A 54,454-nucleotide genomic window follows, 5' to 3' on the forward strand; every position below is an offset into this window, starting at 1 on the left:
TCAAGCAGGTGGTGGCCAAGTGCGTCGAGGCCGAGGGCATCGTCGAGAAGGGCGGCTTCATCCTGCGCACCGCCGCCGAGGGCGCCGGGGAGGACGAAATCCTCGCCGACATCCGCTACCTGCGCCGGCTGTGGGACCAGATCGACGCGCAGATGCAGACGGTCGGCGCGCCGACGGTGATCTACGAGGACCTGTCCCTGGCCCAGCGCACCCTGCGCGACCTGGTCAACCCGCGCATCGAGAAGATCCGCGTGGATTCCCGGGAGAACTTCCAGAAGATCACGCAGTTCGTCGACGAACTCATGCCGGAAATCGCCGACCGCCTGGAGCACTACCCCGGCGAGCGGCCGATCTTCGACCTCTACGGCGTCGAGGACGAGATCCAGAAGGCCCTGGAGCGCAAGGTGCTGCTCAAGTCCGGCGGCTACCTGATCATCGACCCGACCGAGGCGATGACCACCATCGACGTCAACACCGGCGCCTTCGTCGGCCACCGCAACCTCGAAGAGACCATCTTCAAGACCAACCTCGAGGCGGCCACCGCCATCGCCCGCCAGTTGCGCCTGCGCAACCTCGGCGGGATCATCATCATCGACTTCATCGACATGGAGGACGAGGAGCACCGCCGCCAGGTCCTGCGCACGCTGGAGAAGCAGCTCGAGCGCGACCATGCCAAGACCAACATCATCGGCATCACCGAGCTGGGCCTGGTGCAGATGACCCGCAAGCGCACCCGCGAGAGCCTGGTGCAGGTGCTCTGCGAGCCCTGCCCGTGCTGCCAGGGGCGCGGCATGCTGAAGACCCCGGAAACCATCTGCTACGAAATCTTCCGCGAGATCCTCCGTGAGGCCCGCGCCTACCAGGCCGATTCCTACGTGGTGCTGGCCAACCAGAAGGTGGTCGACCGCCTGCTCGACGAAGAGTCGGGCAACGTCGCCGATCTGGAGATGTTCATCGGGCGCACCATCAAGTTCCAGGTCGAGCCGATGTATTCCCAGGAGCAGTACGACGTGGTCCTGCTCTGAGGCGCGCGGCTGAGATGGACCGCTTCGGCCGCCTGCTCGCCCGCCTGCTGCGCCTGCTCCTGGGGCTCTGCGCCCTGGGCCTGGTGCTGCTGGCGCTGTACGTCAGCCTGGGGCGCCAGTTGGCGCCGCTGGTGGCGGAATATCGCGACGACCTGGCCGAGCAGGCCAGCGCGCGGCTGCACATGCCGGTGCGCATTGGCGCCCTGGAAGGCAGCTGGCGCGGCTTCGGCCCGATCATCACGGTGCGCGACATCCAGCTCGGCGAGGGCAGCGACGCCCTGCGCCTGGAGCAGGTGCGCCTGACCCCCGACCTCCCCGCCAGCCTGCTGGCGCGCCAGCCGCGCATCGACAGCCTGGAGCTGCAGGGGCTGCACCTGAGCCTGCGCGAGGGCGAGGACGGCCACTGGCAGGTCGAGGGCCTGCCGGCCAGCCCGCAGGGTAGCGACCCGCGCCAGCTCGTCGACCTGCTGCTGACGCCGCGCCGCCTGTCGCTGCTGGACAGCCAACTGAGCCTGCTGCCGCGCGAGGGGCAGACGCTCAACCTGACCTATCTCGGCCTGACCCTGCACAGCGGCGTGTTCGGCCAGCGCCTGGACGGCCGCTTCAACCTGCCCGACGGCCAGCCGGTGGCGCTGCGGGTGGACACGCGCATCGACCGCGAGGACTGGAAGCGCAGCTCGGCCGACGCCTACCTCAGCCTGCCGCAGAGCGACTGGGCGAAGTGGCTGCCGGCGAGCCTGACGCGGCAATGGCGCATCCAGCGCCTGGAGGCCGGCGGCGAGTTCTGGGCGCGCATCGACAAGGGCCAGCCTAGCGCGGCGGTGGCCAGGCTCAATGCGCCGCAGGTGCAGGCCTCCTTCGATGGCCGCGAGGCAGTGAAGGTCGGCGACCTCGGCGTGGGGCTGTACTTCCAGCGCCAGGGCGACGAGATGAGCCTGCGTATCAATGATCTGGCGGCCAGCCTCGGCGAAAAGCGCTGGGGCGAGGCGGAGCTGGAACTGAACCGGCAGACCCGCGGCGAAGAACACTGGCGCCTGCGCGCCGACCGCCTGGACCTGGGCCCGCTGCTGCCGGTGGTGGAAAGCCTGGCGCCCTTGCCGGACAAGGCGGTGGAGTGGCTGCAGGGCCTGGCGCCGCAGGGCGTGCTGCACCACCTCAACCTCGACTGGTGGCCGCAGCGCCAGGGCGCCGAGCGCCTGGCCTACGGCGTGAACCTGGAGAAGGTCGGCGTCAGCGCCTTCCACGAGGTGCCAGCGGTGGCCAACGTCGACGGCACCTTCAGCGGCAACCTCGGCGGCGGCCAGCTGGACGCCTCGGCCAAGGACTTCATGCTCCACCTGGCCGCCCTGTTCCCCGAGCCGTGGCGCTTCCGCAGCGCCAACGCGCGGCTGTTCTGGAAGTGGGACGACGAGGCCTTCACCCTTGGCAGCCACCTGATGAAGGTCGAGGGCGACGTCGGCCGCCTGGGCGGCGACATGCTGATCCGCCTGATGCACGACCACGACAAGGAAAGCTACATGGACCTGCGCGTGGGCCTGGAGGACGGCGACGGCAGCTACACCCCGCAGTTCCTGCCCACGGTGCTGCCGGAGATGAACAAGGACCTGGCCCGCTGGCTGGCCAGCGCCATCAAGGGCGGGCGCGTCGAGCAGGGCTACTTCCAGTGGCAGGGTTCGCTGAAAAAGGGCTCGGCGCCGGAAGACCACGCCATGAGCCTGTACTTCAAGGTCCACGACGGCGAGCTGGACTACCAGCCGGGCTGGCCGGCGCTGAGCCAGGCCGAGGGCGAGGTGCTGGTGGAGGACAGCGGCGTGCGCATCCGCGCGCAGTCCGGGCGCATCCTGCAGAGCCAGGTCCGCGACGTGCAGGTGGACATTCCCCACGTGCCCAAGGGCGAAGTCGCCCACCTGCATGTCGATGGCGACGTCGACAGCAGCCTGGGCGACGGCCTGAAGATCCTCCAGGACTCGCCCCTGGGCGTGCAGCAGGTCTTCGCCGGCTGGGAAGGCGAGGGCCCGCTCAAGGGCCACCTGAACCTGGACATCCCGCTGGCCAAGGAACAGGCGAAGCAGGCGCGGGTGGTGGTGGACTTCGCCACCGAGGGCGCGCGCCTGAAGATCGCCAAGCCGACCCTGGAACTGGCCCAGCTCAAGGGCGACTTCCGCTACGACACCAACAGCGGCCTGAGCGCCAAGGGCCTCAGCGCCCAGGCCCTGGGCAGCCGCGTCAGCGGCAGCATCCGCGCCGAGGGCAGCCCGGGCAAGCCGCGTACCCGCGTGCTGGTGGGCGGCCAGGTGGCGCTCAAGAGCCTGCTCGACTGGGGCGGCGTGAAGCAGGCCGTGCCGGCCGCCGGGCGCCTGCCGTTCCAGCTCGACCTGCTGCTCGACGGCCATGACAGCCAGTTGCAGGTCAACTCCGACCTCAAGGGCCTGGCCATCGATCTGCCGGCCCCCTTTGGCAAGGCCGCCGACGAGACCCGCGCCAGCGACTGGCGCATGACCCTCGAAGGCCCCGAGCGGCGCTACTGGGCCAACTACGACAAGGTGGCCAGCCTGGCCTACGCCGCCCCCGCCGACAAACCCCTGGGCGGCCGCGGCACCCTGCGCCTGGGCGGCGACCCGGCGCTGCTGCCCAACTGGAGCGGGGTGCAGGTGCGCGGCAGCCTGGACACCCTGGACGTCGAGCAGTGGCAGGCGGTGCTGAAGAAGTACGGCATCGGCAGCGTGCCCAGCGATAACCAGGGCCTGTTGCGTGGCGCCGACCTGCAGATCGGTCACTTCCGCGGCTTCGGCGCCAGCCTGGACAACTTCAAGCTCGACCTGGCGCGGGTTTCCGGCGGCTGGCAACTGGGCGTCGACAGCGCCCCGCTGGCCGGCCAGGCGGTATTCCCGGACAGCGGCCAGCGGCCGATCCAGATCAACCTGGCGCGCCTGGACCTGCCGAAGAACCCCACCAACGACCTGGCCGCCGCGCCGACCATCGCCCCCGACCCGCTGGAAAAGGTCGACCCGCGCAGCATTCCGGCGATGGACGTGGCCATCCGCCAGATCTCCCAGGGCGGCAAGCCCATCGGCGCCTGGAGCTTCAACGTGCGCCCGACCACCAGCGGCATCGCCTTCAACAGCCTCAAGCTCGACCTGCGCGGCCTCAAGGTCGGCGGGACGCTGCGCTGGGAAGGCCCGGTGGGCTCCACGCGCAGCACCTTCCAGGGGCGCCTGGAAGGCAGGAACCTGGCCGACGTGCTCAAGGCCTGGGACTTCGCCCCCACCGCCACCAGCGACCGCTTCAGCCTGGACATCGACGGCAACTGGCCCGGCTCGCCGGCCTACATCAGCCTGCGCCGCTTCGGCGGGCGACTGGAGGCCGACATGCGCAAGGGCCAGTTCGTCGACGTCGAGGGCAGCGCCCAGGCCCTGCGGGTGTTCGGCCTGCTCAACTTCAACGCCATCAACCGCCGCCTGCGCCTGGACTTCTCCGACCTGTTCGGCAAGGGCCTGAGCTACGACCGCGTGCAGGGCGTGCTGGGCGCCACCAATGGCGTCTACCTCACCCGCGAGCCGATCAGGCTCACCGGGCCGTCCAGCAACATCGAGATGAACGGCACCCTGGACCTGGCCCACGACCAGATCGACGCCAAGCTGCTGGTGACCCTGCCGCTGACCAACAACCTGCCGCTGGCCGCGCTCATCGTCGGCGCGCCGGCGGTGGGCGGCGCGCTCTTCGTGGTGGACAAGCTGCTGGGCGACAGGGTGGCGCGCTTCGCCAGCGTGCAGTACCGCGTCAAGGGGCCCTGGCAGAACCCCGAGATCGCCTTCGACAAGCCGTTCGAGAAACCGCGGTGAGCAGAGCCGGCGGGCATCGGTTAGGATGAATCGCATCTGTCGTCGGAGAAACGCATGTCCCTCGCCGTGATCCAGATGGTCAGCCAGGACGACGTCCCGGCCAACCTCGCCGCCGCCCGTCGCCTGCTCGAACAGGCCGCCGAGGGCGGCGCGCGCCTCGCCGTGCTGCCGGAGAATTTCGCCGCCATGGGCCGCCGCGACCTGGCCGAGCTGGGCCGCGCCGAGGCCCTGGGCGAAGGCCCGATCCTGCCCTGGTTGAAAAGCGTCGCCCGCGACCTCAGGTTGTGGATAGTCGCCGGCACTCTGCCGCTGCCGCCGGACGGCCAGCCCGAAGCCAAGGCCAACGCCTGCTCGCTGCTGGTCGACGAGCGCGGCGAGCGGGTGGCGCGCTACGACAAGCTGCACCTGTTCGACGTGGACGTCGCCGATGCCCGCGGCCGCTACCGCGAGTCCGACGACTACGCCTTCGGCGGCCAGGTGGTGGTGGCCGACACGCCGGTCGGCCGGCTGGGCCTGACGGTGTGCTACGACCTGCGCTTCCCCGAGCTCTACACCCGGCTGCGCGAGGCCGGCGCCGAGCTGATCACGGCGCCCTCGGCCTTCACCGCGGTGACCGGCCAGGCGCATTGGGAAGTGCTGATCCGCGCCCGCGCCATCGAGACGCAGTGCTACGTGCTGGCGGCGGGGCAGGGCGGCACCCACCCGCGCGGCCGCGAGACCTGGGGCCAGTCGGCCATCGTCGACCCCTGGGGGCGCATCCTCGCCGAGCGCGACAAGGGCGAGGCGGTGCTGCTGGCCGAACGCGACAGTGAAGAACAAACGGCGCTCCGGCAACGCATGCCGGTGGTCCGCCATCGAAGATTCTACCCGCCGGCCGTACCCGGACCGGCGCCTACGGAGTAGCCATGAGCGAGTTGTTGTCATCCGTCAGCCAGCACCTGCTGGCCCCCGGCGGCCTGGACGTCGACGGCCTGCAGCCGATCCTGCACGAGCTGAGCGGCCCGGGCATTGACGCCGCCGACCTGTACTTCCAGAGCCAGGTCTCCGAGTCCTGGATGCTCGAGGACGGCATCGTCAAGGAAGGCAGCTTCCACATGGACCAGGGCGTGGGCGTGCGCGCCCAGTCCGGCGAGAAGACCGGCTTCGCCTACAGCAACGCCATCACCCCCGATGCGCTGTCCCAGGCGGCGCTCGCTGCGCGCTCGATCTCCCGCGCTGGGCAGAACGGTAGGGTGCAGGCGTTCAAGGCGGTCGCGCCGACGCGCCTGTACGCCGGCGAGAATCCGCTGGACGTGCTCAGCCGCGCCGAGAAGGTCGAGCTGCTGAAGAAGATCGACGCCGCCACCCGCGCCCTCGACCCGCGCATCCAGCAGGTCACCGTGAGCCTGGCCGGCGTCTGGGAGCAGGTCCTCATCGCCGCCGCCGACGGTTCCCTGGCCGCGGACATCCGCCCGCTGGTGCGCTTCAACGTCAGCGTCATCGTCGAGCAGAACGGCCGCCGCGAGCGCGGCGGCCATGGCGGCGGCGGGCGCACCGACTATCGCTATTTCCTCTCTGAAGACCGCGCCATGTCCTACGCCCGCGAGGCGCTGCGCCAGGCTTTGGTCAACCTCGAAGCGGTCCCCGCGCCGGCCGGCACCCTGCCGGTGGTGATGGGCGCCGGCTGGTCCGGCGTGCTGCTGCACGAGGCGGTGGGCCACGGCCTGGAAGGCGACTTCAACCGCAAGGGCAGCTCGGCCTACAGCGGGCGCATCGGCGAGAAGGTGGCCTCCAGCCTGTGCACCATCGTCGACGACGGCACCCTGGCCGGGCGCCGCGGCTCGCTGTCGGTGGACGACGAGGGCACTCCCACGCAATACAACGTGCTGATCGAGAACGGTATCCTCAAGGGCTACATGCAGGACAAGCTCAACGCCCGCCTGATGGGCGTGGCGCGCACCGGCAACGGCCGCCGCGAGTCCTACGCGCACCTGCCGATGCCGCGCATGACCAACACCTACATGCTGGCCGGGCAGAGCGACCCGGCGGAAATCATCGCCTCGGTGGAGAAGGGCATCTACTGCGCCAACCTCGGCGGCGGCCAGGTGGACATCACCAGCGGCAAGTTCGTCTTCGCCACCAGCGAGGCCTACCTGATCGAGAACGGCAAGATCACCCGCCCGGTGAAGGGCGCGACCCTGATCGGCAACGGGCCGGAAGTGATGAGCCGGGTGTCCATGGTCGGCAACGACATGGCCCTGGACAGCGGCGTGGGCACCTGTGGCAAGGATGGCCAGTCGGTACCGGTGGGCGTCGGCCAGCCGACGCTGAAGATCGACGGCATCACCGTGGGCGGGACCGGCGCCTGAGGCGCCGGGGAGCATTTGGAAAGTCTGCTCACGGCCTCGCGAGCTAGAGCAGAACAAGGCAAAAACAGGTGAGGAAGCGCAGTTTACTGATGCTAAATGAGCATTTCTCACCTGTTTTTAACGCAGTTATGCCGACGCGCAGCAGGTCGTGGGTAGGCTTTCAGCGGAGGCCGCGCTTGAGCTCGTCCAGTTCGCGGATGTATTTGAAGATCTTCCGCGCCGCGGCCGGGGGCTTGTCGTGAGCGGCCTCGTGCTGGGCGTGGCGGATCAGCTGCAGCAGGTGCTGGCGGTCGCTGTCCGGGTATTCGGCGAAGAAGGCGGAAAGGGCCTCGTCGCCGCCGGTGACGAGGCGGTCGCGCCAGCGCTCCAGGGCGTGGAAGCGCTCGTTGTACTGGCGCGTGGAGCTGTCGAGCTGGTCGAGCAGGGCGACGATGGCGTCGAGGTCCTGGTCGCGCATCAGCTTGCCGATGAACTGCCGGTGGCGTTTGCGGGCGGCATTGGCCTTGTGCTTGGGCGCCTCGTCGATGGCGCGGCGCAGCGGCTCGGTGAGCGGCAGGCGGTCGAGCATGTCCGGCTTGAGCGCGGTCAGGCGCTCGCCGAGGTCCTGCAGGGCGTGCAGCTCGCGTTTTACTTGCGACTTGCTCTTCTCTTCGAACAGCGAGTCGTCGTCTTGATATTCAGCCATGGCGGTGGTCCAGTGGAAAACGCCGCCATGATAACGAGTCGAGGGTCGCTTGTCCGGCCCGCCCGCGATGCCACGGGGCCCGTCGCCCCGTCCGCGGAACAGAACAGGAGAGTTTGGCAATGAGCGAACAGGCCAAGGCAGTCGGCCCCGAGGCACTTCCGGCGCTGCGCGAGCAGGTCGAGCGGATCGTCGCCGAGGCGAAGCGCCAGGGCGCCACGGGCTGCGAAGTGGCGGTGTCCCTGGAGCAGGGGCTGTCCACCAGCGTGCGCCAGCGCGAGGTCGAGACGGTCGAATTCAACCGCGACCAGGGCTTCGGCATCACCCTCTACGTCGGCCAGCGCAAAGGCTCGGCGAGCACCTCGGCGACCGGCGACGAGGCCATCCGCGAGACCGTGGCGGCGGCGCTGGCCATCGCCAGGCACACCTCGGAGGACGACTGCGCCGGCCTGGCCGATCCCGCGCTCATGGCCCGCGACCTCCCCGACCTGGACCTCTACCACGCCTGGTCGCTGACCCCGGACCAGGCGGTGGAGCGCGCCCTGGCTTGCGAGGCCGCGGCCTTCGATGCCGACCCGCGGGTGACCAAGGCCGATGGCACCACCCTGAACATCCACCATGGCTGCCGCGTCTACGGCAACAGCCATGGCTTCATCGGCGGCTACGCCAGCACCCGCCACAGCCTCAGCTGCGTGATGATCGCCGAGGGCGAGGGGCAGATGCAGCGCGACTACTGGTACGACGTGAAGCGCCGCGGCGAGTTGCTGGACAGCCCGGAAAGCATCGGCCGCCGCGCCGCCCTGCGCGCCGCCAGCCGCCTGGGCGCGCGCCCGGTGCCGACCGCCGAGGTGCCGGTGCTGTTCGCCCCGGAAGTCGCCGTCGGCCTGTTCGGCCACTTCCTCGGCGCCATTTCCGGCGGCAGCCTGTACCGCAAGTCGTCGTTCCTCGAAGGCTGCCTGGGCCAGCGTCTGTTCCCCGAGTGGCTGACCCTCGACGAACGCCCGCTGCTGCCCGGCGCCCTGGGCAGCGCCTCGTTCGACAACGACGGCCTGGCCACCTACGCCAAGCCCTTCGTGGAGAACGGCACCCTGGTTTCCTACGTGCTCGGCACCTACTCCGGGCGCAAGCTGGGCATGCCCAGCACGGCCAACGCCGGCGGCGTGCACAACCTCTTCGTCAGCCACGGCGACGAGGACCAGAAGGCCCTGCTGCGGCGCATGGGCCGCGGCCTGCTGGTCACCGAGCTGATGGGGCAGGGCGTCAACCTGGTCACCGGCGACTACTCCCGCGGCGCCGGCGGCTACTGGGTGGAGAACGGCGAGATCCAGTTCCCGGTGCAGGAAGTCACCATCGCCGCCAACCTCAAGGACCTGTTCGCCAGCATCCTGGCCATCGGCAACGACGTGGAGAATCGCGGGAACCTGCATACCGGGTCGGTGCTGGTGGAAAGGATGATGGTGGCCGGGAACTGATAGCAGGCTGTGGTTCTGGAGAACGCCGTTTCCTGCAGAGGGAAGCGGCGTTTTTCTTTCCGCAATGGCTCTTCGTAGGAGCGAGCTTGCTCGCGAATGGCGTTCTGCCGGCGAGGCTCGGCGTTTGCTCCAAGAGCGCCCTCTCCCCAGCCCTCTCCCTGAAGGGAGAGGGGGCAGTCCGTGCCGAGAGGAGGAATGGTTTCAGCCGGTCATCTCTGTGCTAGCCGGCTAACGCCGAAACATCAGCATCTGCCCAACGGTTCCCTCTCCCTTCAGGGAGAGGGTTAGGGAGAGGGGCGGCCTTGATCCAATGCACCTCAGCCACCAGCAACTTCCCTTCGCAAGCAAGCCCACTCCTTACCATACGATCAGGCACGGCTTCTCGTAGGAGCGAGCTTGCTCGCGAACACACTTCGCTGCGGGGCCCATTCGCGAGCAAGCTCGCTCCTACGAAGAGCACCCGGCGCATACCACCCCCGATTTGCCCTACTCCCTTGCTCTGACTTGTATTTTCTTTCTCTCGTAACGATAATCAATCTCATTATCGTTCGAGAGCCAGCCATGTTCGTCGAAACCCACACCTCCCTGCTCGACCGCTGGTACCGCCTGGGCACCCGCATCCGCTGCGCGCTGGAGCCCGACGAGCCGCGCCTGCTGGAGCTCTACCTGTTCGAGACGCGCTACCTGGTGGCCTGGGAGCCGCTGCCGGCCTGGCAGCTGTTCGAGAAGAGCTTCCAGCTGCTGCTCGACACCGCCGCCGACGTCGCCCTGCCGTGGCATTGGCGCGGACTCTGCCTCGACCACGCCTATCGCCCGCTCTGCGACCTGCGCCGCCTCGCCGGCGATGCCGAACGCAGGCAGCGCCTGCAACAGCTTTCGCGCCGGCTGGCCACGCAGCCGATGGCGCCTTCCCTGACGTACCACGACCTGTAAGCGAGAAAGCAGAATGACTGACAGCCGTATCGAACGCGACAGCATGGGTGAACTGGCGGTGCCGGCCGCGGCGCTGTACGGGGCCCAGACCCAGCGTGCGGTGAACAACTTCCCGGTCAGCGGCCAGCGCATGCCCGCCGCCTTCATCCGCGCGTTGCTGCTGGCCAAGGCCGCCGCGGCGCGGGCCAACGTCGCCCTGGAGCAACTGGACGCCGAGACCGGCGCGGCCATCGTCGCCGCCTGCGAGGAACTGCTGGCCGGCGACTTCCTCCAGCACTTCCCGGTGGACGTGTTCCAGACCGGCTCCGGCACCAGCTCCAACATGAACGCCAACGAGGTGGTGGCGACCCTCGCCGGCCGTCGCCTGGGCCGCGCGGTCAACCCCAACGACCAGGTCAACTGCGGGCAGAGCAGCAACGACATCATCCCCTCGACCATCCACATCAGCGCCGCCCTGGAAATCCACGAGCGCCTGCTGCCGGCGTTGCGCCACCTGCAGGCCACCCTCGAGCGCAAGGCCGGCGAGGTGCAGCAATACGTCAAGACCGGGCGCACCCACCTGATGGATGCCATGCCGGTGCGCCTGAGCCAGGTGCTCGGCGGCTGGGCCCAGCAGGTACGCCAGGCCAGCGCCAACCTCGAGGCCCTGCAGCCGGCGCTGCAGCAATTGGCCCAGGGCGGCACCGCCGTCGGCACCGGGGTGAATGCCCACCCGCAGTTCTCCGCGCGCTTCTGCCAGGAACTCAACGGCCTGACCGGCCTGGCCTTCCGCCCGGGCGACGACTTCTTCGCCCTGATCGGCGCCCAGGACACCGCCGTGGCCGTCTCCGGCCAGCTCAAGACCCTTGCCGTGGCGCTGATGAAGGTCGCCAACGACCTGCGCTGGATGAACTCCGGCCCGCTCGCCGGCCTCGCCGAGATCGAGCTGGAAGCCCTGCAGCCGGGCTCCTCGATCATGCCCGGCAAGGTCAACCCGGTGATCCCCGAGGCCACCGCGATGGTCGCCGCCCAGGTAATCGGCAACGACGCCACCATCGCCGTGGCCGGGCAGTCCGGCAACTTCGAGCTGAACGTGATGCTGCCGGTGATCGCCGACAACCTGCTGCAGAGCATCCAGCTGCTGGGCAACGTCAGCCGCCTGCTGGCCGACAAGGCCATCGCCAGCTTCAGGGTCAACGAGGCGCGCCTGCGCGAAGCGCTGTCGCGCAACCCGATCCTGGTCACTGCGCTGAATCCGATCATCGGCTACCAGAAGGCCGCCGAGATCGCCAAGCAGGCCTACCGCGAGGGCCGCCCGATCATCGAGGTCGCCCTGGAGAACACCGATCTCGGCCGCGAGCGCCTGGAGGCCCTGCTGGACCCCGAGAAACTCACCGCCGGCGGCCTCTGAGGCCGCTTCACCATGGAGGTATGTGACATGCGCCATTGGCAACAGACCATCGAACTGGGCAACCGCTGCTTCATCCGCAACGAGTTGATCGATGCCCGCGAGCACTACCTCCACGCCCTGGCCCACGCCCAGTTGCTGCTGGGCCGCTGGCACGACCCGGACGAGGCGGTGATGGCCTTCGTCATCTCCCACCACAACCTGGGCGACCTGCACGTGCAGCTGGGCCAGCCGGAAGAGGCCGCCGAATACCTGTGCAACTGCCACGAGCGGCTGCTGGAGCTGAGCATCGACCCGCGGCAGAGCCGCGACATGCGCGAGGCCGCGCTGCGCCACAGCCGGCGCAGCTACCTCGAACTGCTCAATTTCATCGGCGAGCACGGCAACTACCCGCGCACCCGCGAGCTGCTGCACCAGCAGGGCGAAGTGGAGCTGCGCCCCGGCCTCTTCGCCACCCCGCAATCCATGCGCTACCACTAGGAGCGACCATGCCCCACAGTCTTCCCGCCTTGCCCTACGCCTACGATGCCCTGGAGCCGCACATCGATGCGCGGACCATGGAGATCCACCACAGCAAGCACCACCAGACCTACGTCAACAACCTGAACGCCGCGCTGGAGGGCACGCCTTTCGCCGAACTGCCGGTGGAAGAACTGCTGCAGCAGCTCAACCGCCTGCCGGAGAAGTTGCTCGGCGCGGTGATCAACAACGGCGGCGGCCATGCCAACCACTCGCTGTTCTGGCAGGTGATGTCGCCGACCGGCGGCGGCGAGCCCGACGGCGCCCTGGCCCGCGCCATCGAGACCGAACTGGGCGGCTACGCGGCCTTCCGCGAGGCCTTCACCAAGGCCGCGCTGACCCGCTTCGGCAGCGGCTGGGCCTGGCTCTGCGTCGACAGCCAGGGCCGCCTGAAGGTGGAAAGCAGCGCCAACCAGGACAGCCCGCTGATGCAGGACCTGATCCCCATCCTCGGCCTGGATGTCTGGGAGCACGCCTACTACCTGCAGTACCAGAACCGCCGGCCGGAATACATCGCGGCCTTCTACGAGGTCGTCGACTGGCCGGAAGTGGCGCGCCGCTACCGCCTGGCCCTGGAGCAGCGGGGGCTCGCCTGATGCCCGCCGCGGAAGTGACGCCATGCGCCCGCTAGAGGCAAGCGCGCGGCAGGGCGGCGCGCGCAGCCTGCGCTGGCTGCTCGGCCTGGGGATAGTGCTGCTGGGCAGCGGCCTGCTGTTCAACCACCTGTTGCTGCTGGCGCGCCTGCAATTGCCGGCGCCGCTGTACCAGGCGCTGAGCGGCGGCCTGATCTGCGCCCTGGGCACGGCCCTGGGCGCGGTTCCTGTGCTGCTGATCCGCAGCATGCCGGCGCGGGTCGCCGATACCCTGCTGGGCTTCGGCGCCGGGGTGATGCTGGCGGCGACGGCCTTTTCCCTGCTGCTGCCGGCCCTGGAGGCGGTCGAGGCGGGCGGACGCTCGCCGCTGTACGCCGCGTTGCTGGTCAGCTTCGGCATGGCCCTGGGGGTACTGGGGCTGATGCTGGCCGGGCGGATGCTGGACGATGCCCAGCACGACCTGGACGACGCGCCGATCCCCGCCATTCCCGCCCGCATCCTGCTGTTCGTCGCGGCCATCGTCCTGCACAACATTCCCGAGGGCATGGCCGTGGGCGTTGCCGCCGGCGGCGAGGTCCAGGGCGCTGGCGGCCTGGCGCTGGGCATCGCCCTGCAGGACGTGCCCGAAGGCTTGGCCATCGCCCTGGTGCTGGCCGGCGCGGGGATGTCGCGGGTGCGGGCGATGCTGGCCGGCGCGGCTTCCGGGCTGGTCGAGCCGCTGTTCGCGGTGCTCTGCGCCTGGCTGGTGGGGGTGTCGCGGATGCTGCTGCCCTGGGGCCTGGCCCTGGCGGCGGGGGCGATGCTCTACGTGGTGGTGCGGGAGATCATTCCCGAATCGCAGCGGCGCGGCTATGCCGGGGAGGCGACCCTGGGCCTGATCGTCGGCTTCTGCCTGATGATGGTGCTGGATACGTCGCTGGGCTAGCGCCCGGCGCGGTGCGGACGGGCGGTCACTCGCCTTCGTCGAAGTAGTTGTTGATCAGGTCGACGAGAGCCTGCAGGGCCTCGTCGGCCTGCTCGCCCTCGGCGTTCAGGTGCAGGTTGGTGCCCTTGCCCGCGGCCAGCATCATCACCGCCATGATGCTCTTGCCGTCCACCGTGCTCTCCGGGCTGCGACCGACGCGGACCTGGCACGGGAAGCGGCCGGCCACGCCGACGAATTTGGCCGCCGCGCGGGCGTGCAGGCCGAGCTTGTTGATGATGGTGATCTCGAGGGCGGGCATCGCGAGGGGGCTGTCCTTTCGTTATCTGCTGCTAGCTCAGGTCGCGGTGGCGAATCTGCACGTTCTTCAGGGTGGCTTTCAGGGCATTGCCGATGCGCTCGGCGAGGTAGACCGAGCGATGATGGCCGCCCGTGCAGCCGATGGCAATGGTGACGTAGGCGCGGTTGCTGGCGGCGAAGCGCGGCAGCCATTTGTTCAGGTAGCCCAGGGTGTCCTGGTACATCTCTTCCACGTCGGGCTGCTCGGCGAGATATTCCTGCACGCCCTTGTCCAGGCCCGACTGCTCGCGCAGCTCGGGTTTCCAGTAGGGGTTGGGCAGGCAGCGCACGTCGAACACCAGGTCGGCGTCCACTGGCATGCCGCGCTTGAAGCCGAACGACTCGACGAGGAAGGCGGTGCCCGGCTCGGGTTTGTTCAGCAGGCGCAGCTTGATGACGTCGCGCAACTGGTAGAGGTTGAGGTTGGTGGTGTTCAGCTTGAGGTCGGCGAGGTCGGCGATCGGGCTGAGCAGTTGCTCCTCGTCGGCGATGGCCTCGGCGAGGGAGCGGGTGTCGGTGGTCAGCGGGTGGCGCCGGCGCGTCTCGGAGAAGCGCTTGAGCAGCGTCTCGTCGTCGGCGTCCAGGTACAGCACGTCGCACTGGATGTGCTTGTCGCGGGCTTCCTGGAGCAGCTCGGGGAAGCGCTTGAGCTGGCTGGGCAGGTTGCGCGCGTCGATCGACACGGCCACCTGCGGGTGCATCAGCTCGGTGTGCAGCAACGCGCGCTGGGCCAGGTCCGGCAGCAGGCTGGCCGGCAGGTTGTCGATGCAGTAGAAGCCGTTGTCCTCGAGGACGTTGAGGGCAGTGCTCTTGCCGGAGCCGGAACGGCCGCTGACGATGATCAGGCGCATGCTAGTGGCCGTTCTGCACTTCCACGACTATCTGGTACAGCGCCTCGCCATCGCTCGCGCGGCGCAGGCGTTCGCGCACCTCGGCGCGGTCGAGCATCGAGGCGATCTGGCGCAGCAGCTCCAGGTGCTCCTCGGTGGCGGCTTCGGGTACCAGCAGGACGAACACCAGGTCGACCGGGGCGCCGTCGAGGGCGTCGAAGTCCACCGGCGCATCGAGGTGAAGAATGGCGCTGATCGGCGCCTTGCAGCCGGTCAGGCGGCAGTGGGGAATGGCGATGCCATTGCCGAAGCCGGTGGAGCCTAGGCGTTCGCGGGCCACCAGGCTTTCGAAGATGTCTTGCGCGTCGAGGCCGGGAAGGTCTTTCACGACCAGGTTGGCGATCTGTTCGAGTACGCGCTTCTTGCTGCCGCCCGGCACGTTCACCAGGGAACGGCCGGGGGACAGGATCTGCTCAAGTCGGATCATAGGGGAGGGGGGTTAGCGGACTCCAACGCCCTGTTGGCGTTCGAGGTACTTTTCCTTGTGTTTGATCAGTTGTCGATCGAGTTTGTCGGTCAGCAGGTCGATGGCGGCGTACATGTCTTCGTGTTCTGCGCAGGCCACGACTTCGCCACCGGAAATGTGCAGCGTGGCTTCGATACGCTGTTTCAGCTTTTCGACCTCCATGATGACCTGAACATTGGTGATCTTGTCGAAGTGGCGCTCCAGTCGGCCGAGTTTCTCGACCACGTAGTCGCGCAGGGCGTCGGTCACATCCAGTTGATGGCCACTGATGTTGACTTGCATACCGCTTTCTCCTTATTGCCCGTGTATAAGTGGCAGGTTATGGGGCCTGCCGCCGGAACACCTTGGCTTGGGTCAATCAGACCAGTCGCTTGCGCTCGCTCGATGGAGCTATTCCGAGAGATTCCCGGTACTTGGCGACTGTCCGACGTGCCACTTGAATGCCCTGTGCCTCCAGTAAACCAGCGATCTTGCTGTCGCTCAACGGCTTTTTCGGACTTTCTGCCGCGACCAGTTTCTTGATGATCGCGCGGATCGCCGTGGACGAGCATTCGCCGCCCTCGGAAGTGCTCACATGGCTGGAGAAGAAGTACTTCAGCTCGAAGATGCCACGCGGCGTGTGCATGAATTTCTGCGTGGTGACCCGCGAGATGGTCGACTCGTGCATGCCCACCGCCTCGGCGATGTCGTGCAGGACCAGCGGCTTCATGGCTTCCTCGCCGTACTCGAGGAAACCGCGCTGGTGCTCGACGATCTGCGTCGCCACCTTCATCAGCGTCTCGTTGCGGCTCTGCAGGCTCTTGATGAACCAGCGGGCTTCCTGCAACTGGTTGCGCATGAAGGTGTTGTCGGCGCTGGAGTCGGCGCGGCGCACCAGGCCGGCATACTGCGAGTTGACACGCAGGCGCGGCACCGCTTCCTGGTTCAGCTCCACCAGCCAGCGCTCGTTGTGCTTGCGCACTATCACGTCCGGCACCACGTACTCGGCCTCGCCGGACTCGATCTGAGAACCCGGGCGCGGGTGCAGCGACTGGATCAGCTCGATGGTTTCGCGCAGCTCGTCTTCCTTGAGCTTCATGCGCCGCATCAGCTGGGTGTAGTCGCGGCTGCCGAGCAGGTCGAGGTGGTCGGCGACCAGGCGCAGGGCCTCGCTCAGCAGGTGGGTGTTGGCGGGCATCTGGCGCAGCTGCAGCAGCAGGCATTCGCGCAGGTTGCGCGCGCCGACGCCGGCCGGCTCCATCTGCTGGATGCGCCGCAGCACCACTTCCACCTCGTCCATCTCGATGCCCAGCTCGGGGTCGAGGGAGGTGAGGATGTCCTCCAGGGATTCTTCCAGGTAGCCGTCGTTGTTGATGCCGTCGATGATGCTCAGGGCCACCAGGCGGTCGCTGTCGGACATGGGGCAGAGGTTCAGCTGCCACAGCAGGTGGCTCTGCAGGCTCTCGCCGGCGGAGGTGCGGGCGGTGAAGTCCCACTCGTCGTCGTCGTTGCTGGGCAGGCTGCTGGCGCTGGTCTGGTAGACGTCTTCCCAGGCGGTATCCACCGGGAGTTCGTTGGGGATGCGCTCGGCCCACTGGTCTTCGTCCAGGCTGTCGGCGCTGGGCGTGGTGGTTTCCTGGAAGCTTTCGCTCTGCGAGTTGACGTTGGTATTGGTGGGGGTTTCCGCGCCCTCGGCGTAGGGGTCGCTACCGTCGAAGTCTTCGCCTTCTTCCTGGCGCTCGAGCATCGGGTTGGATTCCAGCGCCTCCTGAATCTCCTGTTGCAGATCCAGGGTGGAGAGTTGGAGCAGTCGGATGGCCTGTTGCAGCTGCGGAGTCATCGTCAGCTGCTGGCCCATCTTGAGGACGAGCGATGGTTTCATGGCTGGAACTTGGCACCTTGTCCGCGGGCGTGTAGCGCACCCAATCCACGACTACGGGCGCCTGGACCCAAATTCCCGGACGCCGCTAGGAAGCAAATTATATGCCTGAATTCTCAGACTTTGCCTAGGGCGTTTACGCATAAATCTGTTGTCGGTCGGTCGGGCCGACGTGAGGAGGGCGTCCGCCCCGGCGCGCGGCCGGGGCGAGGGGGCTCAGAGGCGGAACTCGTGGCCCAGGTAGACTTCCTTGACCAGTTCGTTGGCCAGGATAGCCGCGGAATCGCCTTCGGCGATCAACTGGCCGTCGTTGACGATGTAGGCCGTCTCGCAGATGTCCAGGGTCTCGCGCACGTTGTGGTCGGTGATGAGCACGCCGATGCCCTTGGCCTTGAGGTGGTGGATGATCTGCTTGATGTCGCCCACCGAGATCGGGTCGACGCCGGCGAAGGGTTCGTCGAGGAGGATGAACTTCGGCGAGCTGGCCAGGGCGCGGGCGATCTCCACGCGGCGGCGCTCGCCGCCGGACAGGCTCATGCCGAGGTTGTCGCGGATGTGGTGGATGTGGAACTCCTCCAGCAGGCCTTCCAGGGCCTCCTTGCGGCCGTTGCGATCGAGGTCGGCGCGGGTCTCGAGGATGGCGCCGATGTTGTCCGCCACCGACAGCTTGCGGAAGATCGAGGCTTCCTGCGGCAGGTAGCCGATGCCGGCGCGGGCGCGGCCGTGCATGGGCAGGTTGGTGACGTCCTGCTCGTCGATGCGGACCACGCCCTGGTCGGCGCGGACCAGGCCGACGATCATGTAGAAGCAGGTGGTCTTGCCGGCGCCGTTGGGGCCGAGCAGGCCGACGATCTGCCCGCTGTCGATGCTCATGCTGACATCGCGGACGACCTGGCGGCCCTTGTAGCTCTTGGCGAGGTGCTGTGCGGTGAGCGTGGCCATTACTGGGCTTGATCCTGCTTCTTCTTGGGCTGGATGACCATGTCGATGCGCGGGCGCGGGGTGGTCACCTGGGTGCCGGTGGCGCGGCCGGCGTTGACGATCTGCCGTTCGGTGTCGTAGACGACCTTCTCGCCTTCGAAGGTGTTGCCTTCCTGGATCACCTTGGCCTGGTCGATCAGGATCACCCGGTTCTGGGTGACGAAGTACTGGATGGTCAGGCCGTAGGCCTTGGTGATTTCCTTGTCCGGCGCCGGCTTCTGCTCGAAATAGGCGGGCTTGCCGACCGAGGTGACCACCTCGATCTCGCCGTCCTTGTTCTGCTTGAGGGTGACGGTGTTGCCGGTCAGCTTCATGCTGCCCTGGGTCACCACCACGTCGCCGCGGTACACGGCGACGCCCTGCTTGTCGTCCAGTTCGGCGCTGTCGGCCTGCACGCGGATCGGCTGCTCGCGATCCGTCGGCAGCGCCCAGCCAGCGCTGCTGCCCAGGGCGGCGACGAGGCCGAGGAAAAGGGGGAAGGTTTTAACGAACCTCATGCTGACCTCTTACGTTGGACAGCAGGGTCATCCGGCTGTCTTTCAGATACGCTTTCATGCCTACCGCCGTGGTCACCCCTTGGGGCTCGGTGATCTTAACGGGTTGACTGGTCTCGGCATAATCCTTGTCCGGGAACACCGTCATGCGCGTGGTGGTGAGCAGCAGGGTGCGGTTCTGCGCGTCGGTGCGCTGGACCCGGACGTTGTCGATCAGTTCGACCTGCTTGCCTTCCGGGCCCACCTCGGCGCGCACGCTCTGCACGTGCCACGGCTGCGGCTCGCCCTCGCGGAAGAAGAACAGGTCCGGCGTGGTGACGTTGGTGACGTCGGTGGCTTTCATGTGCTCCAGGCGATCGGCGGTCATCTCGTAGGCCAGGCTGCCGTCCTCGCGGTACTGCAGGCTGTGGGCATTTGCCGCGTAGAAGTCGATGGCGTCGTTGCTCGGCGCGACCTGGCGCTCGTTGAAGTCCAGGCGCACGTTCCAGTAGTAGCCCAGTGCGACCAGCAGGACCGCGATCAGGGCGAGGAGGAGCTTCTGGCGAAGGGTCTTCGGCATGTCTGGCTCTACAGGTAGGCGCTTTGCGCCGCCTCGAGGTTGCCCTGGGCGCGCAGGATGAGTTCGCAGAATTCACGGGCCGCGCCTTCGCCGCCGCGCGCCTGGGTCACGCCGTGGGCGTGCTGGCGAACGAAGGCGTCGGCGCTGGCCACCGCCATGCCCAGGCCGACCCGGCGGATGACCGGAAGGTCCGGCAGGTCGTCGCCCAGGTAGGCGACCTGTTCATAGCCTAGCCCGAGTTCGGCGAGCAGTTGGTCGAGGACCGCCAGCTTGTCCTCGCGGCCCTGGAACAGGTGCTCGATGCCCAGGTTCTGCGCGCGGCGCTCGACCACGGCGCTCTTGCGGCCGCTGATGATGGCGGTGCGCACGCCCGAGGCGATGAGCATCTTGATGCCGTGGCCGTCGAGGGTGTTGAAGGTCTTGAACTCGCCGCCGTCGGGCAGGAAGTAGAGCTTGCCGTCGGTCAGCACGCCATCCACGTCGAACACCGCCAGGCGCACGCCACTGGCGCGTTGCAGCAGGTCTGCGGTCATTCAGATGACTCCGGCGCGGGTCAGGTCGTGGACGTGCAGGACGCCGACCGGGTGGTCGTCGCCGTCGACCACCACCAGGACGTTGATCTTGTGGTCGTCCATGATCTTCAGGGCTTCGGCGGCGAGCATGTCCGGGCGCACGGTCTTGCCGTGCACGGTCATCACCTGGTCGATGGTGGCCGTGCGCACGTCCACGCCCTTGTCCAGGGTGCGGCGCAGGTCGCCGTCGGTGAACACGCCGGCCAGGCGGCCGTCTTCGCCGAGGACGATGGTCATGCCAAGGCCCTTGCGCGTCATTTCCAGCAGGGCGCCGCTGAGCGAAGTGCCGGGGGAGACCTGCGGCAGTTCTTCACCCACGTGCATGATGTTTTCCACTTTCAGCAACAATCTCCGGCCCAGGGCGCCGCCTGGATGGGAGAAGGCGAAGTCCTCGGCGGTGAAGCCGCGGGCTTCCAGCAGGGCCACGGCGAGGGCGTCGCCGAGCACCAGGGAGACGGTGGTAGAGGAGGTCGGCGCCAGGTTCAGCGAGCAGGCCTCGTGTTCGACGCTGGCGTCCAGGTTCACCGCGGCGGCCTTGGCCAGCGGCGACTCGGGGTTGCCGGTCATGCTCACCAGGGTGATGCCCAGGCGGGCGATCAGCGGCAGCAGGGTGATGATCTCGGCGGTGGAGCCGGAGTTGGACAGCGCCAGGACCACGTCGTCCCTGGTGATCATGCCCATGTCGCCGTGGCTGGCCTCGGCCGGGTGCACGAAGAACGCCGGGGTGCCGGTGCTGGCCAGGGTGGCGGCGATCTTGCGGGCGATGTGCCCGGACTTGCCCATGCCGACCACCACCACGCGGCCGGTGCAGCCGAGCAGCAGTTCGCAGGCCCTGGAGAAATCGGCCCCGATGCGTGGCAGCAGGGCATCCACCGCATCGCGCTCGAGGCCGATGGTGCGTTGTGCCGACTGGATGAAATCGTGATTCTGGCTCATGTTCCGATCGCGTGGGGCGAAGTGAAGGGCGAGATTATAACGGTAAAGCGGTCCGGGCTTCACCCTGCCGATACCGGATCTTGCACAGGGAAAGCTGAATCCGAGCTGAATCGCCGGCGGCGGGCCTTGGGCCGCCGTGCGCGCCAATGCTATAGTTCGCCGCCGTTCGGCCTGTCTTGCGTTACCGTGTTCCGACGGTTCGACGGGGCATTGCAGGGACAGGGCCGTCATGCAAGGAGTTCTATGAGCACCGATGAAAAATACGCTGTCGAGCTGAAGGGGGTCACCTTCAAGCGCGGTACCCGCGCCATCTTCGACAACGTGGATATCCGTATTCCGCGCGGCAAGGTCACCGGCATCATGGGGCCGTCGGGTTGCGGCAAGACCACCTTGCTGCGCCTGATCGCCGCACAGCTGCGCCCGGTCAAGGGCGACGTCCTGGTCAACGGGCAGAACCTGCCGAAGCTGGCCCGCGCCGACCTGTTCGACCTGCGCAAGCAGTTCGGCGTGCTGTTCCAGAGCGGCGCGCTGTTCACCGACCTGGACGTGTTCGAGAACGTCGCCTTCCCGCTGCGGGTGCACACCGACCTGCCCGAGGAGATGATCCGCGACATCGTCCTGATGAAGCTGCAGGCCGTGGGCCTGCGCGGGGCGCTGGAGCTGATGCCGGACGAGCTGTCCGGCGGCATGAAGCGCCGCGTGGCGCTGGCCCGGGCGATCGCCCTGGACCCGCAGATCCTCATGTACGACGAACCCTTCGTCGGCCAGGACCCGATCGCCATGGGCGTGCTGGTGCGGCTGATCCGCCTGCTCAACGATGCTCTGGGCATCACCAGCATCGTGGTCTCCCACGACCTGGCGGAAACCGCCAGCATCGCCGACTACATCTATATCGTCGGCGACGGCAAGGTGCTGGGGCAGGGCACGCCGGCGGAGCTCAAGGAGCTCGACGATCCGCGCGTGCGCCAGTTCATGAAGGGGATTCCGGATGGTCCGGTGCCCTTCCACTATCCCGCGCGCGACTATCGCGCCGACCTGCTGGGGGAACGCTGATGCGCAAGACTTCACTGCTCGAGCGGATTCGCCTGCTCGGGCGGTCGGGCCTCGACGTGCTCGAGGCGCTCGGCCGTTCCACGCTGTTCCTCGGCCACGCCATGCTCGGCCGCCGGGTGCCCGGCGGCATGGGCCAATTGCTGGTCAAGCAGCTGTACTCGGTGGGCGTGCTGTCGCTGGCGATCATCGTGGTTTCAGGCGTCTTCATCGGCATGGTGCTGGCCCTGCAGGGCTACAACATCCTCAAGGACTATGGTTCGGAGCAGGCGGTGGGGCAGATGGTGGCCCTGACCCTGCTGCGCGAACTGGGCCCGGTGGTGACCGGCCTGCTGTTCGCCGGCCGCGCGGGCTCCGCGCTGACCGCCGAGATCGGCAACATGAAATCCACCGAGCAGCTCTCCAGCCTGGAGATGATCGGCGTCGACCCGCTGCGCTACGTGATCGCGCCGCGCCTGTGGGCCGGCTTCATTTCGATGCCGCTGCTGGCGGCGATCTTCAGCGTGGTCGGCATCTGGGGCGGCGCCGCCGTCGCCGTCGACTGGCTGGGCGTATACGAGGGTTCCTTCTGGTCGAACATGCAGAACAGCGTGCAATTCGGCGAGGATGTGCTCAATGGCGTGATCAAGAGCGTGGTGTTCGCCTTCGTGGTGACCTGGATCGCCGTGTTCCAGGGCTATGACTGCGAGCCGACCTCCGAAGGGATCAGCCGCGCAACGACTCGAACCGTGGTCTATGCCTCCCTGGCGGTACTGGGGCTGGACTTCATACTGACCGCTTTGATGTTTGGAGACTTCTGATGCAAACCCGCACCCTGGAAATCGGTGTAGGCCTGTTTCTTCTCGGCGGCCTGCTGGCCCTGCTGCTGCTGGCGCTGCGTGTCAGCGGCCTGACCATCGGGCATTCCAATGACACCTACCAGCTGTATGCCTACTTCGACAACGTCGCCGGCGTGACCGTGCGCGGCAAGGTGACCATGGCCGGCGTGACCATCGGCAAGGTAGTCGCCGTGGACCTGGACCACGACAGCTACCGTGGCCGGGTGACCATGGAAATCAACAAGAGCGTCAACAACCTGCCGGACGACTCCACCGCGTCTATCCTCACCGCAGGCCTGCTGGGCGAGAAATACATCGGCATCAGCGTCGGCGGCGACGACAAGATGCTCACGGACGGCGGCGTCATCCACGACACCCAGTCCGCGCTGGTGCTGGAGGACCTGATCGGCAAGTTCCTGTTGAACTCGGTCAACAAAGAAGAGCCCAAGAAGCAATGACGATGATGAGGATGAACGCCATGCTGACTCTCCTGCGCCGCGGCCTGCTGGTCCTGCTCGCAGCACTGCCGCTGATCGCCAACGCCGCGCCCAATGCGCAGCAGGTGGTGCAGCAGACCGTCGACAACCTGCTGTCCGACCTCAAGGCCAACAAGCCGGCCTACCGCGCCGATCCCAAGCAGCTCTACGCCGCCCTGGACCGCATCCTCGGCCCGGTGGTGGACTCCGAGGGCATCGCCAGGGGCGTGATGACCGTCAAGTATTCGCGCCAGGCCTCCCCGGAGCAGATCAAGCGCTTCGAGACGGTGTTCAAGAATAGCCTGATGCAGTTCTACGGCAACGCCCTGCTCGAGTACGACAACCAGGACATCCGCGTGCTGCCGTCCACCGGCAAGCAGGACCCGGAGCGCTCCAGCGTGAACATGGAGATCCGTGACAGCAAGGGCACCGTCTATCCGGTGCAGTACACCATGGTCAACCAGTCGGGGACCTGGCGCCTGCGCAACGTGATCATCAACGGCATCAACATCGGCAAGCTGTTCCGCGACCAGTTCGCCGACTCCATGCAGAAGAACGGCAACGACCTGGAGAAGACCATCGCCGGTTGGGACCAGGTGGTCGCCCATGCCAAGGATGCCGCCAAGGGCAACCCGGACGAGGGTGGCGCGCAATGACCAGCGCCGCCAGCATCAGCGAGGGCGCGGCCGGCGAGCTGCGCCTGGCCGGGGTGCTCGACTACCGCAGCGGCACGCAGCTGCGCGAGCAGGGCAAGGCCCTGATCGCCGCGAGCGGCGCCCAGCAGCTGGTGGTGGATTGTTCGGCGGTGGAGAAGTCCAGCAGCGTCGGCCTGTCGCTGCTGCTGGCCTTCCTGCGCGATGCGCAGCAGGCGGGCAAGAGCCTGCAGGTCCGCGGCTTGCCGAAAGACATGCAAGACATCGCCAAGGTCAGCGACCTCGACGGCATCCTGCCGCTGCAGGGCTGATCGGGGCGCTCGAAAGGCCCTCCGTCCGCGACTTCCCCTGGCGGGGTTCGCAGGCGGGGGGCTTTTTTGTATCATTGCCGGCCCGCGCGCGTTGAGCGCCGATCGAGGTCGAGCATGCAGGCGATTGAAGTCAAGAACATCCTGGAAGCCAAGCTCCCGGGTACCCAGGTCGAAGTGGAAGGCGAAGGCTGCAACTTCCAGCTGAACCTGATCAGTGACGAACTGGCCGGTCTGAGCCCGGTGAAACGTCAGCAGCAGATCTACGCGCACCTTAACGAATGGATCGCCAGTGGCGCCATCCATGCCGTGACCATGAAATTCTTCAGCCGCGCCGCCTGGGCCGAGCGTTCCTGAGCCGCCGGGGATATACCTGCTATGGACAAACTGATCATTACCGGCGGTTCCCGTCTCGACGGCGAAATCCGCATCTCCGGCGCCAAGAACTCCGCGCTGCCGATCCTTGCCGCCACCCTGCTGGCGGATACTCCGGTCACCGTGTGCAACCTGCCGCACCTGCACGACATCACCACCATGATCGAGCTGTTCGGTCGCATGGGCGTGCAGCCGGTGATCAACGAGAAGCTCAACGTCGAAGTCGACGCCAACAGCATCAGGACTCTGGTCGCGCCCTATGAATTGGTGAAGACCATGCGCGCCTCGATCCTGGTGCTCGGCCCCATGGTCGCGCGCTTCGGCGAGGCCGAGGTGGCCCTGCCCGGCGGCTGCGCCATCGGCTCGCGTCCGGTCGACCTGCACATCCGCGGCCTCGAGGCCATGGGCGCGCAGATCACCGTCGAGGGCGGCTACATCAAGGCCAAGGCCCCGGCCGGCGGCCTGCGTGGCGCGCACTTCTTCTTCGATACCGTGTCCGTGACCGGCACCGAGAACATCATGATGGCCGCGGCCCTGGCCAACGGCCGCACCGTGCTGGAAAACGCCGCCCGCGAGCCGGAAGTGGTCGACCTGGCCAACTGCCTGATCGCCATGGGCGCGCAGATCCAGGGCGCCGGCACCGACACCATCGTCATCGACGGCGTGAAGCGCCTGGGCGGCGCCAAGTACAACGTGCTGCCCGACCGCATCGAGACCGGCACCTACCTGGTCGCCGCCGCCGCCACCGGTGGCCGCGTCAAGCTCAAGGACACCGACCCGACCATCCTCGAGGCGGTGCTGCTGAAGCTGGAAGAGGCCGGTGCGCACATCAACACCGGCAACGACTGGATCGAGCTGGACATGAAGGGCAACCGGCCGAAGGCGGTGAACATCCGCACCGCGCCGTACCCGGCTTTCCCCACCGACATGCAGGCCCAGTTCATCTCGCTGAACGCCGTGGCCGAAGGCACCGGCGCGGTGATCGAGACCGTGTTCGAGAACCGCTTCATGCACGTCTACGAGATGAACCGCATGGGCGCGCAGATCCTGGTCGAGGGCAATACCGCCATCGTCACCGGCGTGCCGCAGCTCAAGGGCGCCCCGGTCATGGCCACTGACCTGCGCGCTTCCGCCAGCCTGGTGATCGCTGGCCTGGTGGCCGAGGGCGACACCCTGATCGACCGCATCTACCACATCGACCGTGGCTACGAGTGCATCGAAGAGAAGCTGCAACTGCTCGGCGCCAAGATTCGCCGCGTACCGGGCTAGGGCTGACCAGACATGCTGACCATCGCCCTGTCCAAGGGCCGGATCCTCGATGACACCCTGCCGCTGCTCGCAGCGGCAGGCATTGTGCCGACCGAGAACCCGGACAAGAGCCGCAAGCTGATCATCCCCACCAGCCTCGACGACGTGCGCCTGCTGATCGTCCGCGCCACCGACGTGCCGACCTACGTCGAGCACGGCGCCGCCGACCTCGGCGTGGCCGGCAAGGACGTGCTGCTCGAATACGGCGGCCAGGGGCTGTACGAGCCGCTGGACCTGAAGATCGCCAACTGCAAGCTGATGACCGCCGGCGCGGTCGGCGCGGCCGAGCCCAAGGGGCGCCTGCGGGTGGCCACCAAGTTCGTCAACGTGGCCAAGCGCTACTACGCCGAGCAGGGCCGCCAGGTCGAGGTGATCAAGCTGTACGGCTCCATGGAGCTGGCGCCGCTGGTCGGCCTGGCCGACAAGATCATCGACGTGGTCGACACCGGCAACACCCTGCGCGCCAACGGCCTGGAACCCCAGGAGCTGATCGCCCACATCAGCTCGCGGCTGATCGTCAACAAGGCCTCGATGAAGATGCAGCACGCGCGCATCCAGGCCCTGATCGACACTCTGCGTGAAGCGGTGGAGTCTCGACACCGGGCGTAATTCCCTGCGCGGCCTTCCCGCCGCGCCCGCCTATCCGTGTCATAGCCAAATTTTCTCGGGTGCCCGCACGGTGGGCTTGCTAGTCTAGCGGCGCCCGAGATCACGCCAATTAAAGAGGCCAGCTATGACCGCACCCTTCGCCATCCGTCGACTCAACGCCGCCGATCCGGACTTCGCGCGTCATCTGGACCATCTGCTGTCCTGGGAAAGCGTGTCCGACGACGCCGTGAACCAGCGCGTGCTGGACATCATCGCCGACGTGCGCAGCCGTGGCGACGCCGCCCTGGTCGAGCTCACCCAGCGCTTCGACGGCCTCGCGGTCGCCAGCATGGCCGACCTGATCCTGCCGCGCGAGCGCCTGGAACTGGCCCTGACGCGCATCACCCCGGCCCAGCGCGAGGCGCTGGAAACCGCCGCCGAGCGCGTGCGCAGCTACCACGAGAAGCAGAAGCAGGACTCCTGGCGCTACACCGAGGCCGACGGCACCGTGCTCGGCCAGCAGGTCACCCCGCTGGACCGCGCCGGCCTGTACGTGCCCGGCGGCAAGGCTTCCTATCCGTCTTCGGTGCTGATGAACGCGATTCCCGCCAAGGTCGCCGGCGTCGCCGAAGTGGTCATGGTGGTGCCGACGCCGCGTGGCGAGATCAACGAGATCGTCCTCGCCGCCGCCTGCATCGCCGGCGTCGACCGCGTCTTCACCATCGGCGGCGCCCAGGCCGTGGCCGCGCTGGCCTACGGCACCGAGAGCGTGCCGCAGGTGGACAAGATCGTCGGCCCGGGCAACATCTACGTGGCCACCGCCAAGCGCCACGTGTTCGGCCAGGTGGGCATCGACATGATCGCCGGTCCCTCGGAAATCCTCGTGGTCTGCGACGGCGGCACCGACCCGGACTGGATCGCCATGGACCTGTTCTCCCAGGCCGAGCACGACGAGGACGCCCAGTCGATCCTGGTCAGCCCGGACGCCGCGTTCCTCGACAAGGTCGCCGCCAGCATCGAGAAGCTGCTGCCGACCATGGAGCGCGCCGAGATCATCCGCACCTCGCTGGGCAACCGCGGCGCGTTGATCCAGGTCGCCGACCAGGAACAGGCCTGCCAGGTGGCCAACCGCATCGCCCCGGAGCACCTGGAGTTGTCGGTGGCCGATCCGGAAAGCTGGCTGCCGAAGATTCGCCATGCCGGCGCCATCTTCATGGGCCGCTACACCGCCGAGGCCCTGGGCGACTACTGCGCAGGCCCGAACCACGTGCTGCCGACCTCCGGCACCGCGCGCTTCTCCTCGCCGCTGGGCGTGTACGACTTCCAGAAGCGCTCGTCGATCATCTTCTGCTCGGCCGACGGCGCCTCGGTGCTCGGCAAGACCGCCTCGGTCCTGGCCCGCGGCGAGTCGCTGACCGCCCACGCGCGCAGCGCCGAATACCGGATCAAGGGCTGAAAAGCCGATAAAAACCGATAAAAGCCGCTGGAGGCTTGAGGCTGGACGAAGTGGGTTTCGCCTTTTCGTTCAGCCTCCAGCCTCCAGCCTTCAGCGAATCTTTAAAGGAGCGAGGGCGATGAGCAAGTTCTGGAGCCCCTTCGTCAAGGACCTGGTGCCCTACGTGCCGGGTGAGCAACCCAAGCTGGCCAGGCTGGTCAAGCTGAACACCAACGAGAACCCCTACGGCCCGTCGCCCAAGGCGCTGGCCGCCATGCAGGCCGAACTGGGCGACGCCCTGCGCCTGTACCCGGACCCCAACGCCGAGCGCCTGAAGCAGACCATCGCCGACTACTACAGCGTGCGCCCGGGCCAGGTGTTCGTCGGCAACGGCTCCGACGAGGTGCTGGCCCACGCCTTCCACGCGCTGTTCCAGCACGACGGCCGGCCGCTGCTGTTCCCCGACGTGACCTACAGCTTCTACCCGGTGTACTGCGGCCTCTACGGCATTCCCTTCGAGGCGCTGGCGCTGGACGAGCAGTTCCAGATCCGCGTCGAGGACTACGCCCGCCCCAACGCCGGGATCATCTTCCCCAACCCCAATGCGCCGACCGGCTGCCTGCTGCCGCTGGACGCCATCGAGCGCCTGCTGCTGGCCAACCCGGACAGCGTGGTGCTGGTGGACGAGGCCTACGTCGACTTCGGCGGCGAGACGGCCATCGGCCTGGTGGAGCGCTACCCGAACCTGCTGGTGGCGCAGACGCTGTCCAAGTCGCGTTCCCTGGCCGGGCTGCGCGTCGGCCTGGCGGTCGGCCACGAGGACCTGATCGAGGCCCTGGAGCGGGTCAAGAACAGCTTCAACTCCTACCCGCTGGACCGCGTGGCCCAGGCCGGCGCCATCGCCGCCTTCGAGGACCGCGAGTACTTCCAGCGCACCTGCCAGGCGGTGATCGACAGCCGCGAGAAGCTGGTCGGCGAACTGAGTGGCATGGGCTTCGAGGTGCTGCCGTCGGCGGCCAACTTCATCTTCGCCCGCCACCCGCAGCACGATGCCGCCGAGCTGGCCGCCGGCCTGCGCGAGCAGGGTGTGATCGTCCGCCACTTCAAGCAGGCGCGCATCGCCCAGTTCCTGCGCATCAGCATCGGCACCGAGGAGCAGAACCAGGCGCTGCTGGACGCCCTGCGCACGCGGCTCTGAAACGCGACCGGCGGAAAAAGCAACGGCGCCCTCGGGCGCCGTTCTTCGTTACTGCTGCTGCGGCTGCTGCACCGGCGGGGCCGGCGGCGGGCGCAGGCCGACTTCCGCCTGCAGGGTGACGTGCTTGCCGTTGCGCAGCACCTGGATGCTGATCTTCTCGCCCGGCTTGGTGCGCGCCACCTGGTTCATCGCGGTGCGGCCGTCGACGGCCTTCTTGTCGTCGATGTCGAGGATGATGTCGCCCGGCTGCATGCCGGCCAGGGCGGCCGGGCCGTCGCGGTAGACGCCGGCGACCACCACGCCGCCCTGGTCCTGCAGGCCGAAGGACTCGGCCAGCTCCGGCGTCAGCGGCTGCACCTCGACGCCCAGCCAGCCGCGGATCACCGAGCCGTGCTCGACGATCGACTTCATCACCTCCAGCGCCAGCTTGATCGGGATGGCGAAGCCGATGCCCTGGGAGCCGCCGGACTTGGAGAAGATGGCGGTGTTGATGCCCACCAGGTTGCCGCTGGCGTCGACCAGGGCGCCGCCGGAGTTGCCCGGGTTGATCGCCGCGTCGGTCTGGATGAAGTCTTCGTAGGTGTTCAGCCCCAGCTGGTTGCGGCCGGTGGCGCTGATGATGCCCATGGTCACCGTCTGGCCCACGCCGAAGGGGTTGCCGATGGCCAGGCAGACGTCGCCGGTGCGGATGCCGTCGGAGCGGCCGAGGGTCATCACCGGCAGGTCCTTGAGGTCGATCTTGAGTACCGCGAGGTCGGTTTCCGGGTCGCTGCCGACCAGGCGCGCCGTGGTTTCGCGGCCGTCGCGCAGGGCCACGACTATCTGGTCGGCGCCGGCGGTGACGTGGTTGTTGGTCAGCAGGTAGCCCTCGGGGCTCATGATCACCGCCGAGCCCAGGCTCGACTCCATGCGCTTCTGCTGCGGCAGGTTGTCGCCGAAGAAGCGGCGGAACAGCGGGTCGTCGAGCATCGAGTTGCCCGGCCGGCTGACCATCTTGGTGGTGTACAGGTTGGCCACCGCCGGCGCGGCGCGGGTCACGGCGTCGGCATAGGTTCCGGGGCCCTGCTGCAGGCGGCTGAGCAGGGGCGCCTGCTGCAGGTGGACTTCCTGTTCGGGCAGGCCGACCCATTCGGGGTTACGCTGGATGATCAGCAGCGCCAGCAAGACGCCGACAAGCGCGGGCCAGCCGAGAAAACGCAGGGCCTTCAGCATCGGAGGACGATCCTTGGGGGTTGCTCGGCCTGGGGAAGGCCGCTAGGGTGGCCGCCATTATACGGGCGGCGTGGCAAGAAAATAGCCGTCTCCCCTAATGCCTGGAGGAAATTCGATGGCGATCGATCTGACCGAGCTGGTCGAAGAGGCCGACCGCTACCTGGACGCCGCGCGCATCCAGGACTACTGCCCCAATGGCCTGCAGGTGCAGGGCCGGCCGCAGGTGCGGCGCATCGTCAGCGGCGTGACCGCCAGCCAGGCGCTGCTGGACGCGGCGGTGGCCGAGCAGGCCGATGCGGTGCTGGTCCACCATGGCTACTTCTGGAAGGGCGAGAACCCTTGCGTGGTGGGCATGAAGCAGCGCCGCCTGAAGACCCTGCTGGCCCACGACATCAGCCTGATCGCCTACCACCTGCCGCTGGACCTGCACCCGCAGGTGGGCAACAACGTGCAGCTGGGCCAGCAGCTCGGCCTGGACATCGAGGGCCCGCTGGAGCCGGGCAACCCGCGTTCCATCGTGCTGCTGGGCGCGCCCGCGGCACCCGTGGCGCCGGCCGATTTCGCCGCCCACGTGGCCCGGGTGCTGGGCCGCGAGCCGCTGCTGGTGGAAGGCGAGCGGCCGATCCGGCGCATCGCCTGGTGCACCGGCGGCGCCCAGGGCTACATCGACCAGGCCATCGCGGCGGGCGTGGACGCCTACCTCACCGGCGAGGTCTCCGAGCAGACGGTGCACAGCGCCCGCGAGAACGGCATCACCTTCATCGCCGCCGGCCACCACGCCACCGAGCGCTACGGCGTGCAGGCGCTGGGCCGCTACCTGGCCGAGCGCTTCGGCATCGAGCACCGCTTCATCGACTGCCCGAACCCCGCCTGAGCGCCGCGGGCGCTCACGGCGTCGAGGCGTAGCGGCGCCGGGCCTGGTCCACGGCCGCGCCGAGCTGCCAGACCGCCATCGCGTAGTGGGTGCTGTGGTTGTAGCGGGTGATCACGTAGAAGTTCGGCAGGCCGTACCAGTACTGGTAGTTGCGGCCCATGTCCAGGCGCAGCAGGCTGGCGCTCTGGTGCTTGCCCAGCGGGGCCTGCGGGCGCAGCCCGGCGGCGCTCAGCGTCTGGAGCGGATACTGCGTCTTGAAGCCATCCTCGAGCCCGCGCGCCTGGCCGCTGGCTGGCACGGCGATGCTGTCGTGGGTGACCCAGCCGTGCTGCTGGAAATAGTTGGCGACGCTGCCGATGGCGTCCTGCGGGTCCCACAGGTCGACGTGGCCGTCGCCATCGAAGTCCACCGCGTAGCGGGCGAACGAGGTCGGCATGAACTGGCCGTAGCCCATGGCGCCGGCGTAGGAGCCGCGCAGGGCCAGCGGGTCGTCGCGCTCCTTGCGCGCCAGCAGGAGGAACTGCTCCAGCTCGCCGGTGAAGAAGTCGGCGCGCCGCGGGTAGTCGAAGGCCAGGGTGGCCAGGGCATCCATGATCCGCGTCTTGCCCATCACCCGGCCCCAGCGGGTTTCCACGCCGATGATGCCGACGATGATCTCCGGCGGCACGCCGTAGATCTTCGAGGCGCGTTCGAGGGCGTCTTCGTACTGGTTCCAGAAGGCCACGCCGTTCTGGATGTTGTCCGGGGTGATGAACTTCTTGCGGTAGCGCAGCCAGGCGCCGTTCGGCCCGCTAGGCGCCTGGTAGGTCGGCGCCTGGCGGTCCATCAGGCGGATCACCCAGTCCAGGCGCTGGGTGCGGCCCAGCACGTCCTGCAACTGCTGGCGATCGAAGCCGTGCAGGCTGACCATCCGGTCGACGAAGCGCTGGGCGTTGGGGTTGTTGGCGAAGTCGCCGGTCAGCGGGCGGATCGGCTGCACCGGGTTCGCCGGGGTGTACAGGCGCGTCGTGCCGGTGGCGGCGCTTTTCTGCGGGGCGGCTGCCGGCGTCGGCGAGGTGGGCTTGCTGCTGCAGGCGGCGATGAGGAGGAACAGGGGCAGGAGCGGAGCGATGCGGCGCATGGGAAATCTGCTGGGGCGTGGGGAATGAGGAATAGGGTAGCGCAGATGGGGGCGCTTACCGGGGCCTACTCTAGCGGAGGGCGGGATGCGCTTCCTCCTGAATCTGTTTCCAGGCCCGGGGCGGGTGGCGGCTTTGCGGGTGAAGGGCTGTTCGTCGGAGAGGCGGGCGTCTGTGGATATCTCGTTTCCAGCGGCGCGCCCCATCCGCCCGGCCAAGCCCGGGGCCTTAGTCTCCTGGGCGCTGGCGCGGTCTGACAAGTGGCTATATGGGTATATTCTTTCGGTATAAGTGGCCGCCCGGTTAGAGTCTGACGTTGTGGTAGAGTGCGCCCTCGTCTACGGCCCGAAGGCCGTCCATAAGCAATTCCGTGAGTAGCCATGGTCGACAAACTGACGCATCTGAAACAGCTGGAGGCGGAAAGCATCCACATCATCCGCGAGGTGGCCGCCGAGTTCGACAACCCGGTGATGCTGTACTCGATCGGCAAGGACAGCGCGGTGATGCTGCATCTCGCGCGCAAGGCCTTCTTCCCCGGCAAGCTGCCGTTCCCGGTGATGCACGTCGACACCCGCTGGAAATTCCAGGAGATGTACCGCTTCCGCGACAAGATGGTCGAGGAGATGGGCCTGGACCTGATCACCCACATCAACCCCGATGGCGTGGCCCAGGACATCAACCCCTTCACCCACGGCAGCGCCAAGCACACCGACATCATGAAGACCGAGGGCCTCAAGCAGGCGCTCGACAAGTACGGCTTCGACGCCGCCTTCGGTGGCGCCCGCCGCGACGAGGAGAAGTCCCGCGCCAAGGAGCGCGTCTACTCCTTCCGCGACAGCAAGCACCGCTGGGACCCGAAGAACCAGCGCCCGGAGCTGTGGAACGTCTACAACGGCAAGGTGAAGAAGGGCGAGTCGATCCGCGTCTTCCCGCTGTCCAACTGGACCGAGCTGGACATCTGGCAATACATCTACCTGGAACAGATTCCGATCGTCCCGCTGTACTTCGCCGCCGAACGCGAAGTCATCGAGATGAACGGCGCGCTGATCATGATCGACGACGAGCGCATCCTCGAGCACCTCAGCGACGAGCAGAAGGCCAGCATCCAGAAGAAGATGGTGCGCTTCCGCACCCTGGGCTGCTACCCGCTGACCGGCGCGGTGGAATCCACCGCCACCACGCTGCCGGAAATCATCCAGGAAATGCTGCTGACGCGCACTTCCGAACGCCAGGGCCGGGTCATCGACCACGACCAGGCAGGTTCGATGGAAGAGAAGAAGCGGCAGGGGTATTTCTAAGCTTGAAGCTGAAAGCGGGAAGCTTGAAGCAAGAGCGGCAGGGATGGCTGCATGGATTTCGAAAAACTGGATGTGTGGAAGCGGGCGGCCCGGCTCTCGGCAAATCTTTATCGAGAACTGGGTAGCCTGAGAGACCTGGGGTTCAGGGACCAGATCACTCGAGCTGGGCTTTCGATTCCGAGCAATATTGCCGAGGGCATGAGCCGGGACGGGGCTCGGGAGAAGGTCAGGTTCCTGCTGATCGCGAAAGGCTCCTGTGCGGAGCTACGAACCCAACTGTACATCGGACTGGATGTTGGTTTTGTGCCGAGGGATTTTGCACAGACCAGTATTCAGGAAACCCGGGAAATCGCCGCCATGCTGTCCAGTCTGATTCGCGTGATACGCCAAGACTGATACTGCGATGCGCTGTTGGCTTCAAGCTTCCAGCTTCAAGCTTCCAGCTCGGAGAATGCAATGAGTCACCAATCCGATCTGATCAGCGAGGACATCCTCGCCTACCTGGCCCAGCACGAGCGCAAGGAATTGCTGCGCTTCCTCACCTGCGGCAACGTCGACGACGGCAAGAGCACCCTGATCGGGCGCCTGCTGCACGACTCCAAGATGATCTACGAAGACCATCTGGAAGCTATCACCAAGGATTCCAAGAAGGTCGGCACCACCGGTGACGAAGTCGACCTGGCGCTGCTGGTCGACGGCCTGCAGGCCGAGCGCGAGCAGGGCATCACCATCGACGTGGCGTACCGCTACTTCAGCACCGCCAGGCGCAAGTTCATCATCGCCGACACCCCCGGCCACGAGCAGTACACCCGCAACATGGCCACCGGCGCGTCCACCTGCGACCTGGCCATCATCCTGATCGACGCCCGCTACGGCGTGCAGACGCAGACCCGCCGGCACAGCTTCATCGCATCCTTGCTGGGCATCAAGCACATAGTCGTGGCCATCAACAAGATGGACCTGAAGGACTTCGACCAGGGCGTCTTCGAGCAGATCAAGGCCGACTACCTGCAGTTCGCCGAGAAGATCAACCTGAAGACCAGCTCGCTGCACTTCGTGCCCATGTCGGCGCTCAAGGGCGACAACGTGGTCAACAAGTCCGAGCGTTCGCCCTGGTACACCGGCCAGTCGCTGATGGAAATCCTCGAGACCGTCGAGATCGCCGGCGACCGCAACCTGGACGACATGCGCTTCCCGGTGCAGTACGTCAACCGCCCGAACCTGAACTTCCGCGGCTTCGCCGGTACCCTGGCCAGCGGCATCGTGCGCAAGGGCGACGAGGTCGTGGCGCTGCCGTCGGGCAAGGGCAGCAAGGTCAAGTCCATCGTCACCTTCGAGGGCGAGCTGGAACACGCCGGCCCCGGCCAGGCCATCACCCTGACCCTGGAAGACGAGATCGACGTCTCCCGCGGCGACATGCTGGTGCATGCCGACAACCGCCCGCTGGTCACCGACGGTTTCGACGCCATGCTCGTGTGGATGGCCGAGGAGCCCATGCTCCCGGGCAAGAAATACGACATCAAGCGCGCCACCAGCTACGTGCCGGGCTCGATCCCGAGCATCGCCCACAAGGTGGACGTGAACACCCTGGAAGAGACCGCCGCCAGCGAACTCAAGCTCAACGAGATCGCCCGCGTGAAGGTCAGCCTGGATGCGCCCATCGCCCTCGACGGCTACGCGCAGAACCGCACCACCGGCGCCTTCATCGTCATCGACCGGCTGACCAACGGCACCGTCGGCGCCGGCATGATCATCGCCGCGCCGCAGGCCGGCCAGAGCCATGCCAGCCACCACGGCCAGGGCGCCCACGTGAGCCGCGAGGAGCGCTCTGCGCGCTTCGGCCAGCAGCCGGCCACGGTGCTGTTCAGCGGCCTCTCCGGCGCCGGCAAGAGCACCCTGGCCTACGCCCTGGAGCGCAAGCTGTTCGACATGGGCCGCGCAGTCTACGTGCTGGACGGCCAGAACCTGCGCCACGACCTGAACAAGGGCCTGCCGCAGGACCGCGCCGGGCGCACCGAGAACTGGCTGCGCACCGCCCACGTCGCCAGGCAGTTCAACGAGGCCGGGCTGATCAGCCTGTGCGCCTTCGTCGCGCCCAGCGCGGAAGGCCGCGAGCGGGCCAAGGCGCTGATCGGCGACGAGCGCCTGATCACCGTCTACGTCCAGGCCTCGCCGCAGGTCTGCCGCGAGCGCGACCCGCAGGGCCTGTACGCGGCCGGCCAGGACAACATCCCCGGCGAGTCCTTCCCCTACGACGTGCCGCTGGATGCCGACCTGGTGATCGACACCCACCACCAGTCGGTGGAAGAGGGCGTGAAAGCGGTCCTCGACCTGCTGCGCCAGCGCGGCGCGATCTGATCGCGACGGCGTTGTGAAAAGCCCCGCCTAGGCGGGGCTTTTTCTTTGGTGCTCGACGGGGGCCGGAACGCCATGCCTCACGGTGAGCTGTAGGAGCGGACTCCGTCCGCGATTCGCGCGCAGGGCGCGCTCCTGCATGGGGTGCGAAAGGTAGGATGTTGCGCTCCCTGGTTTGCCTGGCCTCTCTGTAGGACGCCCTGCTAAGACGATATTTGGTATCCGAAGGTCGTGTACTGGTTTGGCTACGAGTGCGTGAGTAGTAAGCTGATGGCCATTTGCCGAGGGTAGGCGGGGTGGGGGACTGGAAAAGCATCCAGGTTAATGGTGTAATTTCACCCGCTTGATGGATGAATTTACACAATGTACCCACGCAAAATCCGCCAGTACACGCTTGAAGCTTTGGATGACTCTCCGGTCGTTCTGGTCAATGGCGCCCGCCAGACAGGCAAGAGCACCCTGGTTCGAACTCTGGAGCAGGATGTCCGCTATTTCACCTTTGACGATCCGGCTGTGCTGGCGGCTGCTCAAGCCGACCCGTTCGGCTTCATTGGGGCGCTCGAAGGGGCGGTCTGCCTGGATGAAGTGCAGCGAGCTCCCGGGATTTTTCTGGCCATAAAGGCCGAGGTGGACAAGGATCGTACGCCCGGCCGTTTCCTACTGACCGGATCGGCCAACGTCCTGCTACTGCCCCAGATTGCCGATTCTCTGGCCGGGCGTATGGAGGTGCTGACGCTCTGGCCGCTGGCGCAGAGTGAAATTGCCGGCCGGCCAATCAGCATGATCGATAGGCTGTTCGACGGGGAGTTCCCGGATCGCTGTGCCTATCAACGCGATGACTTCATCGGGCGGCTGATGGCTGGGGGCTATCCGGAGGCATTATCGCGTACGAGCGAGCGCCGGCGCGAAGCCTGGTTCGACAACTACCTGAGCACCATCCTGTTGCGTGACGTTCGTGATCTGGCCCAGATCGAGGGGCTGACGGAGCTGCCCCGGTTGATGCAGTTGCTGGCCGCGCGTAGTGGTGGCCTGCTCAACGCTGCTGAGCTGTCCCGCGCCACAGGTATTCCGCAGACGACTTTGAAGCGCTACCTGACGCTGCTGGAAACACTTTTCCTGATTCGCCAGGTTCCGGCCTGGTCCTCCAATCTGGGCAAACGCCTGCAGAAGTCCCCCAAGCTATTCGTGACGGACTATGGGCTGATGGCTCACCTGCTGGGGGTGAGCAAATCCGGCGTATCAGCTTCGCTCGGTTTGCCGGGTGGCCTAGTGGAGGCCTTTGTATATGCGGAGCTGGCCAAGCATCAGACGTGGGCGGAGATACGCACGACATTGATGCACTATCGAACTTCCACGGGGATGGAGGTCGACTTTGTCCTGGAGAACCGGCGGGGTGATCTGGTCGGGGTAGAGGTCAAGGCGGCTACCACGATCAGTGCGAAGGACTTCAACGGCCTGCGTCACCTGCGTGATACGACCCCTCGGCAGTTCAAGCGAGGAATCGTTTTCTACACGGGGGAGCAGGTGGTGCGTTTCGACCAGCAACTGACGGCCGTTCCGCTTTCTCTGTTCTGGGGATGATTGGCTGAAACGGTTCTTCAGATGCGCAATTGCACTTCTCTTGACTGTCCATTGACCACACATTGCGCCTCCCCTGGCTCGTGGCTCGCTCAGGGACTTTTGCGGGGAACCGTCGGAAATCGTCTGACATTGTTGGGCATCGATTGCAGCGAGCGCCATTTTTAGTTTTTAAAAATCAAAGCCTTACAGTCTAAATGCGTAGATGGGGTGCATGGTGGGGGCGGCGTAGGACTTCATCCGTGAACCGCGCCGACATCTTCGATCATCGCGGACAAAGTCCGCTCCTACAGGGGATGCTCGTCGCCAGTGCCTGTAGGTCGCTTCTGAAATGAAAAAGCCCCGCCATGGCGGGGCTTTTCTGCGGGCGCTGCGGGCTCAGAGCTTGCGCTTGAGGCCGTAGGTCTCGTCCAGGGTGCCAGGGCCTTCGCCGGTCTTCGGCGCGTAGTCCTTCGGCGCTTCCTGGCTGGCCGGCGGGGTCAGGCGCTCGCGGCGTTCGGGGTAGCCGTCCTCTGCGTGCAGGGCGGCCAGCAGGCGCTGCTTGGTCTGCTCGTCCAGGGCCAGGCGCTCGGCGCTCTCGGACAGATGTTCCTGGACGTCCTGGTAGCTCTGGGTGAGCTTCTTCACCAGGCTGGCGGTGGTGTTGAAGTGCGTCACCACCTCGCGCTGGTAACTGTCGAAGCGTTCCTGCAGGTCATCGACCTGGCGTTGCATGCGGTTGGGTGCGGCGCTGGGCAGCAGGCGGGCGATCAGGAAGCCGACAGCGGCCCCGACGAGCAGAGCGATGACCGGGACCAACCAGGTGGTGAGGGACTGTTCCACGCGAATCCTTCCTCTATAGACGGCTTTGCTTTACGTTAGCGGCTTGCACCTGCGCTGTATACCACGGGGCGAGGCCTCGGTGTCGGCGCGGTATCGAGCTAGACGAGACGACCCGCTTCGGGGTCACGGAGTTGTTGTTTGTCCACCCGCGAAATCCCCCTGTTCATCGATGGCCCGGACGGCCCCCTGGAAGCCCTGCACCTGGACACCCCCGACGCCATCGGCGTGGCGCTGATCTGCCATCCGCACCCGCTGTTCGCCGGCACCATGCAGAACAAGGTGGTCGCCACCCTGCAGCGCATCGCCCGCGATGCCGGCTACGCCACCCTGCGTTTCAACTTCCGTGGCGTCGGCCAGAGCGCCGGCAGCTACGCCGAAGGCCGTGGCGAGATCGACGACGCCCTGGCCGCGGCCCGCTGGCTCGGCGAGCGACATCCCGGCCTGCCGCTGACCCTGATGGGCTTCTCCTTCGGCTCCTGCGTGGCCGGCAATGCCGCCGCGCGCCTGGAAGGGCAGGGCGTGGCCCTGCGCCACCTGTTCATGCTGGCGCCGCCGGTGGAGCGCTTCGCGGTCGAGCTGCCGCGGCAGTGCCCCATCACCGTGGTACAGCCCGAAGATGACGAAGTGGTGACCCCGGCCCGCGTCTACGCCTGGAGCGAGTCGCTGGCGCTGCCCCACGAACTGCTGCGCGTACCCGGGTGCAGCCACTTCTTCCACGGCAAGCTGATCGAGCTCAAGGAGCTGCTGCAGCCCCGGCTCGCGCCGGCCGGCGCCGCGGGTTAACATCCAGGCCGCTCATTTTTCCCGCGCTGATTTCTGGTATCCCATGACGACCCGCATCCTTACCGGCATCACCACCACCGGCACCCCGCACCTGGGCAACTACGCTGGCGCCATCCGCCCGGCGATCGTCGCCAGCCGCGACCCGCAGGCCGACTCGTTCTACTTCCTGGCCGACTACCACGCGCTGATCAAGTGCGACGACCCGCTGCGCATCCAGCGCTCGCGCCTGGAGATCGCTGCCACCTGGCTGGCCCTGGGCCTGGATACCGACAAGGCGACCTTCTACCGCCAGTCCGACATTCCCGAGATCCCCGAGCTGACCTGGCTGCTGACCTGCGTCTCGGCCAAGGGCCTGCTCAACCGCGCCCACGCCTACAAGGCCTCGGTGGACAAGAACGTCGAGGCCGGGGAAGACCCGGACGCCGGCGTCAGCATGGGCCTGTACAGCTACCCGATCCTGATGGCCGCGGACATCCTGATGTTCAACGCGCACAAGGTGCCGGTCGGCCGCGACCAGATCCAGCACGTGGAAATGGCCCGCGACATCGGCCAGCGCTTCAACCACCTGTTCGGCAACGGCAAGGAGCTGTTCACCCTGCCGGAAGTGGTGATCGAGGAAGAGGTGGCGACCCTGCCGGGCCTGGACGGGCGCAAGATGTCCAAGAGCTACGACAACACCATTCCGCTGTTCGGCAGCAGCAAGCAGCTCAAGGATGCCATCGCCCGCATCGTCACCGACTCCCGCGCCCCCGGCGAGCCGAAGGACCCGGACAATTCGCACCTGTTCACCCTCTACCAGGCCTTCGCCACGCCGGCGCAACTGGCCGAATTCCGCGCCGCGCTGCTCGAAGGCCTGGCCTGGGGCGAAGCCAAGCAGCGCCTCTACGAACTGCTGGAAGCCGAGCTGGGCGAGGCCCGCGAGCGCTACCACACGCTGATCACCCGCCCGGGCGACCTGGAGGACATCCTCCTGGCCGGCGCTGCCAAGGCCCGCCGCATCGCCACCCCGTTCCTCGGCGAGCTGCGCGAAGCAGTTGGTCTGCGCTCGTTCCGCGAGCAGGTGCAGGTGGCCGGCGAGGGCAAGAAGAAGGCCGCCAAGAGCGCGCGCATCGTCAGCTTCCGCGAGGACGACGGCAGCTTCCGCTTCCGCCTGCTGGACGCCGCCGGCGAGCAGCTGTTGCTGTCCAACGCCTTCGCCGACGGCAAGTCCGCCGGTGCTGTGAGCAAGCGCCTGCAGGGCGGCGAGGCGCTGGACCTGCGCGCCGAAGGCAATGCCTTCGCCCTGTGGCTGGATGGCGCGGCCGTGGCGCAAAGCCCCGAGTTCGCCGACGCCGCCAGCCGCGACGCCGCCATCGAGCGCGTGCGCGAGGCCCTGGCGCCCCAGGAGTAAGCCCGCACACGGCCATCCTCGACGGATGGCCGATTGCCAAGAAGCGGGGCCGTCGCTAAAGTGTCGGCCCCGTTTTCGTTGCCTTGCTACCGATCATGACGCCCCTTCAGCGCTACCAGGAAGACCTCAAACGTCCCGATTTCTTCCACGATGCGGCCCAGGCCAATGCCGTGAAGCACCTGCAGCGTCTATATGACGACCTGCTGGCGGCCGACCAGGCCAAGCCCGGGCTGTTCGGCAAGCTGCTCGGCAAGAAGTCCAACGGGCCGGTCAAGGGCCTGTACTTCTGGGGCGGCGTGGGACGCGGCAAGACCTACCTGGTGGACACCTTCTTCGACGCGCTGCCGTTCAAGCAGAAGATGCGCACGCACTTCCACCGCTTCATGAAGCGCGTGCACGAAGAAATGAAGACCCTCAGGGGCGAGAAGAACCCGCTGACCATCATCGGCAAGCGCTTCGCCGACGAGGCCCGGGTGATCTGCTTCGACGAATTCTTCGTTTCCGACATCACCGACGCCATGATCCTCGCGACCCTGCTGGAGGAGCTGTTCAAGAACGGCGTCAGCCTGGTGGCGACCTCCAACATCGTGCCCGACGGCCTGTACCGCGACGGCCTGCAGCGCGCCCGCTTCCTGCCGGCCATCGCCCTGCTCAAGGAGCACACCGAGGTGGTCAACGTCGACAGCGGCGTGGACTACCGCCTGCGCGCCCTGGAGCAGGCCGAGCTGTATCACTGGCCGCTCACCGAGCAGGCCGAGCAGGCCATGGCCCGCGACTTTCGCAAGCTCACCCCGGAATGCGCCGCGGCCACCCGCGACGACGTGCTGATGATCGAGAACCGCGAGATCCGCGCGCGCCTGACCTGCGACGACGTGGCCTGGTTCGAGTACCGCGAGCTGTGCGACGGCCCGCGCAGCCAGAACGACTACATCGAGCTGGCGAAGATCTTCCACGCGGTGCTGATCTCCAACGTCGAGCAGATGAACGTGGCCAAGGACGACATGGCCCGCCGCTTCATCAACCTGGTGGACGAGTTCTACGACCGCAACGTCAAGCTGATCATCTCCGCCGAGGTGGAGCTGAAGGACCTGTATACCGGCGGGCGCCTGGAGTTCGAATTCCAGCGCACCCTGAGCCGCCTGCTGGAGATGCAGTCCCACGAGTTCCTCAGCCGGCCGCATCGGCCGTGATGGGGGCGTGGTGATGCGAAAAGGGCTGCCGGATGGCAGCCCTTTTTCGTTTCTGGCTCTTCGGAGGAGCGAGCTTGCTCGCGAAGGATGCTGGCAGGGTGGTTTAGTGCCAAGGTTGAGGCCGCCCCCTCTCCCCAGCCCTCTCCCTGAAGGGAGAGGGGGCAGTCCGTGCCGAGAGATGGAATGGTTTCAGTTGGAAGCCGTCGGAGTTGCCGGCTAACTCCAGTATACCCAGCCCTGCCCAACGGTCCCCTCTCCCTTCAGGGAGAGGGTTAGGGAGAGGGGCTCTTCGGGACGAACACCAAGCACCGCCGGCAAACCCCCTTCGAGAGCAAGCTCGCTCCTACGAAAAGCGTTCAGCGCTGCGCCGTCTGCAACAACTGCTTCGCATGCGCCACTTCCAATGCCTCCATGGCATTGATCGGCTTGATCGCCACCGCTTTCCTCAACTGTTCCAGCGCCTTGTCCTGCTCGTCATCTCCATACACATAGCCCAGCGCATTGGCGTATTCGTAGTGCCCGATGGGCAGGTCGTCGCTGGCGCGGAAGGCGCGGGCGAAGTAGGTCTCCATCTTGTCCGCGCTGACGCCGTAGGTCATGCGCCCGACCAGCTTGCCGACCTTGCGGATCACCCCGGCCTCGTAGCCGCCGTACAGCGCCAGGGCGAAGGGCTGGCTGGGCTGCTTGGCGAGGATGGCGTCCAGTTCCTTGGGAATGTCGCTGGTGTAGCCGCGCTTGAGCACCACCGGCACCGGCAGTTCCTCGGCCAGCCGCGCCTTGGCGTAGGCGCGGCCGAACTGGGCGATGGGGTCGGCGTTGAGCAGCGGGCCGGCCTGGTCGGTGTAGCTGATCACCTCTTCCAGCAACTGCTGCTTGTCCGTCGCCGGGGCCAGGAACATGGCGTAGAGCACCTGGGCGAACATCGCCGGCACCTGGCCGCCGACGCCCAGGGCCAGGCCGTCCTGTTTGGCCTGGGCGAAGTCGCCGCGGAACAGCTTGCGCCATACGTCCTGCAGCTTCTCGGCATAGGCCTGGGCCTCCTCTGGCCTGCCGCTGAAGCCGCTGCCGGCGGCGACGGTCTTCGCCACCGCGTCCGGATGGGCGGCGGCCATCTTCGTCACCCAGGCGGCGTCGGGGAAGGGGTAGCCGCCGAAGCCGCGGGTCAGCCGTGGCCAGGCGCTGCGCAGCTTGTCGCCGGAATAGTCGAAGGCGCTCTGGTCGTAGGGGAAGGGCTTCCAGTCGCCCGCGGCGAAGGCGGGCAGGCAGAAGCAGGCGAGCAGGACGAGCAGTAGGCGGCGCATGAGGGAATCCCGTGTTCTTGTTCTGGAAGGGCAGCCCCGATCATAGGGAGCTGCCCGCAGGCACGGGACCTATCCTATGGATAGCTTGTTTCAGGCCTCTTTCCGCCGGTACTGGTTGCGGTAGTGGTTGGGTGACAGCTTGGTGTGCTGGCGGAACAGCCGGGCAAAGAAGCTGGCGTCGTCGTAGCCCACCTCGTAGCTGATGGTCTTGATGCTCTTGCGCGAGGTCGACAGCAGGCTGCGCGCCGTCTCGATGCGCAGGCGCTGCAGGTAGTGCAGCGGCTTGTCGCCGGTGGCGGCCTGGAAGCGGCGCATGAAGTTGCGGATGCTCATGCCGTGCTCGCGGGCCACGTCCTCGAAGCGGAACTTGTCCGCGTAGTGCTCCTCCAGCCACTGCTGGACCTGCAGGATGGCCGGGTCGTGGTGCAGCTTCTGGCCGCCGAAGCCCAGGCGCCCGGGGGTGTAGCTGCGCTGCACCTCGAAGAGGATGTCTCGGGACACGCCCTGGGCCACGCTGGCGCCGCAGAAGCGCTCGATCAGGTACAGGTAGAGGTCGCGGGCCGAGGTCACGCCGCTGGCGGCGTAGAGATTGTCGGCGTCGGTGATGTGCTTCTCGCGGTTGAGCAGCACCTTGGGGTAGCGCGCGGCGAAGTCGTCGAAGAAGCGCCAGTAGGTGGTCGCCTCCTTGCCGTCCAGCAGGCCGGCCTCGGCCAGCCAGAACACCCCGGTGGCCTCGCTGCCGATGGCGCTGCCGGCGGCATGGCGTTCGCGCAGCCAGGGCACCACCTGCGGGTAGCGCGCCAGGAGCTGGTCGAAGTCGCCCCAGAAGGCCGGCAGTATCACCAGGTCGGATTCCTCGAGGGCGCCGTCCACCGCCAGCAGGTCGCCGCTGAAGGCGCGCACCGGCTGGCCGTCGGGACTGACGATGCGGCTTTGCAGCAGCGGCGTGAGGCCCAGGCCTTCCTGCCTGCCGAAGCGCAGGCTGGCCATGTGCAGGAAGTCCCGCGCCTGCATGAGGGTGGAGGCGAAGACACCGTCGGTCGCCAGGATGCAGACCCTTTTCAGGGAAGATTCGGATTGTTCGGACATCGTTCTTATCATTGTTGTGGAGGGCCGCATTCGACGCTTAACCGGTCAAATGGCGGCTGGATCGTCTTATTTTTTGGCGCAAGTGTCCAGTAGGCGCCGCTCGGCGGGCTGACCTACATTCGGCCCTTCAGCGAGGCGCCAGGAGGCGAGCATGATCCCCAGAACCCTGTTCAGTTCCGACCACGAGCTTTTCCGCGACAGCGTGCGCAAGTTCCTCGAGCAGGAAGCCGTGCCCTTCCATCACCAGTGGGAAAAGGACGGCCACATCGACCGCGCCCTGTGGAACAAGGCGGGAGAGGCGGGCATGCTCTGCTCGCACATCCCCGAGGCCTACGGCGGCATGGCCGCGGACTTCCTCTACAGCGCCGTGGTGATCGAGGAGATCGGCCGCTTCGGCCTGACCGGCATCGGCTTCTCCCTGCACTCGGACATAGTCGCGCCCTACATCCTGCATTACGGCAGCGAGGCGCAGAAGCAGCACTACCTGCCCAAGCTGGTTTCCGGCGAGATGGTCGGCGCCATCGCCATGACCGAGCCGGGCGCCGGTTCCGACCTGCAGGGGGTGAAGACCACCGCGGTGCTGGATGGCGACGAATACGTGATCAACGGCTCCAAGACCTTCATCACCAACGGCTTCCTCGCCGACCTGGTGATAGTGGTCGCCAAGACCGATCCCAAGGCCGGCGCCAAGGGCACCAGCCTGTTCCTGGTCGAGGCCGGAACCCCGGGATTCGAGAAGGGCAAGCGCCTGGAGAAGGTCGGCATGAAGGCCCAGGACACCTCGGAGCTGTTCTTCCAGGATGTCCGCGTGCCCAAGGAGGCGCTGCTCGGCCAGCCGGGGCAGGGCTTCATCTACCTGATGCAGGAACTGCCCCAGGAGCGCCTGACCGTGGCCCTGGGCGCCCTGGCCTCGGCCGAGGCGGCGCTGAAGTGGACGCTCGACTACACCCGCGACCGCAAGGCCTTCGGCAAGGCCGTGGCGGACTTCCAGAACACCCGCTTCAAGCTGGCCGAGATGGCCACCGAAATCCAGGTCGGGCGCACCTTCGTCGACCGCTGCCTGGAGTTGCACCTGGAAGGCAAGCTCGACGTGCCCACCGCGGCCATGGCCAAGTACTGGACCACCGACCTGCAGTGCAAGGTGCTGGATGAATGCGTGCAACTGCACGGCGGCTACGGCTTCATGTGGGAATACCCGGTGGCCCGCGCCTGGGCCGATGCGCGGGTGCAGCGCATCTATGCGGGGACCAACGAGATCATGAAGGAAATCATCGCCCGGGCGCTGTAAGCGGCAAGGCCCTCCTGCGAGGTGCAGGAGAAACGCCACCGTAGGATGGGTTGAGCGAAGCGATACCCATCGCCACCACCGCATGGGTTTCGCAGGCTCAACCCATCCTGCGAAGAGCGCAGTCGGCAAGACAGTAGCTCCTACAGGCGGCAGGCTCTTGCCTGCAGCCTATGGCTTGTAGCCTGCCGCCGCTTTTTCAGGGCGCCGGGTTCGGCTGGTCCTTGTGGATCGCCTCGATGCCGGCCAGGACTTCCTCGGAGAGTTGCAGCTGGAAGCTGGCGAGGTTGCTTTCCAGCTGCTCCAGCGAGGTCGCGCCGATGATGTTGCTGGTCACGAACGGCTGGCGGGTGACGAAGGCCAGGGCCATCTGCGCCGGGTCCAGGCCGTGCTCGCGGGCCAGGGCCACGTAGCGGGCGCAGGCGCGCTCGCTCTGCGGGTTGGTGTAGCGGGTGAAGCGGCTGAACAGGGTGATGCGGGCGTTGGCCGGGCGCGCGCCGTTGTCGTACTTGCCCGAGAGCATGCCGAAGGCCAGCGGCGAGTAGGCCAGCAGGCCGCAGCGCTCGCGGATGGCGATTTCCGCCAGGCCCACCTCGAAGCTGCGGTTGAGCAGGTTGTAGGGGTTCTGGATGGAGACCGCGCGCGGCCAGCCGCGCTCCTCGGCCAGCTGCAGGAAGCGCATGGTGCCCCAGGGCGTCTCGTTGGACAGGCCGACGTGGCGGATCTTGCCGGCGCGCACCTGCTCGTCGAGCACTTCCAGGGTTTCCTCCAGCGGGGTGAAGTCCTGTTCCTTGTGCTGGTAGCCGAGCTGGCCGAAGAAGTTGGTGCTGCGCTCGGGCCAGTGCAACTGGTAGAGGTCGATCCAGTCGGTCTGCAGGCGCTTCAGGCTGGCGTCCAGGGCCGCGACCAGGTTCTTGCGGTCGTGCTTGAGCTGGCCGTCGCGGATATGGCTGATGCCGTTGCCGGGGCCGGCCACCTTGCTGGCCAGGATCCACTCGGCGCGGTCGCCGCGCTGGCGGAACCAGTTGCCGATGATCTGCTCGGTGCGCGAGTAGGTCTCCGCGCGCGGCGGCACCGGGTACATCTCGGCGGTGTCGATGAAGTTGACGCCGGCGGCCTTGGCCAGGTCGATCTGGGCGAAGGCCTGGGCCTCGGTGTTCTGCTCGCCCCAGGTCATGGTTCCCAGGCACAGGGCGCTGACTTTCAGTTCGGTGCGGCCGAGCGGGCGGTACTCCATGGCGTCTCCTCGTGAAATCAAGTGGTTAACAAGGTTGTAAATTCTGCCGGAATCTGCATAATTCGGCAGCCTTTCATCGGTAGGGGATGCCTAGCCTGCCGATTGATACATCTAGTCGTTACGGACGCACACTGACCCGAGCCCCAAATCGTGTCTGTTTCTGGCTGTCCTTGACTTGTCAAGGCAACCACTGTCCAGTAAGATTCGCCGTCTTATTTTCAGGCGGCCCCTGAGGCTATAACGAATGAAAACTTTCACCGCGAAACCAGAAACTGTTAAGCGCGACTGGTTCGTCGTCGACGCTGCTGGCCTGACCCTGGGTCGTCTGGCTACCGAAATCGCTACCCGCCTGCGCGGCAAGCACAAGCCGGAATACACCCCGCACGTTGACACCGGCGACTACATCGTCGTGATCAACGCCGAGCAGGTCCGTGTCACCGGCGCCAAAGCCACCGACAAGATGTACTACCATCACTCGGGCTTCCCGGGCGGTATCAAGTCGATCAACTTCGAGAAGCTGATTGCCAAGGCTCCCGAGCGCGTCATCGAGATCGCGGTCAAAGGCATGCTGCCGAAGAACCCGCTGGGTCGCGACATGTACCGCAAGCTGAAAGTGTACAAGGGTGCCAACCACCCGCACACCGCTCAGCAGCCTCAAGAACTGAAGATTTAACGGGATAGCTCATCATGTCGGCGACTCAAAATTACGGCACTGGCCGTCGTAAGACCGCTACCGCACGCGTATTCCTGCGTCCGGGTACCGGCAATATCTCCATCAACAACCGCAGCCTGGACGTGTTCTTCGGCCGCGAAACCGCTCGCATGGTCGTGCGTCAGCCCCTCGAGCTGACCGAGAACACCGAGAAGTTCGACATCTACGTCACCGTCGTCGGTGGTGGTGTCAGCGGCCAGGCCGGTGCGATCCGTCACGGTATCACCCGCGCCCTGATCGAATACGACGAGACCCTGCGCAGCGCCCTGCGCAAAGCCGGCTACGTCACCCGCGATGCCCGTGAGGTCGAGCGTAAGAAAGTCGGTCTGCGTAAAGCGCGTAAGCGTCCGCAGTACTCCAAGCGTTAATACGACGCTTCGAAAAAACGCCCAGCGCCGAGAGGACTGGGCGTTTTTTTATGCCTAGGATTAAGGGGGCCGGTAATTTATGCGGCAAGGTGTCGCACGGTCTGGGAGCCGCATGGCGCAAGGGTTCCAGCTTCCTGCTCGGGGGTAATTACCTTGTCAGCTACAGGGCTTTTCTTTACCATTTGGCGAATTTTTCTGCGGCACAACTTTTACTCTAAGGCCCGAGAAGATAACGGGCTAAAGCTGATGGGAGACGACTGAATGAGTAATGACGGCGTGAATGCAGGCCGGCGTCGCTTCCTCGTCGCGGCCACTTCGGTGGTCGGCGCCGCGGGAGCTGTCGGAGCTGCGGTCCCGTTCGTGGGGTCATGGTTCCCCAGTGCCAAGGCCAAGGCGGCCGGCGCGCCGGTGAAGGTGAACGTCGGCAAGATCGAGCCAGGGCAGCAGGTCATCGCTGAATGGCGCGGCAAGCCGGTGTTCCTGGTTCACCGAACCAAGGAAATGCTCGATGCCCTGCCGACCCTCGAAAGTCAGCTGGCCGACCCGGAGTCCAAGGCTTCCGAGCAGCCGACCTACGTCGATCCCAAGCTGCGCTCCATCAAGCCGGAACTCGCCGTCATCGTTGGTATCTGCACCCACCTGGGCTGCTCGCCGACCTTCCGCCCGGAAGTCGCTCCCGCCGACCTCGGCCCGGACTGGAAGGGTGGCTACTTCTGCCCCTGCCACGGCTCCCACTACGATCTGGCCGGTCGCGTCTACAAGGGCCAGCCCGCGCCCCTGAACCTGCCGATTCCGCCCTATAGCCTCGATGGTGACGTGCTGACCATCGGTGTGGACCAGGAGAAAGCCTGATGAACAAGTTCATGGCTTGGGTCGATGCCCGCTTCCCCGCGACCAAGATGTGGGAAGATCATCTGAGCAAGTACTACGCCCCGAAGAACTTCAACTTCTGGTACTTCTTCGGCTCCCTGGCACTGCTGGTGCTGGTCAACCAGATCCTCACCGGTATCTGGCTGACCATGAGCTTCACGCCGTCCTCGGAAGAAGCCTTCGCCTCCGTGGAATACATCATGCGCGATGTGGACTACGGCTGGATCATCCGCTACATGCACTCCACCGGTGCATCGGCGTTCTTCATCGTGGTCTACCTGCACATGTTCCGCGGCCTGCTCTACGGCTCCTACCAGAAGCCGCGCGAACTGGTCTGGCTGTTCGGCATGCTGATCTACCTCGCCCTGATGGCCGAGGCCTTCATGGGCTATCTGCTGCCCTGGGGCCAGATGTCCTACTGGGGCGCCCAGGTGATCATCTCGCTGTTCGGCGCCATCCCGGTGGTGGGCGAGGCGCTGGCGCAGTGGATCCGCGGTGACTTCCTGATCTCCGGCATCACCCTGAACCGCTTCTTCGCCCTGCACGTGATCGCCCTGCCGATCGTCCTGCTCGGCCTGGTCGTGCTGCACATCCTGGCGCTGCACGAAGTCGGCTCGAACAACCCCGACGGCGTGGACATCAAGAAGAAGAAGGACGAGAACGGCATCCCGCTGGACGGCATCCCGTTCCACCCGTACTACACCGTCAAGGACATCCTCGGCGTGGTGGTCTTCCTGTTCGTGTTCTGCACCGTGATCTTCTTCTTCCCGGAAATGGGCGGGTTCTTCCTCGAGAAGCCCAACTTCGAGATGGCGAACCAGTTCAAGACCCCCGAGCACATCGCCCCGGTGTGGTACTTCACCCCGTTCTACGCGATCCTGCGCGCGGTTCCGGACAAGCTGATGGGCGTCATCGCCATGGGCGCCGCCATCGCCGTGCTGTTCGTCCTGCCGTGGCTCGACCGTAGCCCGGTGCGCTCGATCCGCTACAAGGGCTGGCTGAGCAAGATCTGGCTGGTGATCTTCGCGGTGTCCTTCGTGATCCTCGGCTACTACGGCTCGCAAGCGCCGTCGCCGCTGGGCACCACGCTGTCGCGTCTGTGCACCATCCTGTATTTCGCGTTCTTCATCCTGATGCCGTTCTACACCCGGATGGAGAAAACCAAACCGGTTCCGGAAAGGGTGACTGGCTGATGAAAAAGCAATTCGCAGCATTGATTCTGGCCCTGGTGCCCCTCTTCGGCTTCGCCGCCGAAGGCCACGGACCGGCCCTCGATCACGTCGACATCGACCTGACCGACAAAGCAGCCATGCAGGATGGCGCGCGTACCTTCGCCAACTACTGCATGGGTTGCCACAGCGCCAAGTTCCAGCGCTACGAGCGCGTTGGCCGTGACCTCGGGATTCCCGAGGAGCTGATGCTCAGCCACCTGGTGTTCACCGGGGCGAAGATCGGCGACCACATGGACATCGGCATGAAGCCGGCCGACGCCAAGGTCTGGTTCGGCGCCGCGCCGCCGGACCTGACCCTGGTGGCCCGCGTGCGTGGCACCGACTGGCTGTACACCTACCTGCGCTCCTTCTACGAGGATCCCAAGCGTCCGTGGGGGGTGAACAACAAGGTGTTCCCCAACGTCGGCATGCCCAACGTGCTGGGTAGTGTGCAAGGCCGCCAGGTTATCGGTTGCAAGCAGATCCAGGTCGTGGAAAATGGCAAGAAGCAGTTCGATCCGCTGACCGGTACGCCGCTGACCCACGAGGCCTGCGACCAGCTCACCGTGGTGCCGAAGACCGGCCAACTGACCGAAGCGCAGTTCGACGAGAAGGTGAAGAACCTGGTGACCTTCCTGGCTTACTCGGCTGACCCGAACAAGCTGGATTCCCACCGCATCGGCACCTACGTCCTGCTGTACCTGGCCTTCTTCTTCGTGTTCGCCTACCTGCTCAAGCGCGAATACTGGAAGGACGTGCACTAGCACAAGCCAGCTCCAAGCGTTGAAGCGCGCGCGCCCTACGGGGCGCGCGCGTCTTTTTACCTCCCTGAAATGCTGTTGCGAGGAGGCCCGGCATGGCCGCAGTCAATAAGCTCACCTGTTACTCCGACCCTGCCGATCACTACTGCCATCGTGTGCGTCTGGTCCTGGCGGAAAAGAACGTCCAGGCCGACATCGTCGAGGTCCAGGCCGGGCGTTGCCCGCCGAAGCTGGCCGAGGTGAACCCTTACGCCAGCGTGCCGACCCTGGTCGACCGCGACCTCGTGCTCTACGAGTCGACGGTGATCATGGAGTACCTCGAGGAACGCTATCCGCACCCGCCGCTGATGCCGGTGTACCCGGTGGCGCGGGCCAACACCCGCCTGCTGGTGCATCGCATCCAGCGCGACTGGTGCGCCCTGGTCGACCGCATCCTCGACGGTCGTCAGAAGGATGGCGATCGCGCCTTGGCGCGCAAGGAGTTGCGTGAGAGTCTAACGGGTGTGTCGCCGCTGTTCGCCGAGAAGCCTTTCTTCCTCAGCGAGGAGCTGAGCCTGGTCGACTGCTGCCTGTTGCCGATCCTCTGGCGCCTGCCGCTGCTCGGCATCGAGCTGCCGCGCCAGGCCAAACCGTTGCTCGACTACATGGAGCGGCAGTTCGCCCGCGACGGCTTCCAGGCTAGTCTGTCCTCCATCGAACGTGATATGCGCTAAGGAAACCGATGATGAATTCCAGTCGACCCTACCTCGTACGAGCCCTCTATGAGTGGATCGTCGACAACGGCTGTACGCCGCATATCCTGGTGAACGCCGAATATCCAGGGGTCAGGGTGCCGCCGGGATATGCCAGCGATGGCCAGATCGTCCTCAATGTGTCGCCCACGGCGGTGCGCCACCTGCAGATGGATAACGAGGCGGTGAGTTTCGAAGGGCGCTTCGGCGGCGTGGCGCAGAGCCTGTACATCCCGTCCCAGGCTGTGATGGCGGTGTATGCGCGGGAAAACGGCCAGGGCATGGTCTTCGACCTGGAGCCGCCGGTGCCGGCGGACGACGAGGAACTGCAGGACGACGACGGCCCCAGCGACGAGCCGCCACGGCCCAGCGGGCGGCCCAGCCTGAAAGTGGTCAAGTAGGAAAAGAGGCGATCCGAGGATCGCCTTTTTCATGCCTGCGCGGTTTCGATGGTTCGCCGCCAGGCGGCATTTCTCCGGTGTGCCAACGTCTACGGGTTATCCGCCGAATCGCGGACAGAGTCCGGGCAAACACAACGCCCCGTAGGATGGTGTTGAGCGAAGCGATACCCATCGCCACGACCGCATGGGTTTCGCCAAGGCTCAACCCACCCGTTGAGGCGCACCTCGGCGCGGCCTGCAGGACAGTTGCTCCTACGGTTCCAGGGAAGCACGGGTGTAGGAGCGGACTCCGCCCGCGATTGGTTTCGCCGGCCACGCCGGACACCTCGGCGGCACGGCCAACGGCGGATAACCGCGAACGGTTATTCGCCCTACGTTCCTGCCAAGGAAAAAGCCCCGCATGGCGGTAATGCTGTTCACTTAAGAAGGGATGCCGTTTCTCTGCCTGGGGGAAACGGTATTTTTCATTTGGGGTTATGGCTTGGCTCGCGAAGCTTGCCCCACTCCGGCCTTAACCTCGTCATTGCCGCGAACAATACTGAAGGGGAATAACCCAGTTGCCTTGGCTTGGGTGTTTCTGCGCCGCACCGAGTCTGCCCGACCGTCTTGTTTCGCCCCCTCGGGCGAGTCCCTTTTGTCAATCGCCACAAAAGGAACCAAAAAGGCTTGCCCCGCATACGGGCCCGATGGAGCCGGGCTACCCTCACGAATTCCCCCGCCACGGAGGCCCGAACTAGGCGTCCCCCCCCCGAGCGTACGTCCCTGTAGCCCATCGGGGCTCTCGCGACATCCATGTCGCATGACCTCCTGAGCGCCGGTTTCGTTCGGCCTTCTGAAGGGGCGTTCCGGTGCGCTCGGGTATTTCTCTGGAAGTCCAAAAGCCAGAGCGAATGCGCTTTTTGCTTTTCGTAGGAGCGAGCTTGCTCGCGAACCCAGGGTTCGCGTTCGCGGGAATGACGGGGTGGGGTTAGGCGTTTCAGGAAGACTCCGAACTCTCCAGCCACTCAGGACAGCCCCCTCTCCCTTCAGGGAGAGGGCTGGGGAGAGGGTGCTCTTGAGTCCAGCACCTACGCCACCGACAAACCCCGTTCGCGAGCAAGCTCGCTCCTACAGGGGAGACGCCATGCCTTCCGCTGGACTGTAGACGCCCCGGTGGCACGGCCGACGGCGGATAACCGCGAACGGTTATGCGCCCTACAGCGGTCGCGGTAGCAAGAAAAAAGCCCCGCGTGGCGGGGCTTTTCAACTGGCTGAAGTCGCTCAGTCGATGTACTCGAACAGCCGCACGATCTTCTGCACGCCATTGACGTTCTGCACCACCTGGGTGGCCAGGTCGCCTTCGCGGCGGGTCACCAGGCCCAGCATGTAGACGATGCCGTTCTCGGTGACGACCTTGATGCGCGAGGACGGCACGTTGGCGTCGGTGAGCATCTGCGTCTTGATCTTGGTGGTCAGCCAGGTGTCGTTGTTGCGCGCCAGCAGCGAGGAGGGCTGCAGGACCTGCAGCTCGTTGTGCACGGTCTTGACCTTCTGCACGTTGCGCGCGGCCTGCTCGGCCTTGTTCTTCAGGTCGGCGCGCGGCGTCTGGCCGGCCAGCAGGACCACGCCGTTGTAGCTGATGACCACGATGTGCGAGTTGCGGTCCAGGTCCGGATCGGCCTTGGCGACGTTGACCGCGACCTTGGTCTCGATCAGCGAGTCGTCGATGGTGCTGCCGATGGTACGGGTGCCGCGGTTGTCGTCGATGGGTTCCTCGCGGGTGGCGCTGAGGAAGCTGCTGCAGCCGCCCATGACCAGGGTCAGGGCAAGGAGGCCGGCGAGGGTCAGCGGACTACGACTCATTCTTCACTCCCGAACAGTTGACGATCGATGAGGTCGCACAGGCAGTGGATCACCAGCAGGTGCACTTCCTGGATGCGTGCGGTCACCTTGGCCGGCACGCGGATTTCGACGTCCTCCGGCAGCAGCAGCGAGGCCATGCCGCCGCCGTCGCGGCCGGTCAGGGCCACCACCACCATCTCGCGGTCGTGGGCGGCCTGGATGGCCTGGATGACGTTGGCCGAGTTGCCGCTGGTGGAAATCGCCAGCAGCACGTCGCCGGGCTGACCGAGGGCGCGGATCTGCTTGGAGAACACCTCGTTGTAGCTGTAGTCGTTGGCGATCGAGGTGATGGTCGAGCTGTCGGTGGTCAGGGCCACTGCGGGCAGGCTCGGGCGCTCGCGCTCGAAGCGGTTGAGCAGTTCCGAGGAGAAATGCTGGGCGTCGCCCGCCGAGCCGCCGTTGCCGCAACTGAGGATCTTGCCTTCGTTGAGCAGGGCATTGACCATCACCATGCTGGCCTGTTCGATATGCGGAATCAGCACTTCCGTGGCCTGCTGCTTGGTCTCGATGCTGGCATGGAAGAGCTGGCGGATACGGGATTGCATGTCCATCAGGTGTGACCTTTCGTCGAGCGTCTGATCAGGTGTCAAAGGCGTTGGTGATCCAGTTCAGTTGAGCGGGTGGGATTCCCGCGGAGGGCTGCACCGCTATTACGTCGAACCGGCAAGGGTGCCGGGACCAGCGGGCTTCCTGTTGCAGAAAATGTTCGGCGGCGGCGATCAGCCGCTGGCGCTTGTGCGCGTCCACGCTTTCCAGGGCGCCGCCCCAGGCCTGGTGCCGGCGGCAGCGAACTTCGACGAATACTACTGTATCGCCGTCCAGCATGACCAGATCGAGCTCGCCGCGGCGGCACCGCCAGTTCTGCGCCAGCAGGCGCAGGCCATGGCGCTGCAGGTGCTCGCGGGCGAGCTGCTCGGCGCGGCGCCCGAGTTCCTGCGAGTCGCCGCGCCGTCCGCTCAA

Annotated in this window: 57 protein-coding genes (2 of these 57 running past the window's edge); 36 read left to right on the forward strand and 21 right to left on the reverse strand. The window is 66.3% G+C overall.

Features of this window, described 5'->3' with window-relative positions:
- The 4 genes in view from rng to tldD are tightly spaced (at most 54 nt apart) and all read left to right on the forward strand, a layout consistent with a single transcriptional unit that may run on beyond the window.
- On the forward strand, nt 1–1,025 hold the 3' portion of the coding sequence (gene rng / locus PcP3B5_RS05660; RefSeq protein WP_009617773.1) for a ribonuclease G. Its footprint begins 433 nt before the window's first position; the window shows 1,025 of its 1,458 coding nt (coding positions 434–1,458); the start codon falls outside the window, past its left edge; its stop codon occupies nt 1,023–1,025.
- A gap of 14 nt (nt 1,026–1,039) precedes the next feature.
- Entirely contained in the window at nt 1,040–4,867 is a 3,828-nt protein-coding gene (locus PcP3B5_RS05665; protein WP_061560769.1) for a YhdP family protein, read from the forward strand.
- 54 nt (nt 4,868–4,921) lie between these two features.
- Nucleotides 4,922–5,770, forward strand: coding sequence for a carbon-nitrogen hydrolase family protein (locus PcP3B5_RS05670; RefSeq protein WP_043272345.1), 849 nt, complete (start codon nt 4,922–4,924; stop codon nt 5,768–5,770).
- Between the two features lie 2 nt (nt 5,771–5,772).
- Complete coding sequence (tldD, locus tag PcP3B5_RS05675; RefSeq protein ID WP_009617779.1) at nt 5,773–7,215, forward strand: metalloprotease TldD; 1,443 nt, start codon at nt 5,773–5,775, stop codon at nt 7,213–7,215.
- 160 nt (nt 7,216–7,375) lie between these two features.
- On the opposite strand, the gene yjgA is transcribed toward tldD, so the two are convergent.
- Complete coding sequence (gene yjgA, locus PcP3B5_RS05680) at nt 7,376–7,900, reverse strand: ribosome biogenesis factor YjgA (RefSeq protein WP_009617781.1); 525 nt, start codon at nt 7,898–7,900, stop codon at nt 7,376–7,378.
- Between the two features lie 119 nt (nt 7,901–8,019).
- Here yjgA and pmbA point away from each other — a divergent pair, with 119 nt between their 5' ends.
- From pmbA to PcP3B5_RS05710, 6 genes are all read left to right on the forward strand, one after another.
- On the forward strand, nt 8,020–9,369 hold the full coding sequence (pmbA, locus tag PcP3B5_RS05685; RefSeq protein WP_043272348.1) for a metalloprotease PmbA: 1,350 nt from the start codon (nt 8,020–8,022) through the stop codon (nt 9,367–9,369).
- A 561-nt stretch (nt 9,370–9,930) separates the two neighbouring features.
- Nucleotides 9,931–10,302, forward strand: coding sequence for a hypothetical protein (locus PcP3B5_RS05690; RefSeq protein WP_009617785.1), 372 nt, complete (start codon nt 9,931–9,933; stop codon nt 10,300–10,302).
- Nucleotides 10,303–10,315: 13 nt separating this feature from the next.
- On the forward strand, nt 10,316–11,692 hold the full coding sequence (gene fumC, locus PcP3B5_RS05695; RefSeq protein WP_058488596.1) for a class II fumarate hydratase FumC: 1,377 nt from the start codon (nt 10,316–10,318) through the stop codon (nt 11,690–11,692).
- 27 nt (nt 11,693–11,719) lie between these two features.
- Entirely contained in the window at nt 11,720–12,169 is a 450-nt protein-coding gene (locus PcP3B5_RS05700; protein ID WP_009617791.1) for a tetratricopeptide repeat protein, read from the forward strand.
- Between the two features lie 8 nt (nt 12,170–12,177).
- Nucleotides 12,178–12,804 (forward strand): superoxide dismutase, encoded by a 627-nt coding sequence (locus PcP3B5_RS05705; RefSeq protein ID WP_061560770.1) that lies wholly within the window; start codon nt 12,178–12,180, stop codon nt 12,802–12,804.
- Nucleotides 12,805–12,826: 22 nt separating this feature from the next.
- On the forward strand, nt 12,827–13,726 hold the full coding sequence (locus PcP3B5_RS05710) for a ZIP family metal transporter (RefSeq protein WP_061560771.1): 900 nt from the start codon (nt 12,827–12,829) through the stop codon (nt 13,724–13,726).
- 25 nt (nt 13,727–13,751) lie between these two features.
- Here PcP3B5_RS05710 and PcP3B5_RS05715 read toward each other — a convergent pair whose 3' ends face one another.
- The 10 genes from PcP3B5_RS05715 to PcP3B5_RS05760 form a co-directional block, all read right to left on the reverse strand.
- Entirely contained in the window at nt 13,752–14,024 is a 273-nt protein-coding gene (locus PcP3B5_RS05715) for an HPr family phosphocarrier protein (RefSeq protein ID WP_009617794.1), read from the reverse strand.
- 31 nt (nt 14,025–14,055) lie between these two features.
- Nucleotides 14,056–14,913, reverse strand: a complete 858-nt coding sequence (gene rapZ, locus PcP3B5_RS05720) for an RNase adapter RapZ (protein WP_009617797.1) — start codon at nt 14,911–14,913, stop codon at nt 14,056–14,058.
- Nucleotide 14,914: 1 nt separating this feature from the next.
- Complete coding sequence (ptsN, locus tag PcP3B5_RS05725; RefSeq protein ID WP_009617799.1) at nt 14,915–15,379, reverse strand: PTS IIA-like nitrogen regulatory protein PtsN; 465 nt, start codon at nt 15,377–15,379, stop codon at nt 14,915–14,917.
- Nucleotides 15,380–15,391: 12 nt separating this feature from the next.
- On the reverse strand, nt 15,392–15,700 hold the full coding sequence (gene hpf / locus PcP3B5_RS05730; RefSeq protein ID WP_009617801.1) for a ribosome hibernation-promoting factor, HPF/YfiA family: 309 nt from the start codon (nt 15,698–15,700) through the stop codon (nt 15,392–15,394).
- A gap of 76 nt (nt 15,701–15,776) precedes the next feature.
- Nucleotides 15,777–17,279 carry an RNA polymerase factor sigma-54 gene (locus PcP3B5_RS05735; RefSeq protein ID WP_024128165.1) on the reverse strand — a complete coding sequence of 501 codons (1,503 nt, stop codon included), beginning with the start codon at nt 17,277–17,279 and terminating at the stop codon, nt 15,777–15,779.
- 213 nt (nt 17,280–17,492) lie between these two features.
- Nucleotides 17,493–18,218 (reverse strand): LPS export ABC transporter ATP-binding protein, encoded by a 726-nt coding sequence (lptB, locus tag PcP3B5_RS05740; protein ID WP_009617805.1) that lies wholly within the window; start codon nt 18,216–18,218, stop codon nt 17,493–17,495.
- Nucleotides 18,218–18,754 (reverse strand): lipopolysaccharide transport periplasmic protein LptA, encoded by a 537-nt coding sequence (gene lptA, locus PcP3B5_RS05745; protein ID WP_009617806.1) that lies wholly within the window; start codon nt 18,752–18,754, stop codon nt 18,218–18,220. Before lptA ends, lptB begins: the two co-directional genes overlap by 1 nt.
- Nucleotides 18,741–19,310, reverse strand: coding sequence for an LPS export ABC transporter periplasmic protein LptC (gene lptC, locus PcP3B5_RS05750; protein WP_009617808.1), 570 nt, complete (start codon nt 19,308–19,310; stop codon nt 18,741–18,743). Before lptC ends, lptA begins: the two co-directional genes overlap by 14 nt.
- An 8-nt stretch (nt 19,311–19,318) precedes the next feature.
- A complete protein-coding gene (locus PcP3B5_RS05755; RefSeq protein WP_009617809.1) occupies nt 19,319–19,843 on the reverse strand; it encodes a KdsC family phosphatase in 525 nt (174 codons plus the stop codon).
- Nucleotides 19,844–20,818 (reverse strand): KpsF/GutQ family sugar-phosphate isomerase, encoded by a 975-nt coding sequence (locus tag PcP3B5_RS05760; RefSeq protein WP_009617811.1) that lies wholly within the window; start codon nt 20,816–20,818, stop codon nt 19,844–19,846. It abuts the gene before it with no gap.
- Nucleotides 20,819–21,061: 243 nt separating this feature from the next.
- Between PcP3B5_RS05760 and PcP3B5_RS05765 the strand changes: the two genes are divergently transcribed.
- The 10 genes from PcP3B5_RS05765 to hisC all read left to right on the forward strand — a co-directional run bounded on the left by PcP3B5_RS05765 (nt 21,062) and on the right by hisC (nt 29,027).
- Nucleotides 21,062–21,871 carry an ATP-binding cassette domain-containing protein gene (locus tag PcP3B5_RS05765; RefSeq protein WP_043272352.1) on the forward strand — a complete coding sequence of 270 codons (810 nt, stop codon included), beginning with the start codon at nt 21,062–21,064 and terminating at the stop codon, nt 21,869–21,871.
- On the forward strand, nt 21,871–22,668 hold the full coding sequence (gene mlaE, locus PcP3B5_RS05770) for a lipid asymmetry maintenance ABC transporter permease subunit MlaE (protein WP_009617815.1): 798 nt from the start codon (nt 21,871–21,873) through the stop codon (nt 22,666–22,668). The genes PcP3B5_RS05765 and mlaE overlap by 1 nt, the downstream gene beginning before the upstream one ends.
- Nucleotides 22,668–23,144: an outer membrane lipid asymmetry maintenance protein MlaD gene (gene mlaD / locus PcP3B5_RS05775; RefSeq protein WP_009617817.1), complete on the forward strand. Its 477-nt coding sequence runs from the start codon at nt 22,668–22,670 to the stop codon at nt 23,142–23,144. Before mlaE ends, mlaD begins: the two co-directional genes overlap by 1 nt.
- Before the next feature lie 20 nt (nt 23,145–23,164).
- Nucleotides 23,165–23,818 carry an MlaC/ttg2D family ABC transporter substrate-binding protein gene (locus PcP3B5_RS05780; RefSeq protein WP_009617819.1) on the forward strand — a complete coding sequence of 218 codons (654 nt, stop codon included), beginning with the start codon at nt 23,165–23,167 and terminating at the stop codon, nt 23,816–23,818.
- Nucleotides 23,815–24,126 (forward strand): STAS domain-containing protein, encoded by a 312-nt coding sequence (locus PcP3B5_RS05785; protein WP_009617822.1) that lies wholly within the window; start codon nt 23,815–23,817, stop codon nt 24,124–24,126. The genes PcP3B5_RS05780 and PcP3B5_RS05785 overlap by 4 nt, the downstream gene beginning before the upstream one ends.
- 114 nt (nt 24,127–24,240) lie before the next feature.
- Nucleotides 24,241–24,480 (forward strand): BolA family protein, encoded by a 240-nt coding sequence (locus PcP3B5_RS05790; protein ID WP_009617824.1) that lies wholly within the window; start codon nt 24,241–24,243, stop codon nt 24,478–24,480.
- Nucleotides 24,481–24,501: 21 nt separating this feature from the next.
- Complete coding sequence (gene murA / locus PcP3B5_RS05795; protein WP_009617826.1) at nt 24,502–25,767, forward strand: UDP-N-acetylglucosamine 1-carboxyvinyltransferase; 1,266 nt, start codon at nt 24,502–24,504, stop codon at nt 25,765–25,767.
- A gap of 12 nt (nt 25,768–25,779) precedes the next feature.
- A complete protein-coding gene (gene hisG, locus PcP3B5_RS05800) occupies nt 25,780–26,415 on the forward strand; it encodes an ATP phosphoribosyltransferase (protein WP_009617828.1) in 636 nt (211 codons plus the stop codon).
- 124 nt (nt 26,416–26,539) lie between these two features.
- On the forward strand, nt 26,540–27,850 hold the full coding sequence (gene hisD / locus PcP3B5_RS05805; RefSeq protein ID WP_061560772.1) for a histidinol dehydrogenase: 1,311 nt from the start codon (nt 26,540–26,542) through the stop codon (nt 27,848–27,850).
- A 118-nt stretch (nt 27,851–27,968) separates the two neighbouring features.
- Nucleotides 27,969–29,027 (forward strand): histidinol-phosphate transaminase, encoded by a 1,059-nt coding sequence (gene hisC, locus PcP3B5_RS05810; protein ID WP_061560773.1) that lies wholly within the window; start codon nt 27,969–27,971, stop codon nt 29,025–29,027.
- Nucleotides 29,028–29,075: 48 nt separating this feature from the next.
- On the opposite strand, the gene algW is transcribed toward hisC, so the two are convergent.
- Nucleotides 29,076–30,239, reverse strand: coding sequence for a Do family serine endopeptidase AlgW (algW, locus tag PcP3B5_RS05815; protein ID WP_061560774.1), 1,164 nt, complete (start codon nt 30,237–30,239; stop codon nt 29,076–29,078).
- A 115-nt stretch (nt 30,240–30,354) separates the two neighbouring features.
- On the opposite strand from algW, the gene PcP3B5_RS05820 reads away from it, so the two are divergent.
- Nucleotides 30,355–31,113 (forward strand): Nif3-like dinuclear metal center hexameric protein, encoded by a 759-nt coding sequence (locus PcP3B5_RS05820; RefSeq protein WP_058488603.1) that lies wholly within the window; start codon nt 30,355–30,357, stop codon nt 31,111–31,113.
- 13 nt (nt 31,114–31,126) lie between these two features.
- Here the strand turns inward: PcP3B5_RS05820 and mltB are convergent, their stop codons facing one another.
- The gene (gene mltB, locus PcP3B5_RS05825; RefSeq protein WP_061560775.1) at nt 31,127–32,233 is read right to left on the reverse strand and encodes a lytic murein transglycosylase B; all 1,107 of its coding nucleotides are present in this window, start codon (nt 32,231–32,233) and stop codon (nt 31,127–31,129) included.
- A 378-nt stretch (nt 32,234–32,611) separates the two neighbouring features.
- On the opposite strand from mltB, the gene cysD reads away from it, so the two are divergent.
- The 4 genes from cysD (at nt 32,612) to PcP3B5_RS05845 (ending at nt 37,465) form a co-directional block, all read left to right on the forward strand.
- On the forward strand, nt 32,612–33,529 hold the full coding sequence (gene cysD / locus PcP3B5_RS05830) for a sulfate adenylyltransferase subunit CysD (protein ID WP_043272357.1): 918 nt from the start codon (nt 32,612–32,614) through the stop codon (nt 33,527–33,529).
- Nucleotides 33,530–33,580: 51 nt separating this feature from the next.
- Nucleotides 33,581–33,925, forward strand: coding sequence for a four helix bundle protein (locus PcP3B5_RS05835; RefSeq protein ID WP_043272358.1), 345 nt, complete (start codon nt 33,581–33,583; stop codon nt 33,923–33,925).
- Nucleotides 33,926–33,985: 60 nt separating this feature from the next.
- A complete protein-coding gene (gene cysN / locus PcP3B5_RS05840) occupies nt 33,986–35,887 on the forward strand; it encodes a sulfate adenylyltransferase subunit CysN (RefSeq protein WP_058071409.1) in 1,902 nt (633 codons plus the stop codon).
- A gap of 360 nt (nt 35,888–36,247) precedes the next feature.
- Nucleotides 36,248–37,465: an ATP-binding protein gene (locus PcP3B5_RS05845; RefSeq protein ID WP_061560776.1), complete on the forward strand. Its 1,218-nt coding sequence runs from the start codon at nt 36,248–36,250 to the stop codon at nt 37,463–37,465.
- Between the two features lie 375 nt (nt 37,466–37,840).
- Here the strand turns inward: PcP3B5_RS05845 and PcP3B5_RS05850 are convergent, their stop codons facing one another.
- Nucleotides 37,841–38,284 (reverse strand): Z-ring associated ZapG family protein, encoded by a 444-nt coding sequence (locus PcP3B5_RS05850; RefSeq protein ID WP_061560777.1) that lies wholly within the window; start codon nt 38,282–38,284, stop codon nt 37,841–37,843.
- Nucleotides 38,285–38,422: 138 nt separating this feature from the next.
- On the opposite strand from PcP3B5_RS05850, the gene PcP3B5_RS05855 reads away from it, so the two are divergent.
- The 3 genes from PcP3B5_RS05855 to zapE all read left to right on the forward strand — a co-directional run bounded on the left by PcP3B5_RS05855 (nt 38,423) and on the right by zapE (nt 41,647).
- On the forward strand, nt 38,423–39,067 hold the full coding sequence (locus PcP3B5_RS05855) for an alpha/beta hydrolase (protein WP_061560778.1): 645 nt from the start codon (nt 38,423–38,425) through the stop codon (nt 39,065–39,067).
- Nucleotides 39,068–39,110: 43 nt separating this feature from the next.
- Nucleotides 39,111–40,457 (forward strand): tryptophan--tRNA ligase, encoded by a 1,347-nt coding sequence (locus PcP3B5_RS05860; protein WP_061560779.1) that lies wholly within the window; start codon nt 39,111–39,113, stop codon nt 40,455–40,457.
- A gap of 95 nt (nt 40,458–40,552) precedes the next feature.
- Nucleotides 40,553–41,647, forward strand: a complete 1,095-nt coding sequence (gene zapE, locus PcP3B5_RS05865; RefSeq protein ID WP_061560780.1) for a cell division protein ZapE — start codon at nt 40,553–40,555, stop codon at nt 41,645–41,647.
- A 356-nt stretch (nt 41,648–42,003) separates the two neighbouring features.
- Here zapE and PcP3B5_RS05870 read toward each other — a convergent pair whose 3' ends face one another.
- On the reverse strand, nt 42,004–42,948 hold the full coding sequence (locus PcP3B5_RS05870) for a hypothetical protein (protein ID WP_061560781.1): 945 nt from the start codon (nt 42,946–42,948) through the stop codon (nt 42,004–42,006).
- 90 nt (nt 42,949–43,038) lie between these two features.
- Nucleotides 43,039–43,938: a GlxA family transcriptional regulator gene (locus tag PcP3B5_RS05875; protein ID WP_161788523.1), complete on the reverse strand. Its 900-nt coding sequence runs from the start codon at nt 43,936–43,938 to the stop codon at nt 43,039–43,041.
- Between the two features lie 250 nt (nt 43,939–44,188).
- On the opposite strand from PcP3B5_RS05875, the gene PcP3B5_RS05880 reads away from it, so the two are divergent.
- The gene (locus tag PcP3B5_RS05880; RefSeq protein WP_043272365.1) at nt 44,189–45,325 is read left to right on the forward strand and encodes an acyl-CoA dehydrogenase family protein; all 1,137 of its coding nucleotides are present in this window, start codon (nt 44,189–44,191) and stop codon (nt 45,323–45,325) included.
- Between the two features lie 196 nt (nt 45,326–45,521).
- Here PcP3B5_RS05880 and PcP3B5_RS05885 read toward each other — a convergent pair whose 3' ends face one another.
- Nucleotides 45,522–46,559 carry an NADP(H)-dependent aldo-keto reductase gene (locus PcP3B5_RS05885; protein ID WP_061560782.1) on the reverse strand — a complete coding sequence of 346 codons (1,038 nt, stop codon included), beginning with the start codon at nt 46,557–46,559 and terminating at the stop codon, nt 45,522–45,524.
- 244 nt (nt 46,560–46,803) lie between these two features.
- Between PcP3B5_RS05885 and rplM the strand changes: the two genes are divergently transcribed.
- The 7 genes from rplM to PcP3B5_RS05920 all read left to right on the forward strand — a co-directional run bounded on the left by rplM (nt 46,804) and on the right by PcP3B5_RS05920 (nt 51,613).
- Nucleotides 46,804–47,232, forward strand: a complete 429-nt coding sequence (rplM, locus tag PcP3B5_RS05890; protein ID WP_009617884.1) for a 50S ribosomal protein L13 — start codon at nt 46,804–46,806, stop codon at nt 47,230–47,232.
- A 14-nt stretch (nt 47,233–47,246) separates the two neighbouring features.
- Nucleotides 47,247–47,639: a 30S ribosomal protein S9 gene (gene rpsI / locus PcP3B5_RS05895; RefSeq protein ID WP_009617885.1), complete on the forward strand. Its 393-nt coding sequence runs from the start codon at nt 47,247–47,249 to the stop codon at nt 47,637–47,639.
- Nucleotides 47,640–47,900: 261 nt separating this feature from the next.
- Nucleotides 47,901–48,491: a ubiquinol-cytochrome c reductase iron-sulfur subunit gene (gene petA, locus PcP3B5_RS05900; protein ID WP_009617887.1), complete on the forward strand. Its 591-nt coding sequence runs from the start codon at nt 47,901–47,903 to the stop codon at nt 48,489–48,491.
- Nucleotides 48,491–49,702: a cytochrome b gene (locus PcP3B5_RS05905; protein WP_009617889.1), complete on the forward strand. Its 1,212-nt coding sequence runs from the start codon at nt 48,491–48,493 to the stop codon at nt 49,700–49,702. The genes petA and PcP3B5_RS05905 overlap by 1 nt, the downstream gene beginning before the upstream one ends.
- Nucleotides 49,702–50,484, forward strand: coding sequence for a cytochrome c1 (locus PcP3B5_RS05910; RefSeq protein WP_009617891.1), 783 nt, complete (start codon nt 49,702–49,704; stop codon nt 50,482–50,484). Before PcP3B5_RS05905 ends, PcP3B5_RS05910 begins: the two co-directional genes overlap by 1 nt.
- A gap of 92 nt (nt 50,485–50,576) precedes the next feature.
- Nucleotides 50,577–51,194 carry a glutathione S-transferase N-terminal domain-containing protein gene (locus tag PcP3B5_RS05915; protein ID WP_061560783.1) on the forward strand — a complete coding sequence of 206 codons (618 nt, stop codon included), beginning with the start codon at nt 50,577–50,579 and terminating at the stop codon, nt 51,192–51,194.
- Nucleotides 51,195–51,205: 11 nt separating this feature from the next.
- Nucleotides 51,206–51,613 carry a ClpXP protease specificity-enhancing factor gene (locus tag PcP3B5_RS05920; protein WP_043315205.1) on the forward strand — a complete coding sequence of 136 codons (408 nt, stop codon included), beginning with the start codon at nt 51,206–51,208 and terminating at the stop codon, nt 51,611–51,613.
- A gap of 1,260 nt (nt 51,614–52,873) precedes the next feature.
- On the opposite strand, the gene PcP3B5_RS05925 is transcribed toward PcP3B5_RS05920, so the two are convergent.
- Nucleotides 52,874–53,455: a BON domain-containing protein gene (locus PcP3B5_RS05925; protein ID WP_009617898.1), complete on the reverse strand. Its 582-nt coding sequence runs from the start codon at nt 53,453–53,455 to the stop codon at nt 52,874–52,876.
- The gene (locus PcP3B5_RS05930; RefSeq protein WP_009617899.1) at nt 53,452–54,045 is read right to left on the reverse strand and encodes a phosphoheptose isomerase; all 594 of its coding nucleotides are present in this window, start codon (nt 54,043–54,045) and stop codon (nt 53,452–53,454) included. The genes PcP3B5_RS05925 and PcP3B5_RS05930 overlap by 4 nt, the downstream gene beginning before the upstream one ends.
- 28 nt (nt 54,046–54,073) lie before the next feature.
- Nucleotides 54,074–54,454 (reverse strand): YraN family protein, encoded by a 381-nt coding sequence (locus PcP3B5_RS05935; protein WP_058488612.1) that lies wholly within the window; start codon nt 54,452–54,454, stop codon nt 54,074–54,076.
- Nucleotides 54,451–54,454 carry the final stretch of a penicillin-binding protein activator gene (locus PcP3B5_RS05940; protein WP_061563203.1) on the reverse strand. 1,811 nt of this gene lie beyond the right edge of the window, so 4 of the gene's 1,815 nt are visible here — the last part of the coding sequence; the start codon falls outside the window, past its right edge; the stop codon is at nt 54,451–54,453. Before PcP3B5_RS05940 ends, PcP3B5_RS05935 begins: the two co-directional genes overlap by 4 nt.

Source organism: Pseudomonas citronellolis (assembly GCF_001586155.1).
In the GTDB taxonomy this organism is placed as follows: domain Bacteria; phylum Pseudomonadota; class Gammaproteobacteria; order Pseudomonadales; family Pseudomonadaceae; genus Pseudomonas; species Pseudomonas citronellolis.

Excerpts from the sequence above, each read along its gene's own strand:
- PcP3B5_RS05715 (WP_009617794.1), bottom strand. The coding sequence starts at position 14,024 with ATGCCCGCCCTCGAGATCACCATCATCAACAAGCTCGGCCTGCACGCC.
- mltB (WP_061560775.1), bottom strand. The coding sequence starts at position 32,233 with ATGCGCCGCATCGCTCCGCTCCTGCCCCTGTTCCTCCTCATCGCCGCC.
- ptsN (WP_009617799.1), bottom strand. The coding sequence starts at position 15,379 with ATGATCCGACTTGAGCAGATCCTGTCCCCCGGCCGTTCCCTGGTGAAC.
- cysD (WP_043272357.1), top strand. The coding sequence starts at position 32,612 with ATGGTCGACAAACTGACGCATCTGAAACAGCTGGAGGCGGAAAGCATC.
- pmbA (WP_043272348.1), top strand. The coding sequence starts at position 8,020 with ATGAGCGAACAGGCCAAGGCAGTCGGCCCCGAGGCACTTCCGGCGCTG.
- mlaD (WP_009617817.1), top strand. The coding sequence starts at position 22,668 with ATGCAAACCCGCACCCTGGAAATCGGTGTAGGCCTGTTTCTTCTCGGC.
- PcP3B5_RS05910 (WP_009617891.1), top strand. The coding sequence starts at position 49,702 with ATGAAAAAGCAATTCGCAGCATTGATTCTGGCCCTGGTGCCCCTCTTC.
- PcP3B5_RS05820 (WP_058488603.1), top strand. The coding sequence starts at position 30,355 with ATGGCGATCGATCTGACCGAGCTGGTCGAAGAGGCCGACCGCTACCTG.
- fumC (WP_058488596.1), top strand. The coding sequence starts at position 10,316 with ATGACTGACAGCCGTATCGAACGCGACAGCATGGGTGAACTGGCGGTG.
- PcP3B5_RS05880 (WP_043272365.1), top strand. The coding sequence starts at position 44,189 with ATGATCCCCAGAACCCTGTTCAGTTCCGACCACGAGCTTTTCCGCGAC.
- murA (WP_009617826.1), top strand. The coding sequence starts at position 24,502 with ATGGACAAACTGATCATTACCGGCGGTTCCCGTCTCGACGGCGAAATC.
- PcP3B5_RS05870 (WP_061560781.1), bottom strand. The coding sequence starts at position 42,948 with ATGCGCCGCCTACTGCTCGTCCTGCTCGCCTGCTTCTGCCTGCCCGCC.
- PcP3B5_RS05780 (WP_009617819.1), top strand. The coding sequence starts at position 23,165 with ATGCTGACTCTCCTGCGCCGCGGCCTGCTGGTCCTGCTCGCAGCACTG.
- PcP3B5_RS05835 (WP_043272358.1), top strand. The coding sequence starts at position 33,581 with ATGGATTTCGAAAAACTGGATGTGTGGAAGCGGGCGGCCCGGCTCTCG.
- lptB (WP_009617805.1), bottom strand. The coding sequence starts at position 18,218 with ATGGCCACGCTCACCGCACAGCACCTCGCCAAGAGCTACAAGGGCCGC.
- PcP3B5_RS05930 (WP_009617899.1), bottom strand. The coding sequence starts at position 54,045 with ATGGACATGCAATCCCGTATCCGCCAGCTCTTCCATGCCAGCATCGAG.
- rapZ (WP_009617797.1), bottom strand. The coding sequence starts at position 14,913 with ATGCGCCTGATCATCGTCAGCGGCCGTTCCGGCTCCGGCAAGAGCACT.
- PcP3B5_RS05915 (WP_061560783.1), top strand. The coding sequence starts at position 50,577 with ATGGCCGCAGTCAATAAGCTCACCTGTTACTCCGACCCTGCCGATCAC.
- PcP3B5_RS05705 (WP_061560770.1), top strand. The coding sequence starts at position 12,178 with ATGCCCCACAGTCTTCCCGCCTTGCCCTACGCCTACGATGCCCTGGAG.
- mlaE (WP_009617815.1), top strand. The coding sequence starts at position 21,871 with ATGCGCAAGACTTCACTGCTCGAGCGGATTCGCCTGCTCGGGCGGTCG.
- rpsI (WP_009617885.1), top strand. The coding sequence starts at position 47,247 with ATGTCGGCGACTCAAAATTACGGCACTGGCCGTCGTAAGACCGCTACC.
- PcP3B5_RS05875 (WP_161788523.1), bottom strand. The coding sequence starts at position 43,938 with ATGGCCAGCCTGCGCTTCGGCAGGCAGGAAGGCCTGGGCCTCACGCCG.
- PcP3B5_RS05790 (WP_009617824.1), top strand. The coding sequence starts at position 24,241 with ATGCAGGCGATTGAAGTCAAGAACATCCTGGAAGCCAAGCTCCCGGGT.
- PcP3B5_RS05845 (WP_061560776.1), top strand. The coding sequence starts at position 36,248 with ATGTACCCACGCAAAATCCGCCAGTACACGCTTGAAGCTTTGGATGAC.
- hisD (WP_061560772.1), top strand. The coding sequence starts at position 26,540 with ATGACCGCACCCTTCGCCATCCGTCGACTCAACGCCGCCGATCCGGAC.
- PcP3B5_RS05760 (WP_009617811.1), bottom strand. The coding sequence starts at position 20,818 with ATGAGCCAGAATCACGATTTCATCCAGTCGGCACAACGCACCATCGGC.
- PcP3B5_RS05755 (WP_009617809.1), bottom strand. The coding sequence starts at position 19,843 with ATGACCGCAGACCTGCTGCAACGCGCCAGTGGCGTGCGCCTGGCGGTG.
- tldD (WP_009617779.1), top strand. The coding sequence starts at position 5,773 with ATGAGCGAGTTGTTGTCATCCGTCAGCCAGCACCTGCTGGCCCCCGGC.
- PcP3B5_RS05735 (WP_024128165.1), bottom strand. The coding sequence starts at position 17,279 with ATGAAACCATCGCTCGTCCTCAAGATGGGCCAGCAGCTGACGATGACT.
- PcP3B5_RS05665 (WP_061560769.1), top strand. The coding sequence starts at position 1,040 with ATGGACCGCTTCGGCCGCCTGCTCGCCCGCCTGCTGCGCCTGCTCCTG.
- PcP3B5_RS05765 (WP_043272352.1), top strand. The coding sequence starts at position 21,062 with ATGAGCACCGATGAAAAATACGCTGTCGAGCTGAAGGGGGTCACCTTC.
- cysN (WP_058071409.1), top strand. The coding sequence starts at position 33,986 with ATGAGTCACCAATCCGATCTGATCAGCGAGGACATCCTCGCCTACCTG.
- lptC (WP_009617808.1), bottom strand. The coding sequence starts at position 19,310 with ATGCCGAAGACCCTTCGCCAGAAGCTCCTCCTCGCCCTGATCGCGGTC.
- petA (WP_009617887.1), top strand. The coding sequence starts at position 47,901 with ATGAGTAATGACGGCGTGAATGCAGGCCGGCGTCGCTTCCTCGTCGCG.
- hpf (WP_009617801.1), bottom strand. The coding sequence starts at position 15,700 with ATGCAAGTCAACATCAGTGGCCATCAACTGGATGTGACCGACGCCCTG.
- hisC (WP_061560773.1), top strand. The coding sequence starts at position 27,969 with ATGAGCAAGTTCTGGAGCCCCTTCGTCAAGGACCTGGTGCCCTACGTG.
- PcP3B5_RS05690 (WP_009617785.1), top strand. The coding sequence starts at position 9,931 with ATGTTCGTCGAAACCCACACCTCCCTGCTCGACCGCTGGTACCGCCTG.
- PcP3B5_RS05785 (WP_009617822.1), top strand. The coding sequence starts at position 23,815 with ATGACCAGCGCCGCCAGCATCAGCGAGGGCGCGGCCGGCGAGCTGCGC.
- lptA (WP_009617806.1), bottom strand. The coding sequence starts at position 18,754 with ATGAGGTTCGTTAAAACCTTCCCCCTTTTCCTCGGCCTCGTCGCCGCC.
- hisG (WP_009617828.1), top strand. The coding sequence starts at position 25,780 with ATGCTGACCATCGCCCTGTCCAAGGGCCGGATCCTCGATGACACCCTG.
- PcP3B5_RS05905 (WP_009617889.1), top strand. The coding sequence starts at position 48,491 with ATGAACAAGTTCATGGCTTGGGTCGATGCCCGCTTCCCCGCGACCAAG.
- PcP3B5_RS05670 (WP_043272345.1), top strand. The coding sequence starts at position 4,922 with ATGTCCCTCGCCGTGATCCAGATGGTCAGCCAGGACGACGTCCCGGCC.
- algW (WP_061560774.1), bottom strand. The coding sequence starts at position 30,239 with ATGCTGAAGGCCCTGCGTTTTCTCGGCTGGCCCGCGCTTGTCGGCGTC.
- PcP3B5_RS05710 (WP_061560771.1), top strand. The coding sequence starts at position 12,827 with ATGCGCCCGCTAGAGGCAAGCGCGCGGCAGGGCGGCGCGCGCAGCCTG.
- PcP3B5_RS05700 (WP_009617791.1), top strand. The coding sequence starts at position 11,720 with ATGCGCCATTGGCAACAGACCATCGAACTGGGCAACCGCTGCTTCATC.
- rplM (WP_009617884.1), top strand. The coding sequence starts at position 46,804 with ATGAAAACTTTCACCGCGAAACCAGAAACTGTTAAGCGCGACTGGTTC.
- PcP3B5_RS05860 (WP_061560779.1), top strand. The coding sequence starts at position 39,111 with ATGACGACCCGCATCCTTACCGGCATCACCACCACCGGCACCCCGCAC.
- PcP3B5_RS05925 (WP_009617898.1), bottom strand. The coding sequence starts at position 53,455 with ATGAGTCGTAGTCCGCTGACCCTCGCCGGCCTCCTTGCCCTGACCCTG.
- zapE (WP_061560780.1), top strand. The coding sequence starts at position 40,553 with ATGACGCCCCTTCAGCGCTACCAGGAAGACCTCAAACGTCCCGATTTC.
- yjgA (WP_009617781.1), bottom strand. The coding sequence starts at position 7,900 with ATGGCTGAATATCAAGACGACGACTCGCTGTTCGAAGAGAAGAGCAAG.
- PcP3B5_RS05920 (WP_043315205.1), top strand. The coding sequence starts at position 51,206 with ATGAATTCCAGTCGACCCTACCTCGTACGAGCCCTCTATGAGTGGATC.
- PcP3B5_RS05885 (WP_061560782.1), bottom strand. The coding sequence starts at position 46,559 with ATGGAGTACCGCCCGCTCGGCCGCACCGAACTGAAAGTCAGCGCCCTG.